Raw genomic sequence first — 57454 nt, 5'->3', positions numbered from 1 at the left:
TGCTGTTATGGTGGCCGCGTTCTTTCTTTCCGGCGACCAGCTCAACCACTATGTGACGGTTCAATTGATTGGCACTTCACTAATCGGCTTTCAACGGTCTATTTTTTTGGATCCCTCCTTGGTGATCACCGGGAATGGAACTGCGAATGTGGCATACGGCAAGTGGCTCTGGCGTTCCTTAGGACCATGCACAGTCGTAGCGCTGAGCATTGCCTACCTGCTTGAGATATCCTTCTTCAGTCCCCTAACCGTGCTATCAATCCTTTTTCCCCTGGTGCAAGATTGTCTTCGGTATCGGAGCCTGGCGCACGGGGCATATGCTCGCACACTGGTTTCGGACGGCGTCTGGTTGATCGCTCTCCTCCTGGGCACGATACTTTATCGGCCGGACTCTCCTGAGGTCATGCTGGCCCTGTGGGGAATGAGCGCAGCCATGTCTGTGCCCGCATTGCTCTTTCGTCTACCTTCGGCTCGGCAAAAGTCACTAAGGGCACCACTGGCATTGGGCAGGTACCAAGTCGCTGAGTGGACCATCGCCAGCCTGACTTCGGTTGCACCGTTACTTGTGGTTCAAGCTGTGTTGCCTGTGGGTAGTGTTGCGGCGTTTCGACTGGCGCAAACGGCCATGGGCCCTCTCAACACACTGAACAACTTCGTGATGGTGCGTTTCCTCCTGGGGAGTTCTACCCTGCAAAGCCATGACCGTCTTGGGATGCAGCGGGTTGTGCGACACTCCTCCTTGGCAATTTCATCTGTAACTTTAGTTTATGGCGCACTGGCCTGTTTGGGGTTCTACCTGGCGCAGCCGTGGCTTGATCCGACCATCGTGACACAGGTGGCATACGCGGTTCCGGTCACCGTGCTGGCCGCCGTGCTAATGAGTCCCTGCACTCCTTACCTTGGACTTGCCCGTTCGTTGTCGCTCCAGCGACTTACAATCACGCCACGTTTCGTAGTTCTAGTCTTTAACGTCCTTGCCACGGCCGCTGGTTTCTGGCTCTGGAACCATTACCGCTTCGACCCTCTGGTGGTCACTATCCTTGTCACGTCAATGGCATCTCTCGTGACTTACAGGCTAATGTACAAACGGACGCTTAGTCGGGCCGCGCGCTCGAAGTGCCCCTGAGACAATTCACTACGGTTTTACTAAGGTGCGACACGCCAGATGCGTGTCATTGACATGATGGTTGTTATGACATTTGCGCCTCGCACCGGAGTCTGCGGCGTTTTTGTTCGTCTTGGAGACATGCGCTACCGCAGTTTGGCGGGTTATATATCTGAGGTATCAGCATCACCCGCGGCTTAGAAGCTACCTTGACCTTAGGTGAACCGGGGTTTTTGGGAGCGGCTTGGAACCTTTTGCTGTTCTCGTTCATCTTTCTGGTCTCGGCAACCTCCACATCGATAGATGACAGGTTGGGTGTTATGTCGCGGGGATCACGGCGGGTTTTGTCATGGTCTCGTGCTCAGTGGGGTCAACCGCCCGAGCCAGGCCTGCCTTCAGGGCCGGGAATAGGTCCGCTCGGTCCCAGCGACCATCGCTATGCGCTGTTCGTTGCGGGTCGCCGCGAAACGGCGCCTGAGAACGTTCCTTTGTAGCGGGGCGAGGAAAGTTGTCATGGCCTCCATGTCCCCGGTCGCACTCTCCTTGGATTAGCCCGCATCAGCAAAACTTCTTTTGACTTGGCAGAAGCCAGGGTAGGAAGCTCGGCGTGTCGAGTTAGCGGGGTCCCACCGTCGGTCCGCGATCAGGTCGTCGTACTGAGGTTGGACGGCAACCGTGGGGTGCACGACGTCGCCCTGGAACTGAGCATCAATTCACGAGACGCTGCGGAACTGAATGACGTCGGCTCTCCGGAATCGTGTAGCCAGCTCAGCTGTCTTTAGCATTGATGAGCCGTTCGAACTGGCCAGGCTGCATTGGACAGTCGCCGAACGCAAGATGCACAAGGGACTGCCGCACGAATAGGTGACACCCGATCTGGCTTGCCCGCTGGGCGGCCTGAAAGGATGTTGCTCTGCCCGCTCCCTATCCCCAAGAATTCCGTGACGACGTCGTACGCCTGCCCCGCACTCGTGAAGACGGCGTGACACCGGCGCAGATGACCAAGGGCTTCGGCATCCACGATATGACGCTGTCGAAGTGGATGCGCCAAGCCGAGGTCGAGGACGGCGAGAAGCCCGGCATGACAAGAGCCGACTCCGCGGAAAACCGTGAGCTGAAGAAGCGGATCCGCCTCCTCGAGCAGGAGAACGAGGTCCTACGCCGGGCAGCGGCCTACCTCTCGCAGGCGAACTTGCCGGGAAAAGGCTCCACCCGCTCGTGAGTGAGCTGGCCGCCGACGGGATCTCCGTCGCTGTGACGTGCCGGATGCTCAAGCTCTCCCGCCAGCCCTACTACCGGTGGCTGGCGGGCGAACGCCCTGTTCGACGCCCAACAGGATGACCCCAAATTTGGTTACTGCTTTCTGGCCGATGAGGCCAAGGACGCCGGCGAGGTTATGTATGAGCGCAGCGTGTGGCCGATCTGCCAGGACAACCGCTGGTGGTCGCCGTTCGGGAAGAAACGGGCGAAAAACGGCAAGAATCCCGGGCCACCGGTCCATGACGACCTGGTGGAGCGCGACTTCACCGCCGTCGGGCCGAACCAGCTGTGGTTGACCGACATCACCGAGCACCAGACCGCCGAAGGCAAGCCGTACCCGTGCGCGACTAACGATGTCTCCTCCGGACGGATGGTGGGCTATTCCATCGACTCGCGGATGAAGTCCAGCCTGGCGGTGCAGGCACTGCACGACGTGGGCACGCGCCGCGGTGATGTGGCCTGCTGCATCGTGCATTCGGACCGCTGGTCGCAATTTCGTGCTCGGAGTTTCGTGCACGCTTCGAACCGGCACGGACTGGTTGGCTCGATGGGCAAGATGGGTACAGCCGGGGACAACGCCGCGATCGAGAGCTTCTTCGCCCTGCTTCAGAAAAACGTCCTCGACTGGCGGTCCTGGGCGAGCCGGGACGAGCTGCGGATCGCGGTTGTCACCTGGACTGAGCGGACCTATCACCGGCGCCGCCGGCAAGTCCGTCTGGGGCGGCTGACCCCATCGAGCACGAGACCATGATGAAGCCCGCCGTGACCCTCGCGGCATGAGACCCCACCTAACACCTAACGGCGCGGCAGTCCCCCGGACCGCACCCCACCCGGCGAGCACCGCGATGAACCACCAGCCGACGACCCTGACCCACAGGGGGAAGTGCCCGTAGAAGAGCACGGGGGCCAGCTGTTGGGCTCGATGACCACGCCGAGGCCGATATGCCCCGAGAGTGCGGGGCACAGCAACAGCAGCCACCCCCTGATGCCGAGGTCGCGGGCAAGCTTTCGATGGGGCGACATAGAGCCTCCAATGTGAAGAGCCACCCCGCAGGGTGGCTCGTGATCGTGTGGTGTACATGAACAGCCAGGAACGAGATCTGCTTGCGGCACGTAAAGTCCAAGGGCGAGGCCATGCCAACATTTACACTTGCTTAATACACCCCCCCGGTACTGCACCCCCCGAGCGGAGCACCTATGAAGCAATCCTCGCTGCCCATCCGCAGGGCCCTCAATGAGATCGAGCCGGAGTAGATCACCATGATGATGAACTGCCCCTCGACCCCGCAGCGCATACACCTGCTCGCTATAGCCCGCACGTTGCTCTACGCGGGGCTGTTCATGGTGTCACTGCTGGTGATCCGCATCGGTGGCGAGATCACCGTCGGGGACGTGCTGCTCATCGGCGCGTTCCTCGTGACCGCCGCCGACGTTGCCTTAAATGGGCGTCCCATCAAGTTCGGCAACGGTGGGGTGGCCGCATTCGCGTTGCTTTTCGTGGGGGGAGTGCTGACCAGTTTCGTGGCCGCCAACCCCTCCGGCAGTGCGACCGTGGCGGCCAGGGTCGCACTGCTGGCATTCCTAATTCCGTGGGCGATGACCGTGCTGCTCGACACCCGGCGGAGGCTCGCCACGGGGCTCAGTTTCCTGGCCGCGGGCGCGGCAACTTGCGGCGCCGGCTCAATTGTCCAGCTGCTTGTGGGCGACATCATCCCCGGTTCACAAACAACCACAGGCGGCCGGTTCCCGGGTTTCGCAGTGCACGTCAGTGACACAGGTGGGGTCGTCTGTCTCGCCGTGGTCTACGGCGCCGGCCTGCTGTTCTCCCGAGGTACCGTGCGGCGGCTCGCCGGTGTGCTTTCCCTCGCGCTCGGCCTCGTCGGGCTGATCCTTTCGGGCAGCGTGTCCGGGATGATCGCCGCCGTCGTTGGGATCTTCGCCCTGCTCATCTGGCACCGTCTGCACCTGGGCAAGATCCTCGCCCTGGGCGCACTCATGGTGGCCGGTGCCTCATGGGCGATCTCCGCGATGGCGGTTCAGGACAACGCCCTCACCCCCGTCGAGCGGATCAAGCAGGCCACCGGACTGACCGGTGGTGACGCCGGGCTCAACACGAGTGCGACCCGGTGGGAAAGCATCGTCGCCGGGTGGGAGGGCTTCATCCAAAACCTGTTCCTCGGGGCCGGGTTGGAACCCGCCGCCGCCGTCACAGCTGTGGATCTACCGGCGCACAACTTTTTCGTGGCGGCGCTCTACCAGGGCGGGATGATCTTCACCCTTGGCCTGGTGATCACCCTGGTGCGGCTCGTGTGGCGTGGCCTGCGGTCGGCCTGGCAGCGCGGTGTCCCGGCAGCTGCGGCAGCTGGGATGGTCACCGCGTTGGTGTTCGCGATGACCGCCCCCAGCTTCTTCAACCGCTACTTCTGGTTGCCGATCGCCCTGGCCGCGGTGGCGTATCAGGTAGAGCGCACCCAGACCCGGCCGGTTAGGCGAAGTTCGGTCGCCGCCTCGACCGCTCCGGCGTTGGTTGGCTAGACGGTAAGTAGTGACCACCCGGGTTCGCCGGGGGTTGCGGGCCGGGGCCTCACGCACACAGATTCGTGGGTTATCGAGCAGAGGCCGCCTGCTCGGCCTATCCGACATGTGTGAGAGGCCGCGGTGTTTACAGAGCGTGCGAGCGTAGGCCCGGATGTGCACGCACGATCGGTCGCAGCCGCAGCGATCGACGGTGCCACCGGCGAACTGATCCAGGCGAGACTGACCCCTAATCACGACCACATCCGCAGTTGGATCGGGGACCTGCCAGGGCCGGTGGCGGTGGCCTACGAGGCCGGCCCCACCGGGTTCGGGCTGTCCCGGATTTTGAATGACAACGGGATCTGGTGCGTGGTCGCGGCTCCGTCGAAGCTGCAGCGTACTTCCGGGGAGCGGATCAAGACCGATGCACGGGATGCAGTGCACCCGGCCCGGCTGCTGCGCCTGGACGAGATCACCACGGTGACGGTTCCCGGGGTGGAGCAAGAAGCCGCCCGGGACCTGGTGCGGGCCAGGGAGGACTGCCACGGGGACCTGATGCGAGCCCGCCACCGAGTGTCGAAGCTGCTGCTGCGCCACGGCGTCGTTTACACCGACGGGGCGGCCTGGACGGGCGCTCACCACGCCTGGCTGGCCCGCCAGCACCTGGGAACACCGGCGACCCCGATGGCCTTCGACGCCGAGCACGAGACCGTGCTGGCGACTTTGGGCCGCCGCGACCGGCTGGATGCGACGATCACCGCGATGGCCGTCGACACCCAGTTCACCCCGGGTCGTGCACAGGGTGCGCTGCGTGCGCGGGATATCCGTCCTCACCGGCTTCACCCTGGCCGTCAAGATCGGTGACTGGCACCGCTTCACCGGCAACACCCACGCCCGCCGACTGCTGGTCGAAGCCGCCTGGCACCACCGCCCCGCCTACAGGATCGGGGCCACCATGCGCATCCGGTGGGACAAGGCCCCGGTCGCGGCCCGGGCTTGCGGGGACGCCGGCAACCAGCGGCTGCACGAGCGCTGGGTGCGGATACTCGAGCGCAAGAAGCGCCCCACGGTCGCCAATGTGGCCATCGCCCGGGATCTGGCCGAGTGGTGCTGGTCGCTGGCGGTGATGGGGGACTGATCGGCCGCCCTTAAGCTGGTCCCTTGACGCTTGATCCGCAGGCAGCGCGTGGAACGATCCGCGAAACAACAATGAGCAGCACCACGACCGCTGTCGTGGTGCGACGCTCGATCCTAGACAAGCGGTCCGCTCCAGCCGAACACCGTCCAGTGGTACACAACCCGCGCATATCAGTCTGACCGCGCGTCGCCACCGACACGCTCCCCAGTCAGCACCGGCCGGGCCAAAAAAGGCCCCGTCCGGAAGCCATCCGAACGGCGCCTCACCCTGCCCTCTTGACAGGAACTCCCTACATATCAGTTATTGCTGGGCATGAGGTTTGAACCGTCACGGGTTTGATGCCGCTTCCTTTCGATGAAGGATGAGGACATGCCCAAGAAGTACGACGCCGAGTTCAAGGCCCGAGCGGTGCGCATGGTGCGCGAGCACCAGCAGGACTATCCGTCGCTGACGGTGGCCTGTCAGCAGATCGGTCAGCAGCTGGATCTGGGGCGGGAGACGCTGCGCAACTGGGTCCGTCAGGCCGAGATCGACTCCGGGGACCGGGATGGAGTCACCACGGCCGAGGCCGAAGAGATCAAGCGGCTCAAGGCCGAGAACAAACGGTTGCGCGAGGCCAACGAGATCCTGCGCAAGGCCTCGATTTTCTTCGCGGGGGAGCTCGACCCCCGCAATCGTTGATCGCCGGGTTCATCGACCAGATGAGGTCCGAAGGCTACGCGGTCGAGTCGATCTGCGCGGCCCTGCGCGAGCAGGGCGTGCCGATCGCCGCGAGAACCTACCGCTCCTGGAAGCAACCCGGTCGGCAGCCTGCCGCGCGCACGGTCAGCGACGCGATCGTCATGGATGTGCTGCTGGCCACCGTGGGCACCCCGGAGGGCCTCTACGGCCGGCGGAAGATGACCGCCTACCTGCGCCGGTGTGGGCTGGCGGTGGCCCACTGCACGGTGGATCGACTGATGCGCTCCCTCGGGCTGGCCGGGGTGGTCCGAGGCCGGCGGGTGCGCACCACGATCCCGGCCAAGGATGGGACGCGGGCGTCGGATCTGCTCAACCGCAACTTCACCGCCGCGGCCCCGAACACCGTGTGGGTCGCCGACTTCACCTACGTGCGCACCTGGGCCGGATTCGTCTACGTCGCCTTCATCGTCGATGTCTTCGCCCAGCGCATCGTGTCCTGGAACGCCGCCACCACCCGCACGACGGATCTGGTGCTCACCTGCCTGCGAATGGGCCGGTGGGACCGCACCCGTCAGGGCCTGGTGCTGCCGGAGGGGCTGATCCATCACCACGACGCCGGGTCCCAGTACACGGCGCTGCGCTTCACCGAGCATCTGGCCCTGGAGGGGATGGCCCCGTCGATCGGTTCGGTCGGGGACGCCTACGACAACTGCCTCATGGAGTCGATCATCGGCCTCTACAAGACCGAGTGCATCCGCCCGGGCCCGTTCGTGAAGGCACCACTGAAAACTGTCAGCGACGTCGAGTACTCCACGCTGGCCTGGGTGGACTGGTACAACACCCGCAGGCTGCACTCCAGCCTCGGCAACGTCCCGCCTGCCGAGTTCGAGGCCGCCCACTACGATCAGATCACTGCGCCCCAGCCGGCGGCGCAGCCCGTATAAAGACGGCAGAGAAGCCGTGACGGTTCAGGATGACCCGCGGCACCCACCCCGGCGGATCCATGCGGGGCGGCCGGGGTACATGGTTCATCTGGACATAAACAAGGTCGGACGGATTCCCAACGGCGGCGGTTAGCGCGCCCACGGCCGCAGATCCACCGCCGCGAAGGCGGCCTAGCGTGGGCCCGGGGCGAAGGTCGGCTACACCTATCTGCACTCAGCCGTGAACGGCTTCTCGAGATTGGCCTACACCGAGGCCCTCGAGGACGAGCGGGCCACCACCACGATCGGGTTCTTCTGCCGGACGAGAGCCTTCTTTGCTACCCACGGCATCTCTCGGTTGCACCGGATCGTGACCGACAACGGCGCCAACTACCGGGCCAAGGACTTCACCCGGTGCGTGGAAGCCCTTGCTGGCCGGCACCAGGGCATCAAGCCATACACACCGCGGCACAACGGCAAGGTGGAGCGGTACAACCGGCTGCTGGCCGAGGAGGTGCTCTACGCCCGCCACTACGTCAGCGAGCAGGCCCGCCGGGAGGCGATCGAGGTCTGGGTGAATCATTTCAACTACTATCGGCCGCATACCGCCGGCGGTGATCAGCTCCCGGCCTCACGTACCCCGGACCGCGCCAATAACGTCATGCTTTCTTACATCTAGGTCCTTCAGGTCCACACTCACAGATGCAGCATGCAGATGCACAGCGACGGCAGTCAGTAGCTCTGCGGGGGTACAAGATCCGGGAAATCGTCCTTGTGCAACACGAATACTCCGCCGGTGTTAGGCAAAAATTAGGACGTGCCCCGAAGAAGCGCCACAACGCCCTCGGTATAACGGCGAGTCATCTCGTCGAGCGTTGGGTGTTCCCAGGGACTCGCTGACTCGTCAACTGGCGCCTGTCGCGCTATCCGCAAAACCATATCCGCGTATGCGCGCGGGTCGTTTGCAGACGTCAGGCGGGAAACCCCTTCAACGAGATACTCGCTCTCGGGTGCGTGCCACGGCCAATCTGTTGTAAGAATTGGCCGACGGGCCACTAAAGCGTCCACGGCGACCAAGCCGATGCGTCCTGGCATTAAGATCGCCCGGCTGTAAACTAGGGCATCCGCCTTGCGGCGGGTATCCACCGGTCCGAGGTCCACCACCTGGCCGCGCTTGACCGCAGGATCCAGCAACTTACGCTCTGCGCCGGCACCACCCACTAAAAGCCGGATCCTAGGATCCTCCCCCCACAAGATGTCTAAGGCGTCGGCGAGGAAGGCAATGCGCTTACTGGAGTCCAGGCCGCCGACGAATGAAAATGTGTGCCGGCGCTGACCCCCTCCAAGGAAGGCGATACGGTCGACCGTACATTGCGTTGTTTCACACGCGTGTTGCAATGCCGCGGTGTCCACGGTGTTCATGACGGTGGTCACCTTTTCCTCCGGCACACCTCGACTCACCGCATCCGCCGCGCCGCCGGGGGTATAAGCAAATATATGATCCGCTAATCTCATTTGAAGTGTCTCAAGCCCTAGGTCCACGGGGTGTCCCGGGGCTACGTATGGCCGGACGTGTCCCCAAAGTCCGACGCGCACTCCGGTAGCACGAGCCATGAGCAAGCACTGATACACCGGAATCGACGATCCCTCCAGTCCCAGAATCACAGCATCAGTGTGCAGCCACGGAGTTGGTCGGATGCTGAAGTCGACGGAGCGCCTGCCGACGGTCAACGTTTTTTGCTGAATGGGTATCAGCCAGTCAGGCCGAACCGAATCTCCCCGGCCGGCCTGATCGCCTCGAGGTACACCAGCGGCCACAATGCAGTCCACTCCCTGGCTGGTCAGCACTTGGCGGAGCCGCTCAAAAAATGGCACGCGATATGTGGGCACGTAGGGCTGGACAATGACCACTCGCCGAGTCATGCCGGCGACTCCTTCAGCTTGTAAGCAGTGGTGTAGATTGAGAGAAGTTTTGCGGCCACCGATGGCATCGAATAAGTCTTCTTGACGGCTCTGCGAGCGTGATAACCCATTTCGAGGCGTAACTCAGGATCCGCCAGCAGCCGTGCCAATGCACGCTCCACGTCCTCCGGATCGTCACTGCAGACAATGCCCGCGCTCTGTTCCTGCACCATGGGGGCGAGTCCACACGTGTCCGTGACTATCACCGGGAGGCCTAATGACATGGCTTCGAGCACAGCCATGGGGAAGGGCTCGTCTGTGGAAGGCAGGACGTAGACAGCGGCCTTCCGCATGCGCTCAAGTGTCTTTTCGGGCGCCACTGAGCCTGACCATGTGATTCTGCCAATGCCGTTTTGCCGTTGCAGTGCGGCGTGGACGGCCTTACCTTCTCCCTCATCCGCCCCAACGAGGGAGAAACGCGCAGTGGGAAAGACGGTGCTTAGGGCGCCAGCCGCTCGGACGAAAACCAGGGGCCGCTTCCGAGGATGCAGCCGCGCAAGATAAAGGGCTTCTGGCGCGACATGCGGTCCTTGGGCATGCTCTGTCGCCGGGGACTCCGGCAGTGGCACACCATTGGGCAGGTGGGCGAGGCGGAGGTTTGCTCCCGCCACATCGATCAGGTCTGCCTGTTCTCGATCCGTCAGATACATGACACATCGTGCGGCGCGGAGGACCGGCCGTGTGAGTATTCGATCCAGGGGTACGCCCAAGACATTGTCGGTGTGGTCGATCATACCGTGGGTCTGGACGACGAGCGGTTTTTTCGCCAGTAAAGCAATGGCTGCTACTGGAAGGGTTACCAGGTCACGCGCAAGATGTACGTGAATTACATCAACGTTGCGCATTGCGCCTCGAAACCAATTGAGAAGACTCGGTGAGGTGAGGCCGGCAAACCCGGACTTCGGTATCACTCTGCGAGCCGGGAAGAGATGCACCGGAAAGCCGTCGAATGCGTCCGGCAACGGACCCTCAAAACCACCTGCTGCAGCAGCAACCACCACCTCGTGACCCATTTCGCTGAGCGCCTTAGCTTGATTGATGGCCACACGCACTGGGCCGCCGTAGGCGCCGTCCGGGCTGATGTAGGTGACGACCTGGAGGATCCTCACGACTGTGCTGCCTCGGGTCGGCCTCTGAAACGTTGTCCTTTGATTTCGGTCGCCGGAGGACCTATGACGAGGTTTGGATCGACGTTCTGGTTCACCAGCGTCAGCGGCTGCACCAGCGCCGACCGACCCACCGTCACTCCTCCGGTGACCACGCAGCGCGAGGTGACCCAGGCGCCGTCGTCGATGGTCACCGGCCGGGTGATGAGGCCCATGTCCTTGCGGTGGGCGTGGCTGCCGGTGGTGATGAACGTTTCCTGCGACACGACCGCGTCGTGGCCGATGGTGACCTGATCCTGGTTGTGGATCCACACGCCCTCGCCGATCCAAGAGCGGTCTCCGATCTCCAGGTTCCAGGGGAACTTGATGCGGGTGCGGGGCCGGATGATGACGCCGTCTCCGATCTTCGCGCCGAAGGCCCTCAGGGCCTTTGCGCGGAGACCAGAACTGATCTGCCACGGGTTCGTGACGAGGACGAGTTCCGTGGCGGACCACAGGTAGATCATCCACTTCGGTCGGTTCCAGGCCTCGCCCTCGCCGGGGGCCTGGGAGAGGTCGATGACCGGGACGTCGGTGTCGGCAGAGCTGCGCTCGGCGGGGGGTGCCATGAATACCTCTGCGTGTGGGGGGGCGGGGAGGTCATGTGAGCTGAACCACGGGGCGACGTGGGGCGTCTTCCCGGAGCTGAATGCGCTCACATGTATCGTTCGATTTATACCCCATCCCCCTCGGCGGGCCGCTGATCCCCCTCGGCGTTGCTCCCAGTGTGACGAAAGCACCCCCATGCCCCCACGTCTGACGATCATCGGCATCAACTACTCTCCCGAGTCCAGTGGCAACGCGCCCTACACCACGGCCCTCGCCGAAGGCATGGCCGAACTGGGCTGGGACGTCAAGGTCATCACCGGGTTCCCGCACTACCCGCAGTGGCGGGTCTATGACGGCTACGAGGGACGCAAGTTGGAGGCGAAGCAGGGCCGCGTCGATGTCCTACGGCTACGCCACTACGTCCCCGCGGAGCCGAAGCTGCTCAACCGTCTGCTGATGGAGGTGCATTTCGGCGTCCGTGCTGCCCTGGCGGACTGGGGCCGGCCGGACGTCGTCCTCTTCGTCAATCCGGGGTTGTTCTCCTCGGGAGTGGCGGCCCTCCGCGCGAAGCTCGGCCGGCGCCGTCCCGGGACAGCGATCTGGATCCAGGATCTCTACTCCCGCGGGCTCGAAGAGGTGCACACCTCGGCCGCTGCGCTGGCCCCCGTCATGCGGAAGGTCGAGGGGCTGGTTCTCCGGGCAATGGACCGGGTGATCGTCATCCACGACCGGTTCCGCCGCCACGCGGTCAACGAACTGGGCGTCGCTCCCGAGCGGGCGCTCATCCACCGCAACTGGTCTCATATCACGCCACAGCACGCCATCGACACGGCCTCGGTCCGAGCCGAGCGGGGATGGTCCGAGGACGAGGTGGTCGTCCTGCATGCCGGCAACATGGGTGTGAAGCAGTATTTGGAGAACGTGGTGGACGCCGCCCGGCTCGCCGACGAGCGGGGATCGCAGGTGCGGTTCGTTCTGCTCGGCGCGGGCAACCAGCTGCAACGCCTCAAGGGCCTCGCGGAGGGCGTTGAACGCCTGGAGTTCGTCGACCCCCTGCCCGACGAGGAGTACACCGCCGCGCTGGCGGCCGCGGACGTCCTGCTCGTGAACGAGAAGCCCGAGCTTCGGGAGATGTGCGTGCCGAGCAAGCTGACGTCCTACTTCGCCACCGGGCGCCCTGTCCTGGCTGCGGTGGACGACGAGAGCTCCTCCGCCGGCGAGGTCGAGTCCTCCGGCGCGGGAAGGGTCATCTCCTCCGGAGATCCCGCAGGGTTGCTGGAGGCAGCGCAGGCGCTCGGTGCCGACCGGACGGCAGCCTCGGAGATCGGCGGTCGCGGTCCCGCGTACGTGGCGGAGCATCTCGCCGCGGACGCAGCCATGCGCCGATGGGACGATGTGCTCCGTACTTTGACGCAACATGTCCGCCGCTGATCACCGGCTTTGCCAATTGATTCACTAGCATAAAGCTGTCCCCCCAACGGCCCACGTCTCATCCCCCCGAAGGACGATCATGCACGCCACCCCCAAGAAGGCCTTCATCACGGGCATCACCGGTCAGGACGGTTCCTACCTGGCGGAGCTGCTGCTCGCCAAGGGGTACGAGGTCCACGGCCTGATCCGGAGGGCCTCCACGTTCAACACCCACCGGATCGACCACCTCTACTCGGACCCGCACGAAACCGACGCGCGCCTGTTCCTGCACTACGGGGATCTGTCCGACGGCTCCCGGCTGGTGACGCTGATGGCGCAGATCCGCCCGGACGAGGTCTACAACCTCGCCGCCCAGTCCCACGTGAAGGTCTCCTTCGAGGAGCCCGAGCACACCGGGGACACCACGGGGCTGGGCACCATCCGCCTGCTCGAGGCGATGCGCCTGGCCAACGTGGACGCCCGCTACTACCAGGCCTCCACCTCCGAGCTGTACGGGGCGACCCCGCCGCCGCAGTCGGAGACCACCCCGTTCTACCCCCGCTCCCCCTACGGGGCGGCAAAGATCTACTCCTACTGGATCACCAAGAACTACCGCGAGGCCTACGACATGTTCGCGGTCAACGGGATCCTGTTCAACCACGAGTCCCCCCGCCGCGGCGAGACCTTCGTGACGCGGAAGATCACCCGGGCCGTGGCCGCGATCAAGGCCGGGCAGCAGGAGAAGCTCTACATGGGCAACCTCCAAGCCATCCGCGACTGGGGCTACGCCGCCGAGTACGTCGAGGGCATGTGGCGGATGCTGCAGGCCGACGAGCCCGAAGACTTCGTCCTGGCCACCGGCACCCCCTGCACCGTGCGGGAGTTCCTGGAGATCTCCTTCGACCACGCCGGGCTGGACTGGCGCGAGCACGTCGAGTTCGACGAGCGCTACCTGCGCCCCACCGAGGTCGACGCCCTGATCGGGGACCCCGCCAAGGCCAAGGACAAGCTCGGCTGGGAGGCCACCATCAAGGCCCCCGAACTGGCCCGCCTCATGGTGGATGCGGACATCGCCATGCTGGAGAACGACGCCTGGGTCGACTCCGTCGAACTCGCCTCCTGGGCCAAGTGACGGGAGAACCCACCGTGACCGCACAGACCACCGAAGAAACCACCGAGCAGGCCGCGGACACGACGACGTCGTTCGTCCCCGGCCCGCTGGAGCGCACCGCACCGTTCTACGTGGCCGGCCACCGCGGGCTGGTCGGCTCCGCGATCTGGCGCAAGCTGCAGGCCGAGGGGTTCACCGACCTGATCGGCCGCACCTCCGCCGAGCTGGACCTGAAGGACCGCGAGGCGGTGTTCGCTTTCTTCGCCGAGGCCAAGCCGCGCTACGTGGTGCTGGCCGCGGCGAAGGTCGGCGGGATCCTGGCCAACAACACCTACCCCGTCGACTTCCTCTCCGACAATCTGCGGATCCAGGTCAACGTCCTCGACGCCGCCCTGGCCCACGGAGTGGAGCGGGTGCTCTTCCTCGGGTCCTCATGCATCTACCCGAAGCTGGCCGACCAGCCGCTGAAGGAGGAGTACCTGCTCACCGGGCACCTGGAGCCCACCAACGACGCCTACGCGATCGCCAAGATCGCCGGGATCCTGCAGATCCAGGCCGTGCGCCGCCAGTACGGGCTGCCCTGGATCTCCGCGATGCCCACCAACCTCTACGGGCCCGGGGACAACTTCTCCCCCACCGGCTCCCACGTGCTGCCGGCCATGATCCGCCGCTACGAGGAGGCCCGGATCGCTGGGGCCGAGTCGGTCACCAACTGGGGCACCGGCACCCCGCTGCGGGAATTCCTGCACGTGGACGACATGGCCGACGCCTGCCTGCACCTGCTCGAGCACTACGACGGTGCTGAGCACGTCAACGTGGGCACCGGCACCGACGTCACCATCAAGGACCTCGCCCACCTGGTGGCCGCCGCCGTCGGGTACGAGGGCCGCATCGAATGGGACACCACCAAACCCGACGGCACCCCGCGCAAGCTCATGGACGTCTCCAAACTGGCCGCAGCCGGCTGGACCGCCCGGATCCCCCTCGAGGAGGGCCTGCGCACCACCGTCGACTGGTACCGCCAGCACCAGGACGGTATCCGCGAGTGACCGTCACGCAGCCCCCGACCCCCGAGCCGATCCCGAGGAGAACCATGGAGCACCTTGACGCAGAGCGCGAAGCCCCGGCGCTCGATGCCCGGGATCTCCTGCGTCTGGTGCGCACCCACTGGCGGGCCATCACGCTGATCACCCTGCTCTGCACGCTCCTGGCCCTGGGCTGGACGCTCATCCAACCGAAGATCTACTCGGCCACCGCGTCCGGGCTGGTCGTGGCGACCGGTGAGCAGGACCTGGCCAGCGCGCTGGCCGGGAACAACCTGGCGCAGTCCAAGGCCGTCTCGTACGAGTCCTTGGCGACGGCACGGCCCGTCGCTGTCACGGTGATCGACGAGCTCGGTTTGGACGCCACGCCCGAGGAGCTGCTTCCGCGCATCGCCACGGAGGTCCCGGTGGACACGCCGGAGATTCGCATCACGGCCGATGCGCAGGACCCGACGGAGGCTGCCGATCTGGCGAATGCCTGGGTCGTGGCCCTCTCCGAGCAGGCGCGGGCGGTCGAGAGCCAGGGCGACGAGGACGCCATCAACCGCGTGGCCGTCCAGCCGCTGAGCAACGCCTCGCTGCCGCCGACGCCGTCCTCGCCGAACCTCAAGCTCAACCTGGCTCTCGGCCTCGTGGGCGGTCTGGGGCTGGGGCTGCTCTACGCCTTCGCCCGGTACAAGATGGACCGGCGGATCAAGTCGGTCGAGGAGATCCGGGACGGCTTCGGCGTCGCGGTCCTCGGTGTGATCCCCACGGACGAGCGGCTGGTCGATCACCGCGAGATCATCGAGACCGGCTACTCCGGCGGGCGCGGCCACCACGAGTTCTCCGAGGCCCTGCGCGAGCTGCGCACCAACCTCAGCTTCGTCTCGGTGGACAACCCGCCGAAGATGATCGTGGTCACCTCCTCCCTGCCGGGTGAGGGCAAGTCTTCGATCACCGCCAACCTGGCGGTGGCCATCGCCTCGACCGGGCGCAACGTCGTCGTCGTCGACGGCGACCTCCGCCGCCCGGTGATGACCGACCTGTTCGGCCTCGTCCCCGGCGTGGGCGTCACGGACGTGCTGACCGGGCAGGTCCAGGTGGACGAGGTGCTGCAGACCTACGACAAGTTCCCGAACCTGCAGGTGCTCGGCGCCGGCCGCACCGCCCCGAACCCTACCGAGCTGCTGTCCTCGAAGGCCATGCACAACATGCTGGAGACCCTCGCCGAGGACGCCCTGGTCCTGGTGGACGCTCCCCCGCTGCTGCCGGTCACCGACGCCGCGCTGCTCACCGCCTCGGCGGACGGGGCGATCATCGTGGCCACCGCGCAGAAGACCACCACGGACGAGTTGTCCAAGGCCCTGGAGAACCTGCACCAGGTCCACGGGCACGTGCTCGGCGTGGTGCTCAACCGCGTGCCCACCACCGGTGCGGACGCCGGGTACTACGGGTATTACGGCAAGTCCTACTACGCGAGCTCGGACGAGCAGACGGCGCCCACGACCGGTGCGCAGCCGATCGTTGCGGCTCCGGCTGCCGCTCCGGCGGCGCCGTGGAAGGAGCCCACGGCCCCGGCGGCCGAGGACGCCGCCCCGGCTCCGCAGGCCGAACAGACCAAGAACGAGGACTCCCCCGAGCACGAGACCTTCGGGATCGAGGCGTGGGGCCGGTCCGGTTCGTCCTCCGGGTCCACCTCCACGGGCCACTGAGCCCGACCGGTTTCCGGCTGTTCCGTCCACGAGGCGCCTTCCTGCGGGAAGGCGCCTCGTGCGCGTTGCGGCTCCTGCGATCTGATTCCGGTGCTGCGTCTACCCGGGTTCGTTCATCGCCGCGATCTGGATGAGGTTGCCGCAGGTGTCGTCGAGCACCGCGGTGGTCACCGGGCCCATCTGCGCCGGCTCCTGCACGAAGCGCACCCCGAGTCCGATGAGCCGCTCGTACTCGGCCTGCACGTCCTGGACGGCGAAGCTGTTGAACGGGATGCCGTCGGCCACCAGCGCCTCCTTGAACGGGCGGACGGCCGGGTGCTCGGAGGGCTCCAGCAGCAGCTCCACGCCGTCCGGGACCTCGGGTGAGACCACGGTGAGCCAGCGGAAGGGTCCGGCCGGCACGTCGGTCTTGAGCTGGAAGCCTAGCTTGGTGGTGTAGAAGTCCAGGGCCTTCTGCTGGTCGTCCACGAAGATGCTGGCGGTGGTGATTCTCATGGCGTGTCCTTCGGTGGGGGCGGCAGGGCGTCCAGCCACTGCCGCAGGTCGGTGAGCGGGGTGGTGTCCAGGTGGTGCACCGTGGTGCGGCCCCGGACGGTGCTGGTCACCAGGCCGGCCTCGCGCAGCACGGCCAGGTGCTTGGTCACGGCCTGGCGGGTCAGGGACAGGCCGTGGCCGGTGGTCAGGCGCACGGTCAGCTCGAAGAGGCTCTGGTCGTTGCGCGCGGCCAGTTCCTCGAGCAGGATCCGCCGCGCGGGGTGCGCCAGCGCCTGGAAGAGGATGTCCACGCGACCAGAATAGGCAACTCCTGGGTTGCTGGTCCAGCATGGCCGGACTGTGACGATCTGCCGCGCGGCGGTGCTCTGCTCACAGCAGAGGACCCGCCCGCCGGCGCCGGGACGGACCTAGCATGGATCCATGAGCGACGTGATCGAGCCCACACCGGCCTATCTCCCGGCGCCCGCGCCGCGGGATCGGACGGCGCCGCGAGCGCCCGTGGACCCGCTGTGGAGGTCTGTGCTGGGGATGTTCCTGCGCCGCCATCGCCTGGAACAGGGGCTGACCCTGGCGCAGGTGGCGCGCACCTCCGGGGTATCCACGCAGTACCTCTCGGAGATCGAGCGCGGGGTGAAGGACCCGTCCTCGGAGATCATCGCCGCGGTGGTCGGGGCGCTGGGGCTGAACCTGCTCGACCTCACCGCCGGGACCACCGGGGTGCTGCGGGACGCGGCCCCGGCCGCCCGGGCAGCGCCGGGCGGGCCGGTGTGCCTGGCCGGTCCTGTGGCCCTGGCCGTCTGAGCGGCCGCACCCGCGGCACCGCTGCCCCGGCTCACCGGGCCCGGACCTCCCGCGGGGTCACCACCCGGTCGGCCACCCCGTAGGCCACGGCCTCCTCGGCGGTGAGCACGAGGTCCCGGTCGGTGTCCTCGCGGATCTGCTTCGGGGTGCGCCCGGTGTGCCGGGCCAGGACCTGCTCCAGCTGCGCGCGGGTGCGGGCGATCTCCTCGGCCTCGAGGATGAGGTCCGGGATGGTGCCCTGGCCCTGGGCGGCGGGCTGGTGCAGCACCACCCGGGCGTGCGGCAGCACCGAGCGGCGTCCCGGGGCGCCGGCGGCCAGCAGCACCGCGGCCGCCGAGGCGGCCTGGCCCACGCAGGTGGTCTCCACGGGGGCGCCCACGTACTGGATGGCGTCGTAGACGGCGAGCATCGCGGTGGTGGAGCCGCCCGGGGAGTTGATGTAGAAGCCGATCGGCTGGTCGGAGCCGTAGGAGTCGAGGTAGAGCAGCTGGGCGATCAGGACGTTGGCGACCCCGTCGTCGATCTCGGTGCCGAGGTAGACGATCCGCTCGGCCAGCAGCCGGCTGAAGACGTCCATGCTGCGCTCCCCGTTGGGCGTGCGCTCGACGACGTAGGGCACGGTGTAGGTGCTCATGACCGCACCCCCGCGGCGACGGGCGTCGCGGGGGACGCGGCGGCGCGGGGCCGGACGTCGTCGAGCCCGGCGATGACCCGGTCCACGAACCCATAGGCGCGGGCCTGCTCGGCGGTGAACCAGCGGTCGCGCTGGGAGTCGGCCGTGATCCGCTCGACCGGCTGGCCGGTGTGCTCGGCGATGAGCCCGAGCACGGTGTCCCGGGTGTGGCGCAGGTCCTCGGCCTGGATGGCGATGTCGACGGCGGTGCCGCCGATCCCGGCCGAGCCCTGGTGCAGCAGGATCCGCGCGTGCGGCAGGGCGTAGCGCTTGCCCGGGGTGCCGGCCGAGAGCAGGAACTGCCCGGCGCTGCAGGCCAGCCCCATGGCCAGCGTGGAGACGTCGTTGGGGATGATCCGCATGACGTCCATGATCGCGAGCATCGCCGGGACGGAGCCGCCCGGGGAGTTGATCCACAGGCTGATGTCCCGCCGCGGGTCCTGGGCGGAGAGCAGCAGCAGCTGGGTGCACAACCGGTTGCCGGTGGCCTGGTCCAGCTCGGCGCCCAGCACGATGATGCGCTGCTCCAGCAGCCGGGAGGCCAGTTCGTCGTCGATCGGGGTTCTGGGTGGTGCGGTGGTGGTGTTCATGGCCCCAGCGTGGACCCGGTCCGTGCGGGGCGGAACCCGTTTCTGCTGTGCGCGGCTCCGCCCTGAGCGGCTCCGCTGTGAGCGGTGTTCCTCCGCGGAGCTGCCCGGCGGATCGCCTGGCGACGACACGGGATGTCGCCTCCCGGCGGACCCCGCCGGCGGACCCCGTGGCTACCCTGGGAGCATGCCCAGCACCGCGCTCGCCCGCGCCCGGGGCCGGCCGGCCGGGACCGCCGATCCCCGGCTGGTGGACGGCGTGCTCGCCGCGGCGATGGGCGCGGTCGTGGCCGTGGTGGTCGCCGCGGACCTGGAGGGCACCGGCCGCGCCGGCCCGCTCGCGTACCTGTTCGCGGCCGGGTTCGGCGCCCTGCTCCTGGCCCGGCGGCGGGCGTCCCGGCTGGTGCTGGCCCTGACCGTGCTCGGCATTTTCGGCTACTACGTGTTCCAGCTCCCGCCGATCGGCATCGCCCTGCCCGCGGTGGCCGCCCTGTTCTCCGCCGCGGAGCAGGACCGCACCCGCGCGGCGGTGCTCGCCGGGGCGGTGCTGGTGTCCGTGGCGGCGTTCTTCCGGGTGGACGAGGGCCTGCCGGTCGCCTACCTGCTCAGCTACGACCTGCTGACCGACGTCGCCCTGGTGGCCGCCGCCATCGCCCTGGGCGTCGGGGTGCGCTCGCGGCGCGAGCTGCGCGCCCACGAGGAGCACCTGCGCGCCCTCACCGCGGCGGCCGAGCGGCGGGAGGCCGAGCGGCGCCTGCAGGCCGAGCGGGTGGGCATCGCCCGGGACCTGCACGACACCGTCGGGCACAGCCTGGCCGTGATCGCGGTGCACAGCAACGTGGCCGCCGAGGCCATCGGGCGCGACGACGGCGCCGCCGCCCGCGCCGTCGAGCAGATCCGCGCGGCCGCCTCCGCCACGCTGCAGGAGCTGCGCGGCACCGTGAAGCTGCTGCGCTCCCCCACCGCGGCCCCGGCCGACCGGTCGACCGTCGGCCTGGCCGGGCTGCCGGACCTGGTGCGCCGGGCCCGGGAAGCCGGGGTCCAGGTCAGCACGGAGCTCGACGCCGAGCCCGGCCGGCTGGACGCCGCCGTCGAGGCGGCCGCCTACCGGGTGGTCCAGGAGTCGCTCACCAACGTCCTGCGCCACGCCGGCGCCGGGCACGCGACCGTAGCCCTGCGGCTCCGGGACGGGACGCTGCACGTGACCGTCGCCGATGACGGCCGCGGCGCCGCGCCCTCTCCGGCTGACGAGGTGGCTCCGGGCGCGGGCGCGGGTCCGGGCGCGAGCACAGGCCCGGGCACGGCTCGGGGTGCGAGCGCAGGTCCGGGTGCCCGTGCGGGACGTGATCCCGACGCGGCCGCGGACGAGGTCACCGATCCGGGCTCGGCGTTGCCGCCGGGCGGGCGGGGGCTGGCCGGGATGGCGGAGCGCGTGGGCCTGCTCGGCGGCACGCTCACGGCCGGTCCCGGGGAGGAGGGCGGGTTCGTGGTGCGGGCCGCCCTGCCGGCGAGGCTGGTCCCGTGATCCGGGTGGTGGTCGTGGACGACCAGGAGCTGGTGCGCACCGGGCTGCGCGCCCTGGCCGAGCACGACGGCGACATCACGGTCGTCGGAGAGGCCGCCACCGGCCGGACCGGGGTGGCCCGGGTGCGCGAGCTGCACCCGGACGTGGTGCTCATGGACATCCGGATGCCGCAGATGGACGGGCTGGAGGCCACCCGCGTCATCGTGGCCGACCTGGCGCTGCACGACGTCGCCGTGGTGGTGCTGACCACCTTCGACGAGGACGAGCACGTCTTCGAGGCGATCCGCTCCGGGGCCGCCGGATATCTGCTCAAGGACATCTCCGCGGCCGATCTGCGCCGGGCGATCCGGGTGGTCGCGGGCGGGGAGGCCCTGCTCGCCCCCGCCGTGACCCGTACTGTGCTCAGCAGCATCGCCGCCCGGCCGGCCGCGGTCCTGGACGCGGCACCGCTGGACCGGCTGAGCGAGCGGGAGCGGGAGGTGCTGCAGCAGGTCGGCCGGGGGCTGTCCAACGCCGAGATCGCCCAGGCCCTCTTCCTCTCCCCCGCCACGGCCCGCACCTACGTCTCCCGGCTGCTGCACAAGCTCGGCGCCCGGGACCGCGCCCAGCTGGTGGTCATCGCCTACGAGACCGGGCTCGTCACCCCCGGCATCTGACCCCGCCCCGCCGACCCCGCACGGAAGGACTGCCGTGGACGAGCTGCACCGGATCGCCGCCGCCTTCCCGGACCTGCGCTGGTCGCAGGCCCGGCGCATCACGGAGGGCTGGGACCACGTCGTCGTCCTCCTCGACGACGCCCGGGTGTTCCGCTTCCCGCTCGAGGCGCCCTACGCGGACGGCCTCGGCCGGGAGATCGAGGTCCTCGACCACCTCGCCGGATACCTCGCCGACCGCTCCACCCCACGTGCCGCCAAACGCTCCGGCGATCATGCCGCTGATCGGTCCGCCGATCGGGCCGCTGACGGCTTCGCCGGACCGCTGCCGGTGCGGATCCCGCGCTACGACCGGGTGGCGCCCGACGGCTCGTTCGCCGGCTATCCGATCGTGCCGGGCCGGACGCTGACCCCGCAGCTGATGGCCGCCCTGCCGGCCGCGCAGCGGGAGACCCTCAGCGCACAACTGGCGGAGTTCCTCTCCGCCCTGCACACCGCCCCGGTCACCGGGACGCCGCTGGAACGGGTGCCGCCGTCCTTCCTGGCCGAGGACCAACAGGAGATCCGCGAGGGGGTCGCCACCCACCTGCCGGCCGTGCTGGCGCCGGGAGAGCTGGCCGAGGTCGAGGGGATCCTCGCCGACGTCGACGACCTGCTGGCCGCCGAGCTGCCGGCGGTGTTCATCCACAACGACGTCTACAGCCGGCACCTGCTCTGGGACGAGGCCGCCGGTCGGCTGGGGGTCATCGACTTCAGCGACATGTGCCTCGGGGACCCGGCCGTGGACTTCGCCGAGCTGCACGAGTACGGCCACGCCTTCGTCCGCGCGGTCTACGAGCGCTACACCGGGCCGAAGGACCCCGGGTTCCTGGACCGGGCGTGGACCTATCAGCGCTGGGTCGGGGTGTACATGCTCACCGACCACTTCGAGGTCGGCAAGACCACCTGGTCCGTGGCCCGGGAGACCTTCGACCGCTGCCGCGTCCGGCAGGACTGAACCGGCCGTCATCCCGCGGACCGGCGGCCGGGTCTCGCTCAGCGGCGCGGGACGACCGGTGGACCGGCCCAGGCGGGCCCCCGGGCACCGGACCGGGACGGCAGCGCTGGACCGGGTCACTGCTCCAGGGCCGGGCGCAGCACCGACCAGGCCCAGGCGCCGAGGCGGGTGGGCGTCGTCGTGAGGGCGTCCCGGGGGTTCTCGGGGACGAAGCCGCGCTGCCCGCGGGACATGCCCAGCACCCCCTCCACCTGCGCGTCGGTGAAGCCGAGGCCCCGCAGCGCCTCGGCGACCTCGGACTCCTCCACCTGCTGGGCGGTCAGCGGCCGGCCGACCGCCGCTCCCACGATCCGGGCGACCTCGGCGAAGGAGAGGTCCTCGGGGCCGTGCACACCCTGGGTGTGCCGCCCGGTCCAGTCGCCGGCCAGCAGCCGGGCTGCGGCGACCTCTCCGATGTCCCGCGGGTCCACCCAGGGCATCCGGTGGTCCACCGGCAGGGTGGTGCTCAGCACCCCGGCGCGCACGGACTCGAGGTCCAGCAGCAGGTTGGTGAAGAAGTACCCGCAGCGCAGGTGGGTGGTGTGAGCGCCCGTGGCGTCGAGCAGCTCCTCGGTGCGGGCCAGGCCGTCGATGTCCCCGAACCCCTCCCGGGCCTCGGCGCCCACGCTGCTCTGGAACACCACCCGTGCCACGGCGTTCTCGGCGACCGCGGCCGCGGCCACCGCGCCGAAGCGGGCGTGGCCGGCCACCGGGTCGTCGTGGAGGCTCGGCGGGTTCACCCAGTACAGGGTCTCGGCGCGGGCCGTGGCCCGGAGCACCGCCTCGACGTCGTCCTGGTCCCCCTCCACCACCGTGCAGTGCTCCCGCACGCCGGGCTCCAGCCGGGCGGCGTCCCGGACCAGGACCGTGGGTCGGACCCCGGCCTGGAGCAGCAGCTGCACCACCCGGGAGCCGACGTGCCCGGTGGGCGTGGTGACCACGATGCTCACGCCGGGCCCTCCCGTCCGGCGGCCGCCCGGTCCTGGGCGCTGCGGTCCCCGGCGCTGCGGTCCCCGGCGCTGCGGTCCCCGGCGGTGCGGTCCTCGGTTCCGACCGGGTCGGCGACGGCGGCGGCGAGCGCCAGCAGACCCGCGGACACCTCCCGGATGACGTGCTCGGCCTCGGCCCAGGGAGGCTGGAAGCTGTGGGCGCACTCGATCGTGAAGCCCAGCACCCGGGTCCGGGACGGGTCGCCGAAGTGCCGGCTGTAGGCGTAGTCGTCGCTGGCCCCGGAGGTGGGATAGAGCCCGCCGAAGGCCGGCACCACGGGGTACTCGTCCCCGCGCACCTGCCGGATCGCCTCGCTCATCCGCGCCCCGAGCGCCAGCTCCGCCTCGAGGTCCGCGGCCGGGAGGTACTCCCGGTAGGCGGTGTCGCCGGGGATCCCGCGCAGCGCGTCGAAGGCGGGGTTGCGGAAGTTCTGCTCCGGGTCCGTGCTCTGGTGCTCGTCGCTGCCCCAGTTGTGCAGGATCACCGGCACGTAGCTGTGCACGTCCACGTGCCAGCGGATCCCCGGACAGGTGTCCAGCAGGTGCACCACGTTGCGGGTCTCCGGCTCCGAGGCGGCCGCGGGTCCGCGGTAGACCTGGCGGGGGTCGCAGGGGTCGGCGGAGGTGGCCACGTCCGCGTCGGGGTGGAACTTCGCGGTGTGCTCCCAGAGGAAGTCGAAGTTGCGGTTGACGTCCACCCCGGTGCAGATGCCGCCGGCCGGGTGCGGGCGCCGGTTCTTGCGCCACATGGGCTCGGCGGTCTGGCTGTGGTGTCGCCCGTCCGGGTTGACGCACGCGACGACGTAGAGGGTGGTGCCCCGCAGCACCTGCTGCACCCGGTCGGCGGGCACCCGGTGGCCCCCGTACACGAGCCCCGTGCCGCGGGTGGCGGCCTCCAGCAGGTCCGCGGCCAGGGACACGAGCGCGTCCGGCGGCACCCACTCCCGGGCGTGCACCCCGCCCAGCAGCAGCACCCCGGGGCGCTGCGGATCGGCCCCGATGCGCAGGCACCGGACCAGGCGGCCCGCGTGGGTGCGGTGCGGCAGCTCGATGAGCTCCGTGAGCTCGGGGTACTCGGCGGCCAGGGACTGCAGGGCCGTCTCGATCTCGTCGACGTTGAGGTAGCTCATGGCGATCAGCGCTTCTCCCCCAGGCCCCGCACGGGGGCCAGCTCCGTACCGCGGACGGTGGCCGCGCCGCGGGTGGCGTCGTCGGCGCGGAACCGGTTGCCGGTGCCGACCTCGGCCTGGCGCTCCCGGCCCACGGCGGTGGCGTTCTCCCGGACCTCCAGCCGCACCCGGGCGCCGGAGCGGGCACCGCGGGCGGCCTCGAGCCGGTCCTCCGGCAGGTAGGCGTCCACCATCCAGCCCTCGGCCTCCCGCCGCGGGGTGGCCCGGCAGCCCAGGTCCGCGCCGGTCTCCCGGGCGAAGTCCCGCAGGTCGCCCAGCTCGGCCCCGTGGACCTCCACGTGGATCAGCGGGGGCGGCGGGGCCCCGCCGCCCATGGCCTCTTCGGTCGGAACGTCCTCGCTCATGACATCTCCCTCACCGGCGCGGGGAGCAGGGCCGCGGCCGCCTGCACGGCGGCCGCGGCGCTGACCCGCCCGTAGCCGTAGTCGTGGTCGTGCCCGGCGTCGTCGTAGGCGACGCCGCCGATCTTCTCCGCGGACTCCCGCAGGACCGCCCGCAGCTGCGCCCCGGTCAGTCCCGGGTTGACCGCCAGTGCCAGGGCCGCGCAGCCGGCCGCGCACGGGGCCGCGAAGCTCGTGCCGGTGGCCGTGTGGTAGCCGCCGTCGCCGCCGGTGCTCAGCACGTCGACGCCCGGCGCGATCAGCTCGACCGCCGGGCCCCGGGCCGCGTGGTCCTCGAGGTCGTGGTGGGTGGAGCGCACCACGGCGATCACGTCCGGGTGGGAGACCACCTCGTCCTCGAGCACGTCGACGTTGCGCCCGTTGCTGGCCGCCCAGAAGACCGCCGTGCCGGTCCCGCTGCGGCCCCGGCCCGCGGCGGCGGCCAGCGCCAGGTCCAGCACCGTGGCCAGCTCCCACGCGGCGTCGTTGGGGCCCAGGCTGCAGACCAGGATGTCGGCCCCGGACCCCGGATCGGCCCCGGGAACCTCCGACGACGGATCGGCGGCGCAGGCCACCGCCCGCGCCAGGGTCGTCTGGTCACCGACCTGGTCGGGCAGGCACGCCAGCAGCACCAGCCCGCACTCGGGGGCGGCCCCGGAACCGCCCCGGTCGTTGCCCTGCCGGGCGCCGACCATCCCGGCGCAGAACGTCCCGTGGTCGCCGGACGGCATGCCGGCCGTGCCGGGCACGAACCGCGGCCTCCCGCCGGGCTCCGGGCCGGGGGCGGTGAAGTACCCGGACGTGCCCAGCACCCCGTCGCGCAGGTCCTCGTGCGTGGCCAGGAAGCCGTTGTCGATCACGGCCACCCGCACGCCGGCCCCGCGGGTGCGCTCCCAGGAGGCCTCGGCGGCGACGTCCGCGCCGGGCGTGCCCCCGGTCTGGCCGGTGTTCGACCACTGCCACTGCTCCCGGTAGCGGGGGTCGGCCGGCGCGGCCCGCCCGGGGATGTGCTCCTGGAAGCTGGGCTCGGCGAGGCTGACCCGGGGGTCGTCGTGCAGGGCCACGGAGGCGTCGAGGGCGTCCGGATAGGCCGTGGCGTCCACCTCGAAGAGGTTCGGGGCGAAGCGCAGCCGTCCGACCTCGTCCAGGTCCAGCTCCGCCAGGACGGCGGCGGCGTCCTCCTCGGGGAGCTCCTGCTGCAGCTGCACCACCAGGCGGCGCGTGACGATCCCGTAGCGGCCGTCCTGGCGCCGGACCAGGATCCCGGCCGACGGCACCGTCCCGTCCGCCCGCGGCTGCGCGACGAGACGGGCCGTGCTGTCGGTGGGACGCACGAACACCCAGCCGGCCCGGTGGAACGCCTCGAGGGAATCCGCCGGCATCCCGAGGGCGGCGTCGTCGACCTCCGGCCCCAAGGCCTCCCACCGGACTCCCGCGCCCGAGGACTGCACGGGGGCGATGTCCTCGATCTGCTCCACGGTCCTCAGCCGTCCGCGCTGGTAGTAGCTCCGTTCCACTGCGCTCCTCCCGGGTTGCCGGCCGTCGCGCCGGGCGGCACCGGTCGTGTCCGTCCCGCCGCCGGCGTCGCGCGTGCGTCGTCGTGGGACACACCTAACCACTCCGGCGGCACCGCCGCACCTGAGGCGTCGTCACAGTTCGCCGGGGCCCCGGCCGTGTCCTCGAACGCGCGGCCGGGCCGTCGCGGTGCCGGTTTCACCCCGCCGGGGTGAGGCCCCGGGGTCCGGGCCCACGAGAACCTGTCGGTGGCCCCGCCGACCCGGCGGGGTAGCGCGGAAGGACGGGATGCGCATGGATGTCTGGAGCGTCTTCGGGTGGGTGGTGGCCGCCACCCCGGTCTGTCTGCTGTGGGGCCTCGCCCTCACCGACATCCACGGGCGGGAGGACCTGCGCGGCGTGCGGGCGGCGGCCTGGGCGCTGGTCGTGCTGGTGCCGCTGGTGGGGGCCCTGGTTTACCTGGCCCGCCGGCCGCCCCGGTCCCCGGGTCCGCCGGCCCTCCGGTGGGGTGAGGGCGCCTCCGCCCGGCCGGTGGGCCCGCAGCAGGCCCAGCGGCTGGCCCTGCTGGCCGAGCTGCGCGGGCGCGGCCTGCTCAGCGCCGGGCAGTTCGAGATCGAGCAGGCCACCGTCCTGGAGCAGCACGTCTTCCCGGTCGGCCCGCTGGTGCACCGGGTCGGGGCGCGCGAGACTGCATGAGAGCAGCAGCGCACCGCGCGTTGCGGGGAAGGCGCGTTCCATGGGGTGGGCTCAGCTGGTGGCCGTGGCCCTGGTGCTCCTGGAGTACGGGCTCAAGCTGGTGGCCGTCGGCACGGTGCCGGAGAACCGCCGCCCCTCCTCCTCCTCGGCGTGGCTGCTGCTGATCCTCTACTCCCGCGCCCTGCCGGAGGCCGGGGTGCACATCCACCTCTACCCCGCCCCGGCGGTGCTGCACGCCAAGTACCTGACCGTCGACGACACCGTGGCCATGATCGGGTCCTCGAACATGGACTTCCGGTCCTTCGCCCTGGACTACGAGGTGATGCTGCTGGCCTTCGGCGGGGACCTGGTGGCCGAGCTGCAGGCCAACGCCGCGCACTACCGGGCGATCAGCCGGGAGCTGACCCTGGAGGAGTGGCGGGGCCAGCCCTGGCACCACCGCTACCTCGACAACGTGTGCCGGCTGGTCTCCGCCCTGATGTGAACCGGGCCGCCGCGGCTCAGCCGGCGGCGCTGCTCGCGGTGCCGCTCGCCGCCCGGCGCTGCGCGTAGCGCCGCTCCCACGCGATCACGGCGTCGGTGGCCTCGAACAGCTCCTCCGCCATCTGCTGGAGCACCGCGTCCTCCTGGCGGTAGGGGTCGATCACGTCGTTGCGCTCGGGGTGGCGCACCGGCACGCGCTGGCGCAGCCGCGGCGCCTGCTGCACCAGCCACGCCCAGCGCTCCGCGCGGTCGGCCGGGACGGCGGCGTCGAGCTCCGGGTCGGTGGAGAGGTACAGCAGGATCCGGGCGAACTCCCGGAGGGTGAAGACCTTCTTGAGCAGCCGCGGCGCCTGCTGGAGCACCGGCTGGGTGTGCTCCCGGGCCATGACCAGGACCAGGTCCACGTCCCGCAGGATCTCCGGGGTGACCTGCCGGGCCCGGTGGGCGGCGGCGGCCTCCAGGCCGCGGTCGTGGGCCAGCCGGCCCACCCGCTCCTCGAAGCCCTGGTCCACCAGCGCGTGCATCCCGGCGCTGGTCACCGCGAAGCCGCCCGGGGAGACGGCGTTGAGACCGTGGTCGAGCTCCACCGCCGCCATGGGCGAGCGGCAGACGTTGCCCGTGCAGACCGTCAGGATGCGCGTGGGGGGCATGGTTCTCCTCCGGGGGTCGAGTCCGGTTCATCGTATCCGGCGGCACCAGGCGCAACGCTGCGACGCGCACTCGGCGGAATCCGTGTAACACGGCGCACCGTTATTGATTATTTATGTAAACGCGCCTTTATACTCGTCGTGGCTCCAGAGGATCTTCCCCCCATCCCCATGGCCTTGCACGAGTCGTTCCCCCAAACGATCCATGCGAGTTAGGCGTCCCAGCGTGAAAGCACCCCCCCGACTGACGCTGCCCGCTGCCCTCACGGCAGCGGTGCTGGCCATCACCACACTGACACCCACGGCGGCCACGGAAGACGCCGCCCCCACCACCCTCTCGGCCGAGCAGCAGGGCAACCTGGTCTCCAAGGTCGTGGAGTCCGACGGCGAGATCGTCTCGACCCTGGTGGACGGGACCACCGGGGAGAGCGTCCTCCCCGACCCGGCGCTCGCCGGCACCCGGCCCACCGCGGGCAGCCTCTCCGGCGGCGCCGTGATGGGCCAGTGGGCCAAGTCCCCGACGCACTTCGAGCAGCTGGCCGCGAACTCAGCCCGCACCGCCGCGGAGCTCGAGGGCGGCTCCGGTGGCTCGGAGCCCTCCGGCACGTCCGGCACGTCCGCTGCCTCCGGTGAGGAGGCCGTCGCCGGGGCTGCGTCGGCCGACCCGCTGGGCGGCGCCGCGTCCTGGACGCCGTCCGGGATCAAGGGCACGGACGTCTCCAACTGGCAGACCTCCCTGAACTGGACGAGCCTGTGGAACCAGGGCTCCCGCTTCGCCTACGTGAAGTCCTCCGAGGGGGACAGCATCACCAACGGACTCTTCAAGCAGCAGTACGCCGGCGCCGGCGCCGTCGGGATGCACCGCGGCGGCTACCACTTCGCGATCCCCACCCGGGACTCCTCCGGGGCTAAGCAGGCCGACTACTTCATCAACAACGGCGGCGGCTGGTCCGCCGACGGGCGGACCCTGCCGGGCCTGCTGGACATCGAGAACAACCCGTACCCCTCGCTGTACGGCAACGCCTGCTACGGCTTCTCGCAGTCCGAGATGGTCGGCTGGATCCGCGACTTCTCCAACCGGTACAAGGCCCGCACCGGCCGGCTGCCGGCGATCTACACGAACTACTACTGGTGGCGGGACTGCACGGGCAACACCAGCGCCTTCAACGACCACCCCATGCACATCGCCGCCTACGAGACCACCGCCCCGATCGTGCCCAGCGCCTGGTCCACCTACGACTTCTGGCAGTGGACCGACGCCGGCTTCGCCGAGGAGATCGACGCCAACGTCTACCGCGGGTCCGCGACCCAGCTGCGGGACCTCGTGGCCAACCGCTACTACAAGCCGCTCGGCGGCCGCGCCCCAGCCGGGACCGTCACCGAGGTCCAGCCGGCCGGGTACACCGTGAAGGGCGCGATCGGGCGCCAGTACCAGGCCCTGGGCGGGTCCGCCGTCTTCGGCACCCCCACCGGCAACGAGCGCGGCGGCCTGGTCAACGGCGGCGTGCTGCAGGGCTTCTCGAAGAAGCACACCTTCTACTGGACCTCCTCCACCGGGGCCTGGCCGGTGAACTTCAACGGGGCCATCGGCCGCACGTTCGCCGCCGGCCGCTGGGAGAACGGCTACGGCTACCCCACGAACCGGGAGATCACCGGGCTCACCGGCGGCGGGGCCTACCAGACGTTCCGCCAGGGCACGGCCGTGAACCGGCTCCTGTGGAGCTCGGCCACCGGCACCCACCTGGTCCGGGAGAACACCGGGATCGGCGGGGTCTGGAAGCGCGGCGGCTACGAGCGCGGCTTCGGCTACCCGGTCGGCGACGAGGTCGGCGGGCTGGTCAACGGCGGCGCCCACCAGGTGTTCCGCAACGGCAGCGCGGTCTACCGGATCCTGTGGAGCCCCACCTCCGGCAGCCACTGGCTCAAGGAGAACAGCGCGATCGGCCGCGAGTGGCTCGCCGCCGGCGCCGAGCGCGGCTACGGCTATCCGACCACCGACGAGTACAAGTACGGCACCGAGATCCGCCAGAAGTTCTCCAAGAACTTCACGGTGCACTACTCCACCGTGACGAAGAGAATCTGGGTGACCCGATGAAGCACGCCAAGCACCGCGCCCCCACCCGCCCCCGCACGCCCGGCCGGCTGGCCCTCACCGCGGCCACCCTCGCCCTGACGGTCCCCGCCAGCGGGATCCTGGTGGCGGCCCCCGCCACCGCGGCGAGCTCGGACATCGTCCAGGTCCCGGCGAGCACCCGGACGGCCGACGCCCAGAAGCTGCTGGAGCTGATCAACGCCCACCGCAAGGCCAAGGGCCTGGCCCCGGTGAAGTACTCGGCCACGGTCTCCGGGATCGCCCAGGGCGAGTCCGACCGGCTGACCCGCCAGGAGGTCATCAACCACACGGACACCTTCCTCAAGGATCCGCGGGCCGGCACCTGGAACGCCGCCGGAGAGATCCACGCGGTCTCCTGGCAGCGCTCCGTGGCCGACCTCATGACCTGGTGGAAGGGCTCCACCGCCCACAACAAGGTGCTCACCGACCCGGACATGTCGGTCATCGGCATCGGCCTCACCTACGTGGACGGGTCCCTGGCCGGCAACAAGCAGGGCTGGAAGCTCGTGGGCACCGTGACCTCCTACGGCTACGCCGCCGGACAGGCCCCGGCCGACACCCGCACCTCCGTGGGCACGGCCCCGGCGCCCGCGCCGGCCCCCGCGCCCAGCACGGCGCCGATCACCTCCGCCGGCTACTCCGTGAAGGGCGCGATCGGGCGCCAGTACTACGCCCTGGGCGGGTCCGCCGTGTTCGGCACCCCCACCGGCCCCGAGCGCGGCGGCCTGGTGGGCGGCGGCGTGCTGCAGGGCTTCGCCAAGGGCCAGACCTTCTACTGGAGCTCCGCCACCGGGGCCTGGCCGGTGAACGTCAACGGCGCGATCGGGCGCAAGTTCGCCGCCCACCGCTGGGAGAACGGCCTGGGCTACCCCACCACCCGCGAGATCACCGGGCTCACCGGCGGCGGCGCCTACCAGGTGTTCCGCCAGGGCGCCGCAGTGCACAAGGTGCTCTGGAGCCCCCGGACCGGCGCGAAGGTCGTCAAGGAGAGCGGGGCGATCGGCCAGCGGTGGAAGGCCGCCGGCTCCGAGCGCGGCTACGGCTACCCGGTCACCGACGAGTACCGCTACGGCACGGAGGTCCGCCAGCGGTTCTCCAACGGCTACACCATCCACTGGTCCTCGGTCACCAAGCGCAACTGGGTCACCCGCTGACTCCTCGCCCACCGGGGCACCCCTCGCAGAACGCCCGGCCGGACTCCCCGGCCGGGCGTTCTGCTGTCCCGGCCACGCCCCCGCGGCATCCCGGTCAGCCCTCCGGTGGTGGCCCCGTGCCCGCCCGGTGTCCCCCGGTGTCCCCCGAGCGGCCGCGGTCTCCGCCCCGCCCGTGTCGGGCGCTCCCGGGACGAGCCGAGAGGCAAGGACCCTGGTCAGACCGTGGTGCACTTCACGTTCGTGACGAAGTTTGACTGTGTTCTCCCCTGCAAACCTGTGAGCGTTCATCGTCGGGCGTCGGCACAACGGGGGACGGATCACCGCGGACTCGTCCCCCGTTCCGGCCACGTTCCCAAAAATTAACTACCAACTCGTAATCACGCCTCCCGCCCTGTCGGGGATTTGCACCCGCACTCCCATGCGGAGCGATGTTCTTTGACGCCTGTGCGGGTGTGTTCGCAGTTGTGACGGCCGGGGTGCGGCTTGGCAGGCTGAGCCGGTCGGCCCGTCCGGGGGGATGCGCCGGCCGGTCCGTCGAGGGGGCGGACCGCCATCCGGGGGGAACGAGCGTGCCGTGTCCAAGAGCTTCGACGACCGACGATCACCGCGCCGCCGAGGCGCCGAACGGACCGGCAGCACCGTGGCGCCCCCGGTCTTCTTCGACCCCGGCGGCAAGCGCTGGTACCGGATCCTCGCCACCGTCATCCTGCTGCTGGTCCTGGTCGCGGGGTCGGCGTCCTGGCTCGTGCCGCAGGCCCTGGCCCAGACCTGGGAACGGCCCGAGAACCAGGAGAACGACTACGCCCGGGAGCTGCTGGCGACCGGGGACCCGGAGAACATCCCGCTGCTGGGCGACTCCGCCAACCCGTTCAGCAGGATCGCCCTGGTGGGCCACCGCCACGGCGGGACCGTGCTGACGGACCCGTTCACCGACGAGACCCTGCGGACGCTCACCGCGGAGGAGGTCGAGGTCGTCGGGGACAGCCCCTACGTCATGGAGCGCTTCGGCACACTGCCGGAGAAACAGCTGATGATCACCTTCGACGACGGCCCGGACGCGACCTTCACCCCCGAGATCCTCGACGTGCTCTCGGCGGAAGGGGTGCCGGCCACGTTCTTCAACATCGGCACGAACGTCGTCGCCCAGCCCGAGCTGTTCCGCCGGATGCTCCGCGAGGGGCACATGGTGGGCAACCACACCATGACGCACACCACCGTGTGGGACGACGACCTGCGCAGCCGCGAGGAGCTCATCGGCACCGACCGCGCGATGCGCTCGATCGGCGACTACGCCACACATCTGTTCCGCCTGCCCACCGGGGACCCCGACAACAAGCCCCTGCCCATCCTCGAGGCCCAGCAGCTGGGCTACCTGCACGTGGACTTCGACTACGACACCCTCGACTGGGCGGCCGTGCCCGGAGAGACCGTGCGACTGCCCGAGCTCGACGGCCAGGGCCACATCGTGCTGATGCACGACGGGGGTGGGGACCGCACCGCCACGGTGACCGCCCTGAAGGAGCTCATCGCCGAGGCCAAGGCCGAGGGCTACACCTTCTCGACCCTGGCTCCGGTCCTGCCGGAGGACTATCAGCCGGTGTCCACGGACGCGGTGCTGGCCGACGACGCGACCGCCCTGGCCGTGGCCGGACTGACCGTGGCCCCGGAGGTCGTGATGACCTGGCTGTTCTGGTTCGGGGTCTCCTCCCTGACCCTGATGTCGGCCCTGTACGTGGTGCTGGCGCTGATCGGCCACCGCCGGCAGCGGCGCCGGGTGTGGCCGGCGGTCCCCGAGGAGGAGCTGCCGCTGGTCTCGGTGATCCTGCCGGTGTTCAACGAGGAACCGGTCGTGGCCCGCACCCTGGCCGCGCTGCGGGCCAGTGACTACCCGCACCTGGAGGTCATCGCCGTCGACGACGGCTCCACCGACCGCACCCTGGCCGTCCTGGAGGAGGCCGCCGCGCAGTGGCCGGCGCTGCGGGTGATCAGCCAGCCCAACGCCGGGAAGTCCGTGGCCTCCAACCACGGCATCATGGCCGCGACCGGTGAGATCGTGGTGACCCTCGACGGGGACACCCTCTTCGAGCCCCAGACCGTGCGGATGTTCGCCCGCCACTTCACCACACCGCACCGGGGCCGCCCGGTCGGGGCCGTGGCGGGGCACGTGAAGGTCGGCAACCGCGCCGGGATCCTCACCATGTGGCAGTCCCTGGAGTACATCTCCGGGATCTGCGTGACCCGCATGGCCGAGTCCGTGGTCGGGGCGATCTCCATCGTCCCCGGCGCCTGCGCGGCCTGGCGCAAGGAGGCCCTGCAGGCCGCCGGCGGCTACTCCCACGACACCCTGGCCGAGGACGCGGACCTGACCATGACCCTGCAGCAGCACGGCTGGGCGATCGTCCAGGAGAACGAGGCCGTGGCCTGGACCGAGGCCCCGATGACCGTGCGCGGGCTGGCCAAGCAGCGCCTGCGCTGGACCTACGGCAACCTCCAGGCCCTGTGGAAGCACGCCGGGATGCTCCTCCGCCCGAAGTACGGGTTCCTGGGGATGGTGGCGCTGCCCTACACCGCCCTGGCCACCCTGGTGCCGCTGGTCTTCCTGCCGCTGACCGTGCTGATGGCCGTGCTCAACCTGGCTGCCGGCACCTGGGTCCCGCTGGCCGCCTTCGCCGCGTTCGTGCTGGCCATCCACGCGGTCATCTGTGTGCTCGCCATCCGCATGGTCGGCGAGTCCTGGGCGCACCTGCTCATCGTCCCGGTCTACCGGGTCATCTACGAACCGCTGCGCGCCTACCTGCTCTACGCCTCCGTGCTGCAGGCCCTCAAGGGCCGGATGATCGGCTGGTACAAGCCCGAGCGCACCAACACCGTCCTCGACCTGGCTCCCGCGGCGGAGCCCGCCGAGCCGTCGGTTCCCTGGCAGGAGGGCCGGCGCGATGAGCGGGTCTGAGCCGGGCCGGGACCGGTACCTGGACCTGCTGCGGTCGATCGCGCTGGTCCGCGTGGTGGCGTACCACACGTTCGCGGGCGCCGTCTTCAGCCTGCTGTTCCCCGCGATGGGCGTGATGTTCGCGCTGGCCGGTGCCCTCATGGCGCGCTCCCTGCGCCGGCCGGCGGCCGGCGTGCTCCGCTCCCGCGCCCGCCGGGTGCTGATCCCGCTGTGGGTCTACGCCGCCACGGTGCTGGTCCTGCTCGTGGGCCAGGGCTGGTCCCCCGCAGCGGACGGCTCCTGGGGACGGGTGCTGCTGTGGTTCCTGCCGGTCGGCGACCCGGTCTTCCCGGAGATCGCCGGGACCGGGGCGGTGGATCCCACCTGGCCGGTCCAGGCCGGGGAGATCCTGTGGTACGTGCGGACCTACTTCTGGTTCATGCTCCTCTCCCCCGTGCTGCTGCGGGCCTTCCGCGCCCGGCCCTGGCCGGTGCTCCTCACCCCGCTGATCCTGAGCGGGCTGCTGGCCCTCGGGGCGGTACCGCTGCCCTCCTGGGCCGAGGCCCCGGTGACGGACGCCGTGACCTACGGCTCCTGCTGGATCCTCGGCTTCGCCCACCAGAGCGGGCTGCTGCGCCGGATCCCCCTCGGGCTGGTCCTCGCGGCCGGTCCCGCCGTGATGGGCGTGGGTCTGTGGTGGGCCGCCGGGCACCTCGGCGAGTCCGGGTGGGACCTCAACGAGATCCCGTTCGCCCAGGCCCTGTGGTCCTTCGGCTTCTGCGCCGTGCTGCTGCGGGTCTCCCCCAGCTGGGAGCAGCTGCCCCGGCCGCTGCGGTTCCTGGACGGGATCGTGAGCCTGCTCAACGCGCGGGCGATGACCGTCTACCTGTGGCACAACCTGCTGCTGGTCGCCACCGTGGTCCTGATCGACGTGCTCTGGAACAGTGATCTGCTCGCCACGGCCGTGCCCGGACTGCTGGAGAGCCCGTGGCTGTCCTTCGTGCTGGTCTGGCCGCTGCTGGCCGCCGTGGTGCTCGCCGTGGGCTGGGCGGAGGACCTCGCCGCGGGACGCCGCCCCCGGCTGTGGCCGGTCCGCCCGGCGCCGGTCCGCACCGCTGCGGGCGCGCCGGCGCCGGTCCGCACCGCTGCGGGCGCGCCGGCACCGGTCCGCCCACCGGGCGCGCCGAGCTTCTCCGGCCGCTCCTGGCTGTATCCGCGCGCCGCCCGGGAAGCGGCACGGCCGGAGGCGCTCAGTCCCCGAAGCCCCGGCCCAGGACCCGGGTGAACTCGCCGGCCTCCTGCTCCAGGCCGCTGCAGAAGTCGTTGGCCTCGGCCGGGTCGCCGTGCTCGGCCGTGCAGGTCCGGTCCCGGTTCAGCGACCAGAAGGACATCCGCCCGACGCCCTGCTCGCGGGCGAACTCGTTGAGCTGTGCTGCGGCCTCCAGGTCCACCACCTCCCCGGGGACGTCGTTCACCCCGATCATCGGGGTCAGCCCGAGCCGGTTCCAGGCCTGCTCCTCGGACAGCTCCTGGCCCGCCGCGGCCCACAGCTCCCGCACCTGCCCGTGGGCCGCCCGGGCGGCCTCCTCCGAGGCGTCCACCATGGACTGCCCGGAAGACCGGCTCTCGCTGTAGTTCATGGTCATGACGTTGACCCCCGCCAGGTCCACCCCGGCGGCGAGCATCTGGGCCACGAGGTTCTCACCGTCCTCGGACAGACCCGCCGGCGAGACCGGCAGGGTCACCCACACCTCCAGCGGGGCCTCCGCGGAGCGCTCCTCCTGCAGCCGGGCCACGGCCTCGGCCCGGCGCTGGTTCGCCGCCGGATCCTCGAGGTCGTTCAGCTCCACGTCGAAGTCGGCGACCGGGACCGCGTACCGGTCGAGCACCTGCCGGTAGGCGCCCAGCAGGGCGTCCGGGTCGGCGCAGGCGGTGGCCAGCTCGTCGCGGGCGGCGCCGCCGAAGGAGACCACCACGTCACCGCCGGCCTCGCGCAGCGCGGCGATCTGCTCCTCCATCCGCAGCGTCGTCCCCGCCTCCTCCAGGCCGTAGTAGCCGCCCCAGGAGGGCGTGCAGGGCTCCTCCGGGTCGGCCACCACGAAGCCCAGCACGGTGTGCGACTGCCCGGCGGCCGCGGCGCCGAAGTCGAAGTAGGGGTAGGCGGTGACGTTGACGTAGGGCCCGGCCCAGGGCTGGTTCAGGTCCTGGCCGCAGCCGGTGAGCGCGGCGGCCGCCACGGAGCCCAGCGCCAGGAACGGCAGGAAGCGGCGGTGGGAGCGGTTCATGGGGTGCGGGACGTCCTCTGCGGCACGGCGGTCCCAGCGACGCCGCAGCCCCTCACCGGAAGGCGAGGGGCTGCGGCGTCGTCGGACCGGGGAATCGGTCAGGAGCGGCCGTTGAACAGGCTCGTCACCGAGCCGTCCTCGAAGACCTCCTGGATGGCCCGGGCGATGAGCGGGGCGATGGACAGGACCGTGAGGTTCTCGAACTGGTGCTCCGGGGGCACCGGGAGGGTGTCCGTGACCACGACCTCGAGCGCGCCGCAGGAGGACAGCCGCTCCACCGCCGGGTCGGAGAACACGGCGTGGGTGGCGGCGATGATGACGTCCTTGGCGCCCTTCTCGCGCAGCACCTTCACCGCGCCGGTGATCGTCCCGCCGGTGTCGATCATGTCGTCGATCAGCACGCAGGTGCGGCCCTCGATCTGCCCCACGACCTCCTTGGACACCGCCTGGTTCGGGACCGTGATGTCCCGGGTCTTGTGCACGAACGCCAGCGGGCAGCCGCCCAGCAGCTCCGTCCACTGCTCGGCCACGCGCACGCGGCCCGTGTCCGGGGAGACCACGGTGACGTTCTCGACGTCGACGACGGAGCGCACGTGGGCCGCCAGCAGCGGGATGGCCATCAGGTGGTCGACCGGGCCGTCGAAGAAGCCCTGGATCTGCGCGGTGTGCAGGTCCACGGACATCAGCCGGTCCGCGCCGGCCGTCTTGTACAGGTCCGAGATCAGGCGGGCCGAGATGGGCTCGCGGCCGCGGTGCTTCTTGTCCTGCCGGGCGTAGGGGTAGAACGGGGAGACCACGGTGATCGACCGGGCCGAGGCCCGCTTCAGCGAGTCGATCATCAGCAGCTGCTCCATGATCCACTGGTTGATCGGCGCCGGGTGGGACTGGATGAGGAAGGCGTCCGTGCCCCGCACCGACTCCCCGAAGCGCACGTAGGTCTCACCGTTGGCGAAGTCGTAGGCGGCCGTGGGGATCAGCTCGGTGCCGAGCTCCGCCGCGATGCGCTCCGCGAGCTGCGGGTGCGCCCGGCCGGAGACCAGGACCAGCTGCTTCGCACCTGCGTTGGTGATGGCGGTCGTCATTCTTGCTCGCTTTCCTCGGTGGTGTGCCCGGCGGTGGTGTGCCCGGTCGTGCTCTGCCCCGGGACGTCCCCGGCCGTCGCGGCGCCGTCGGCCTGGGCGCGCAGCGCGGCCTCGGCCGCCGCCGTCCCCTGGCGGTGCTCCACGACCCAGTTCTCGACGATCCGCTGCGCGCCCTCGGTGAGCGCCAGCGCCCCGGCCGGCACGTCCTTGCGGATCGTGGTGCCGGCCCCGGAGTAGGCGCCGTCCCCGACGGTGACGGGAGCGACGTACATGTTGTCGGAGCCCATCCGGACGTGGTCGCCGATCACGGTGCGGTGCTTGCGCACGCCGTCGTAATTGACGAACACGGAGGCCGCCCCGATGTTGGAGTGCTCGCCGATGGTGGCGTCCCCCACGTAGGACAGGTGCGGGATCTTCGAGCCGGTGCCGATCCGGGAGTTCTTGGTCTCCACGAACGTGCCGATCTTGCCGTCCGCGCCCAGGACCGTGCCGGGGCGCAGGTAGGCGAACGGCCCCACGGAGGCGCCGGCGCCGATCACCGAGCCGGAGCCGTGCGTGCGCACCACGTGCGCGCCGGGGCCGACCTCCACGTCCGTGAGGGTGGTGTCCGGGCCGACGACGGCGTCCTGGGCCACCCGGGTGCCGCCGTGCAGCTGCGTGCCCGGCAGGACCGTGACGTCCGCGCCGATGCGCACCTGCACGTCGATCCAGGTGGTGGCGGGGTCCACGATGGTCACCCCGTTGCGCATGTGCGCCTCGAGCACCCGGCGGTTGAGGTGGGCGCCGAGCTGGGCCAGCTGCACGCGGTCGTTGGCGCCCTCCACCTCCCAGCGGTCCTCGATCTTCAGCGCGTCCACGGCGCGGCCGGCCCGCCGGGCCAGCAGCGGGACGTCGGTGAGGTACATCTCGCCCTGGGCGTTGTCGGAGGTCACCTGCGCCAGGGCCTCGCGCAGGGCGTCGGCGTCGAAGGCGAAGATGCCGGAGTTGATCTCGGTGACCGCGAGCTCGGCCTCGGTGGCGTCCTTGGCCTCCTTGATCTCACGGAACGAGCCGTCGGCGTCGCGCAGGACCCGGCCGTAGCCGCCGGGCTGCTCGTGGTCGGCGGTCAGCACCGTGACCGCGTTGCCGCGCTCCTCGTGGTGGGCGACCAGCTTCTGCAGCACCTCCGGGGTCAGCAGGGGGACGTCGCCGTAGGTGACCACCACGGTCCCGGCCAGCCGCTCCTGGGCGTCGAGCGCCTCCACCGCCACCTGGACCGCCCGGCCCGTGCCGGGCACCTCGTCCTGGTCCACGATCAGCGCCGCGGGGTCCTGCTCGAGCACGTGCGGGGCCACCAGGTCCCGCTCGAAGCGCACCACCGCGGCCAGCCGCCGGGGGTGCAGGCTGCGGGCGGCCACCAGGCTGTGCCCCACCATGGAACGACCCCCGATCCGGTGCAGGATCTTGGGGGTCTTGGACTTCATCCGGGTGCCCTTGCCGGCGGCGAGGACGATGACGGCGGCGGGGCCGCCGGCCGTCCCGGGCGCGGTGGCGGGAGTCTGGGGGGTGCTCACAGCGGGATGCAGCTCCTCGGTCGTCGATCGTCGAGAGGCTCCGGTGGGATCACCGGGTCCGTCTCGGTTCCGTCTAGCAGGCTGTCGGGCGGGATGCGGACGTTCCGCCTCTAGGACTCGAACCTAGACTCCGCGGCTCCAAAGGCCGGGGTGCTGCCGATTACACCAAGGCGGAGCACCGCCGTGGAACGGCAGTGGTGCACACCGTGCACAGGGAGTCACCCTACCACCAGGCGCTCAGGCGCCGGCCGGTCCCGGGCGCCCCAGGATGACCAGGATCCGGGCCGCCGCGGCGGCCCCGCGCAGCTCCGGCACGGCGGCGAAGAGGTCCTCCACCGTGTCCTCGTCCACCCCGCACACGATCAGCGGGGCGAGGTCCAGCAGCGGCCGCATCCGCTCGAACGCGGCGGCCGGGCCCTCCCCCGCGGCGGTGGAGGCGGCGACGTTCCAGGCCACGGAGGCCAGGTAGTGCGGGTCCACGTCCAGCGTGCCCTCCTTGCGGGCGCGCTCCAGGAACTGGATCAGCTCCACCTCGTCCACGGTGGCACCCTCGGTCTCCAGCAGCAGGTGCACCTGGTGGGCCGAGGCCGCCTCCGCGAGCGCCGCCAGCATGGAGAAGATCCGGTCCTCGCTGCGCCCGCGCCCGCCGACCCCGGCCCGGGGCACCACGAGGTACTCGGCGCCCACGCCGGCGGCCAGGGACAGGTGGTCGTCGAGGACCGCGATGACGCCCTCGTCCGGGATGTCCTCGTCGATGGAGATGTCCGCCCGCAGGATCAGGGGGGCGGCGCCGGCCCCGCGCAGCGCCTCGCCGACCTGCCGCTGGGGCACCGACCCGAGGTGGCGCCCGGCCAGCTGACCGGGTCCGGCGGGGATCTCCACCGGCCCGGGGTGCTCCCGGACCGTGCGCACGGCGACCTCCAGGTCCGTGACCCCGTCCAGGCGGGTGCCGATCGGGTGGACGGTGGTCGCGGTGGGTCGCTCCGTCGGGTTCTGCTGCTCCATGCCTCCATGCTCTCACCCGTGCTTGTGCCGTGGCTGAAAGCTCCCTGTCCGCACTTCGGCACCACCCCGGACGCTCCCTCCCCTTCCCCTGCCCCTCCGCCGAGTCCCCCGTCTCTGCGCCGAGTCCCCCATCTCTGCGCCGAGTCCCCCATGTGCTCGCAGTTCCCCCCGATCCATCGGGGGGAACTGCGAGCACATGGGGGACTCGGCGGAAGAAGGCGCCGCAGGAAAAGGGGGACCGGCCGAGCGGGTGGGGCGCGCGAGTACCCTTGACGGGTGGCACATCTACTCGGCGGCGAGAACCTGCACCTCGAATTCCCCACCAAGACGGTCTTCGACTCCGTCAGCCTCGGCATCGACGAGGGCGACCGGATCGGCATCGTGGGCCGCAACGGCGACGGCAAGTCCACGCTGATGAAGCTGCTCGCCGGGCGGCTGAAGCCGGACGGGGGCCGCGTCACCGTGCGCTCCGGGGTGCGGGTGGGCATGCTCGACCAGGCCGACGTGCTGGACCCGGAGCTGACCGTGGGGCACGCCGTCGTCGGGGACCGCGAGGAGCACGAGTGGGCCGGGGACGCGAAGGTCCGGGACGTGATCGCCGGCCTGGTCAAGGACCTGGACTGGGACGCCCGGATCGGGGAGCTCTCCGGCGGGCAGAAGCGCCGCGTGGCGCTCGCGGCGCTGCTGGCCGGGGACTGGGACGTGATCTTCCTGGACGAGCCCACCAACCACCTGGACGTGGACGGCATCACCTGGCTGGCCCGCCACCTCAACAACCGCTGGCCCAGGAACCAGGGCGGCATGGCCGTGGTCACCCACGACCGCTGGTTCCTGGACGCCGTGTGCACCGACACCTGGGAGGTGCACGACCGGATGGTCGAGCCCTTCGAGGGCGGCTACGCGGCCTACGTCCTCCAGCGGGTGGAGCGGGACCGGCAGGCCGCCACCGTAGAGGCCAAGCGGCAGAACCTCATGAAGAAGGAGCTCGCCTGGCTGCGCCGCGGCGCCCCCGCGCGCACCGCGAAGCCCAAGTTCCGCATCGAGGCCGCCAACCAGCTCATCAACGACGTCCCGCCGCCGCGCGACACCGTGGCCCTGTCCCAGCTGGCCGTCTCCCGGCTGGGCAAGGACGTGGTGGACCTGGAGAAGGTCTCCGTCTCCTACCCCACCGAGGACGACGGCCCGCGCGAGGTGCTCCGGGACGTCACCTGGCTGATCGCCCCCGGCGAGCGCACCGGCATCCTGGGCGTCAACGGCGCGGGCAAGTCCACGCTGCTGGGCCTGGTCACCGGGGACGTGCAGCCCACGAGCGGGCGGGTCAAGCGCGGGAAGACCGTGCGGATCGCCACGCTGACCCAGCAGCTGTCCGAGCTGGAGGAGGTGGCCGAGGACCGGGTCTCGGACGTGGTCGCGTCCAAGCGCACCACCTACCTCACCGACGGCAAGGAGATGACCCCGGGCCAGCTGCTGGAGCGGCTGGGCTTCACCAACGAGCAGCTGGCCACCCCCGTCAAGGACCTCTCGGGCGGGCAGAAGCGGCGGCTGCAGCTGCTGCTGATCCTGCTGGACGAGCCCAACGTGCTGATCCTCGACGAGCCGTCCAACGACCTGGACACCGACATGCTCGCGGCCATGGAGGACCTGCTCGACACCTGGCCGGGCACCCTGCTGGTGGTCTCCCACGACCGCTACCTCCTGGAGCGGGTCACCGACCAGCAGTACGCCGTGATCGACGGCCGGTTCCGGCACCTGCCCCGCGGCGTGGAGCAGTACCTGGAGCTCGCCGCCCAGTCGCGCACCGGCACGGCCGCCGGCTCGGCGAACGCCTCGAACCCGCTGGCGGCCACGGGGGCCTCCTCGAACGGGTCCAAGGGCACGACGGCGCAGGGCGCGCCGAAGCTCTCCGGCGCCCAGGCCCGCAGCGCGCAGAAGGAGGTGAGCGCGATCGAGCGGAAGCTGGAGAAGCTCACCGCGAAGGTCGACACCATCCACGCCGAGATGGCCGCCCACGACCAGTCCGACTACACCGGCCTGGCCGGGATCACCGCCCGGCTGACCGCGGTCCAGGACGAGATCGAGGAGCTCGAGCTGCGCTGGCTCGAGCTGTCCGAGGACCTGGCCTAGACCGGTGGCCGACCCCGGGCGGGAGGCCGTGGCGCTGCTGACCGGCCCCCGGATGGGTCCGGTCCTGGAGCAGGTGCTGCGCCCGGCCGGGCTGGACGCCGACCGGTGGACGCTGCGGCGGGTCCACCACCGCCCCGGGGTGGGCGCGAGCGCGATCTTCGACGTCGCGGCCCTGGACGGGCGGCGGCGGGTCGCCGAGGTGGTCTGCGTGAGCACCACCGCCCCTCCGCGGGAGGCCGTCGGGCACGCCGGGGGCCCGCTGCTGGTCGAGCACGAGGGCCTGGCCCTGACCGCGTGGCGGCATCCGCACGATCCCTGGCTGCCCGGCCTGCCGTGGGCGACCTCGCCGGAGGCGGTGGGGCGCACGGCCTTCGACTCCGCCGTGGCGGCCGAGCTCACCGCGGTCTCCTACCGGCCGACCCGCCGCGCGGTGCAGCGGGCCACCCACGACGCCGGGGTCCGCTACCTCAAGGTGCTGCGGCGCGGCCGGGCCGCGGCCCTGCACGGCCGGCTGCGGATGCTGCTCGACGCCGGGCTGCCCGTGCCGGCGCCGGCGGGCGAGCCGGTGCAGGAGGTGGTGGTGCTCCACGAGCTGCCCGGGGCGCCCCTGGCGGGCGCGGTGCGGGACGACGGCGCCGCCGCGCTGCGCCCCGAGCACGTCCTGGCGCTGCTCGAGGCCCTGCCCGCCGCGGCCGCGGAGCTGCCGCGGCGGCCCAGCTGGACCGACCGGGTGCTGGACTACGGGCACGCGGCCGCCGTCGCGCTGCCCGAGGAGCGGCAGCGGGCCGAGCGGCTGGCCGCCGCGGTCGAGGACGCCCGCCGGGCCACCGACCCGGGTCCGCCGGTGCCGGTGCACGGGGACCTCTACGAGGCCAACCTGCTGGTGGGCCCCGCCGGGCGCGGGCGGTTCGGGCCGCTGACGGGGCTGCTCGACGTCGACTCCGTGGGACCGGGCCACCGGGTGGACGACCTCGCCTGCCTGGTCGCCCACGTGGCCGTGCTGCCCACGGTCAGCGACCGCTACGGGCACGCGCCGGCCACCGCCGAGCGGCTGCTGGCCGGCTTCGACGACGTGGTGGACCCCGCCGCGCTGCGGGTGCGCTGCGCCGGGGTGGCGCTGTCCCTGGTCGCCGGCGCCCGGCGCTCGGGCGGCCCGCCGGACCGGGCCCGCCGGCGGTTGGAGATCGCCGAGCGCTTCCTCGCGGCGGTCGCCTGACCCCGGAACGGCACGGACCGCGGCGTCGGCACCGGCGTCGGCTCCGGCGATCCCGGCCACGAGCCCGGGCACGAGCCCGGGCACAGGCACGGCCACGGACACGGGCCCGGGCACGTGGCCGGGCACGGCCGGCGCCCGTGCGCCCGGGCCCTGGGACCGGCCCCCTGCCCGGCCGGCTCACCGGGACGTCGCCGTCCTCGCGCGCGGCCCTCGCCCCGGGGGTGCGGAGGCTGCCGGGCGGGGTGCGGCAGCCAGCAGCTTGCGCAGCTCCTCGGGCCACAGGATCAGCGATCCGATGGCCACGGCGGTGAGCCACTGGGCGCCGGTCAGCCCGGTGGTGCCGAACAGGTCCTGCAGGACGGGGGCGTGCACCACGGCGATCTGCAGCACGACCACGGCGGTCAGTGCCACCCAGATGGCTCCGTTGGTGAAGGTGCGGGCGCTGAACACCGAGCGGGTGTCGGAGCGGACGTTGAGCAGGTTGAACACCTGGAAGAACACGAAGGCGGTGAACGCCAGGGTCGTGGTGCCCGCGGCGGTGATGCCGGGGAACCAGGCGGGCGCGAGCAGCAGCACCGCCAGGGTGCCGGCGGTCATCACCGCCGCCGCGACCAGGATGCGTTCCACCCGGGAGCGGGTCAGCAGCGGCTCGCGGGCCGGGCGGGGCGGGCGGTGCATCACGACAGGATCGGCCGGTTCCACCCCCAGGGCCAGGGCGGGCGGACCGTCCATGATGATGTTCACCCACAGGATCTGCAGGGCGGTGAACGGCGCGCCGCCGGCGATGCCGAGCACTCCGCAGATGAGGAACAGCAGCACGAAGCCCCAGGACGTGGACAGCTGGAAGCGGACGAACCTGACGATGTTGTCGTAGATGCCCCGCCCCTCCCGGACGGCGGCGACGATGGTGGCGAAGTTGTCGTCGGTGAGGATCATCCGCGCCGCGCCCTTGGACACGTCGGTGCCCGTGATGCCCATCGCCACCCCGATGTCGGCCTGCTTCAGGGCGGGGGCGTCGTTGACGCCGTCACCGGTCATCGCCACCACCTCGCCGCGCTCCTGCAGTGCCTTGACGAAGCGGATCTTGTGCTCGGGGGTGACCCTGGCCAGCACCCCGTAGCCGGGGGCCCGGGCACGCAGCGCGGTGTCGTCGAGCTCGTCGAGCTCCGCGCCCGAGGCGGCCTCCCCCGGGATGGCGAGGGCCCGGGCGATGGCGGAGGCGGTCCGGAGGTGGTCACCGGTGATCATGTGCACGGCGATGCCGGCGCCCTGGGCCACCGCGATGGCCTCGGCGGCCTCCGGGCGGGGTGGGTCGGTGATGCCCACGAGGCAGTACAGGGTCAGTCCGGTGGCGAGTTCCCGCAGGGCGTCCCCGTCCCGGGGCAGGGGGGTGGCGCCGGGGACGCCGTCGTCCAGGCGGCGGCCGGCGACCATCAGGGTGCGCAGGCCCTCACCGGCCAGCTCCTCGACGGAGGCGTGCAGCCGCGCGCAGTCCTCGTCCGTGAGCCGCCGGGGACCGTCCGCGCCGAGCACGGAGTCGGCGCGTGCCAGCACGGTCCCCGGGGCGCCCTTGACGAAGACGCGGTAGTCCGCGTCCGCGGTGTCGCCGACACGGAACGTCTGCTCGTGGAAGGTGGCCTGGAACGTGTAGCTGGAGTCGAACGGCACCTCCGTCAGGCGCGGATGGGCCCGGCGGGCCCCCTCGACGTCGAGCCCGCCCTTCTCCGCCAGCACCACCAGGGCCCCGTCGGTGGGGTCCCCCACCAGCTGCCCGTCGCGCACGACGGCGTCGTTGCACAGCGCCATGGCCACGTAGGCGTCCGGGTAGGCGCCGGCCGACGTGTCGTCGGCGCTGAGGATGCGCCCCTCCGTGGAGTACCCCTGACCGGTGACGCGGAAGGAGTGGTTGTCGACCAGGAGGCGCCGGACCGTCATCTCGTTGAGCGTGAGGGTGCCGGTCTTGTCGGTGGCGATGTGGCTGGTGGAGCCCAGCGTCTCCACGGCGGAGAGCTGCTTGATGATCGCCCCGCGGTGGGCCAGCCGGTTGGCGCCCATGGCCAGGGTGAAGGCGACGACAGCGGTGAGCCCCTCCGGGATGGTGGCCACCGCCAGGGACACGGCCGTCAGCAGCAGCCCGGCGACGGACTCCCCGCGCAGCAGCCCGAGCACGAAGACGACGGCGACCACCACGAAGGCGATGACGGTCAGCAGCCGGGCGAGCCGGTCGATGCGGCGCTGCAGCGGGGTGCGGGCGTCCCCGGCCCCCGCCAGCTGCTGGGCGATCGCACCCATCTGGGTGCCCATGCCCGTGTCGGTGACCACCACGGTGCCGCGTCCCCGGGTGACCTCGGTGTTCATGAACACCATGCCGGTGCGGTCCCCCAGGGACGTGTCCGGGTCGACGACGGGCGCGGGATCCTTGTCCACCGGCTCGGACTCCCCCGTCAGGACCGCCTCGGCCAGCTGCAGCTGGAAGGCCTCCACCACCCTCCCGTCCGCGGGCACGGCGTCGCCGGCCTCGAGCAGCACGACGTCGCCGGGCACCAGCTCCGCCCGGTCGACCATCCGGACCCGCCCGTCACGGCGGACCCGGGAGCTCGCCACCGACATCTTCCGCAGCGCCGCCAGGGAGTTCTCCGCCCGCGCCTCCTGGACGTAGTTGAGCACCGTGTTGAACACCACCACGACCAGGATCACCACGGGTGTCTTCCACTCCCGGGAGACCACGGCCGAGACGATCGCCGCGAGGATCAGCACGATCGTCATCCGGTCGGAGAGCAGCCGCAGCACCTTCCGCCAGAACGGCGTGCCGGCCGCCTCCGCCAGGACGTTGGGGCCGTGCCGCGCCGACCGTTCGGTGACCTGTGCGCCGGACAGCCCGACGGCGGGGTCCACCCCCAGCGCCCCGGCGACAGCGACGGCAGGAATCGTGTACCAGGGAGAATCCACGGCAACCCCGTCCGCTCGGTGACGTCCTCAGACTATCGCCGGGGCCGGCCGCACGGACCGGCGGCGGTGGCCGGACCGGCCCGCGCCACCGCCGTCGTCGCTGCTCCCGTGCCGTCCCGCCGGGGTCCGGGCTACTCCCCCGCGGCGTCCAGCCGGTAGGTGTCGGAGAAGTCCAGCTCCCAGACCGCGCCGCCGCCGACGGCGCCGAAGGGGTTCTGCGCGCCGGCCGCGATGCCCTCGGCCGGGGCCACGCTGTTCACCGCGGCGTAGACGCTGCCGCGGCCGTCGGCCGCCAGCCCGGCCGGCAGCGGGACGTCGATCGCCCAGCGCACCGGGTCCTCGTGGTGGCGGTGCAGCACGACCACCTGACCGGGAACCTGCCCCGGGGTGGGCGGCGCCTCCTCCGCCGGGGTCTCCCCTGGCGGCAGCGGCGGCGTGGGGCCGAACAGCTGCGAGACGTACAGGTGGCCGCCGTCCACCGCCACGCCGGTGACGGCGGTGAAGCCGTCCCACCGTTCGAGCTCGGCCCCGTCCGCGGAGAACTGCACGACCGAGGCCTCTCCCGGGCGCTCCGACCCGAGGCCGCCCACGTAGACATTGCCGTCCTCGTCCGTGGCCAGGGACGTGGGCACGAACTCGGCCGGCCCCGCCGGGTCGTCCGTGCCGTCCGGCAGGACCGTGGTCGGCCAGGTGGCCCACACGGTGATCTCGTACTCGGGCGGGGCGCCCTCCGTGGCGGTGGAGAAGTCCGGCTCGACCTTCCAAACCGCGTTCGCGGCGGCGTCGGCCACGAGCGCGTAGCCGTCCGGCGAGACCCCGCTGTCCTCGTCCACGAACAGGACCGCGTACGGGTTCGACTCGATCTGCGCCCCGTCCGGGTTGAGCTGCTCCTCCGCGGCCTGCAGGTCCGCGTACGGGAGGAGGTACTCCTGTCCGTCCTCGGTGCCGGCCACGAGCATCGCGCCGTTGCGCATGGGCGGCCGGTCCGGGTCGTAGCCGGCCACGAGGTACTGGCCGGCCACGTCCGTGGCGTCCGCCCCGTTGGCGCCCACGGCGAAGGACCCGTCCGGGGCGGCCGACGAGAAGAACCCGTCGGCCACGGTCGAGACCGTGGGCGTCCACCGGTGCGGGTCCTCCACCAGGGTGACCGCCCCGGTGGCGCCGACGCACCCGGCCTCCGTGCACTGCTCCCCGCCGCGGCCGGCCTCGGCCACGACCAGGGAGTCCCCCTCCTGGTCCCAGTTCAGCTGCCGCGGGTTGTCCAGGCCCTCCGTGACGACCCGCGGCCCCGGCGGCCGGTCGCCGTCGTGCGCGGTCGCCACCGGCACCGCACCCGCCAGCACCACCGCCGCCGTGACCGCTCCTGCACCCAGTCTCTTCATGACCCACCCCCGGTCGGAGTTGCCGCACGCCGGCCGTGCGACAGGCCCAGGCTAGGACCGATGCGCACGGATCGGCCCGGAACGGCGCCAACCGTGACCGGCTCTTGACCTACCTGCAGGTAGACGGCGGGGACGCGTCACGAGCGGCCGCATCCTTGACACGCTCCCGAGCCCCGACGTGCACTCGACAGCATGGAGCTCTCACCGCCGCCCCGCACCTTCCCGACCACACTCCTGCTGCGGCTGGCGCTCGCTCTGGCCCTCGCGCTCACCGGGCTGCTGCTCGCCGCCCCGGCCGGCGGAGCCGCCGAGATCCGCAACGACGAGACCGTGCGGGTGGCCGAGGGCGAGGTCGTCGACGACGACCTGTACGCGACCGCCGGCGAGGTCGTCGTGGACGGCACGGTGCGCGGTGACCTCGTGGTGGCCGCGGGCCGGGTGACGATCAACGGCACGGTGGAGGGCGACCTCCTGGCCGCGGCCCAGACCGTGGTGGTCGAGGGCACGGTGGGCGACGACGCCCGGGTCGCCGGCCAGGCGCTCTCCTTCGGGGACGAGGCGCGGGTGACCGGGGACCTCGTCGCGGCCGGCTTCAGCCTGCAGACCCGCCCCGGCACCGAGGTCGGCGGGGACGTGCTCCTGGGCGCGTACCAGGCTCTGCTGGCGGGCAGCATCGACGGGGACGTGACCGCCGGCGCCGCCGGACTGGCCCTGGCCGGTGCGATCGGCGGGAACGTGCAGGCCGACGTCGGCAGCCCGGACGACGTCGGGGCCGCCTGGGCGCCGGCCACCCAGGTGCCCGTGCCGTCGGTGAACGGCGGCCTGACGCTCACCGACGAGGCCCGCGTGGCCGGGGACCTCTCGTACCGCTCCGGCGCCGAGGCCTCGATCGCCCCGGGCGCCGAGGTCGCCGGGGAGATCTCCTACGAGCGGGTCGTCGTGGACGAGGCCGAGCCGGCCGGTCCTACCGGGCCGCTGGATGTGCTGCTGTCCGGCCTGCGCCTGTTCGTCACGCTGCTGCTGGCGGGGCTGCTGGCGCTGTGGCTCATCCCGCGGACCGTGACCGGGGCGGCCTCCGTGCTGCGGACCCGTCCCCTCCTGAGCCTCGGGTGGGGCGTGCTCGCGATCGCCGGCACCGCGGTGGCGGCGCTGGCGCTCCTGGTCGTCGCGATCCTGCTGGGCATCGGGCTGGGCCTGCTGACCCTCGGCGGGCTGGCGGCCGCGGTCGTGGCCACCGGCGTGGTGCTCCACGCCGTGCTGGTGCTCGGCCTGATCCTGGCCGTCGCCCTGCTGGCCCCGGTCATAGTCGCCCTCACCGGCGGCGGCCTCCTGCTCCGGGACCCCGCCCCGGCGCGCTTCGGCAAGCGCGTGGGCGCCCTGGCGCTGGGCCTGCTGATCTACGTGCTGCTGCGGGCGGTGCCCTACCTCGGCCCGGTGGTGGCCCTGCTCGTGGCACTGTTCGGCGTCGGGGCCCTGGCGGTGTGGCTCTGGGACGTCGTGCGCCGCCGCCGGGCGCACCGGCGCGGGCAGACGATGGCGACGCCGCCGGGCGGGGCCGCCGGACCGGGCGCCGGCCCCGGCGCGTATCCGCAGGCCGGCCCCGGCCCCTACGCCCAGGTCGGTCCTGGCCCCTACGCACCGGCCGGAGTCGGGGCGTACCCGCAGAGCGGCGAGCAGCCCTTCCCGGCCGGACCCGCGTACCCGCAGACCGGGGCGCCGGATCGGCGGGCCGGTGCGCCACCGGGCGCTCCCCCGCGTCCGGACCCTGACGCCTCCGCGGGGCGGCGGCCGGACGCGGCACCGGATCCGGGAACGGCTCCGGAGGCGTCCGCCCCGCGCGGGGGCTCGACGACCGCCCGGCCGCCGTGGGCGGCCGGCGAGCGCGGACCCGAGCCCGGTCCGGGCGCCGACCCCGACGCCCGGCGCTGAGCGATCCGGCGCCGAGCGATCCGGCGCCGAGCGATCCGGCGCCGAGCGGTCAGGCGACCGGCAGCGAGAGGACCTCCAGGGCGGCGCGCAGCTTCGTGGAGGACGTGTGCACCGTGTACGGGAAGTACACGACCTCCACCCCGACCGCCGCGAACTCCCGCTCGAGCCGGTACCCCTTCGGGGTGCCGCGCCAGTCGTCGCCCTTGAAGAACACGTCGAAGCGCAGCTCCCGCCACGTGTCCAGCTTGTCCAGCAGGATCTCGGCGTGGACCTGGTCCACGTAGCGGATGTGCTCGACGATCTCCATCCGCTCCCGCAGGGAGACCACCGGGCGGTGGCCCTTGGTTATCTCGATCAGGTCGTCGGAGACCACCCCGGCGATCAGGTGGTCGCAGTGCTGCTTCGCCTGGCGCAGGATGTTCAGGTGTCCCACGTGGAACAGGTCGAACGCCCCGGCCGCGTATCCCACGCGCGGTGCGGACTGCTTGGTGCTCATGGTGCTCACTCCCCCTCGTAGCCAGCCGGGACGTCTCGCGCCCCGGCCCGATGGACCGCCCGGCCCCCGCCGGAAGTCCCTGTCGGACTGTCCGCCGCGCACCCTCGGGGTGCGCGGCCTGAAATCTGTGTGCCGTCCGGTGCCCGCCCGGACCGCGCCGGTTCAGCCTGCGGGCTGGTTCACGGCCTGTTCCGCGGACACGGTGGCGGGCGGTGCGGCCGCACGCGTACGGCGGCGGTGCTGCCAGCGGGCCACGGGCTCCTCCACGAACCACCAGCAGGCGATGCCGGCGCCCGTGCCGACCAGCACGTGGACCACGACCCCGCCCGGGCCCGGCAGCTCCCCGACCAGCGCCGTGAGCAGGTGCTGGGCGCCCAGGTGCAGCAGGTAGATGCTGTAGCTGGCCAGGCCCAGCAGCTGGATCCACCGCCACCGCATCACCGCCAGCGCCCGGGTCCCCAGCGCACCGGTGGGCCCGTGCAGGCCCCACAGCACCACCAGACAGGCGGCGACCGCCTGGATCGAGTAGCGCAGGGTCTCCCGGAACAGCTCGTCCCGGATCAGCACCGAGCCCAGGTAGAGCAGCAGAGCCGCCACCAGCACCCGGTCCCGACCCCACCACGCCGGGGCGCCGGCGCCCTCCCGCGTGGTCCGGGCGTACCAGAGCGCGGCCAGCACGCCGATCGCGATGGCCTCCAGCCGGGTGTCGGTGCCGAAGTAGATCCGGTCCTCGCTCGCCCCGCCCAGGTGCAGCACCACGCGCGCCGCGGCCGAGGCGACCGCGGCCGTGCCGGCCAGCACCGCCAGGGCGGCGGCCGGGCGGCGAGTGCCCACCAGCAGCAGCCAGACCAGCGCGAAGGCCACGTAGAACTGCTCCTCGATGGACAGGCTCCACACCACGATCGAGCCGGGCAGCACGTCCACCTGCGAGTCGACGTAGCGCCAGTTGAAGAAGAAGAAGACCTGGCCCAGCACGTCGCCGAGGTTCACCGGGCGCACCAGCCACGCGTACAGCGCGGTGGGCAGCACGAGGGCGACCAGCAGCGGCGGCACCAGCTTCAGCGCCCGCCGGCGGTAGAACCCGCCGATGGCGAACCCGCCGGTGCGCCGGTGCTCCTTGAGCACCAGGTGCGTGATGATGAAGCCGGAGATGACGAAGAAGATCGTCACCCCGCTGCCGCCCGGGACCAGCTCCAGCCCCGCGTGGGCGAGCACCACGAGCATCACCGCGGCGGCCCGCATCGCGTCCAGGTGCGCGAACTGCCGCACGGGCAGCTGCGCCCTCGGGCGCCGTCGTGCCCCTGCCGTTGCCGATGCTGCCGTCTCCCCCGCCACTGCGTCCCCCTGCGTTCGCCGGACGCCGCGCTCCCCCGAGCGCCGGCCGTCCCGTCCTGCGTCCGGAGCTCCCCGTTCGCAACGGGGAACTCCGTGATCGCCTCACCCTACTGCGGAGAAACCCGCGTTTGCATCTGAAAACACGGGTCACAAAAGGGGACATCGCATCGCGTTCCCGATCGTTAACCCCGGGGTTAGACTCCATGCGATCCAATGAATCCGGACGGGGGGTCGTCCGGGGCGCCGCGGAGGTCGTTCGACCACCGACCGCGGCGGATCACCGCGGCGCCGGCCATCGGCGCCGTCAGTTCAGATCTGGGGGGAGCTGACATGATCCTTGACCTGTCGTGCGCATCGAGCACTCGAGGTCCCACTGTCCGTACCGCGCACCGGGTGCTGGGCGGGCTGCTGCTCGCCGGGCTCATGACCGGCTGCGGCGCCGCCGGCGCCACCGGCGACCCGGCGGCCGAGAGCCTGCAGGCCCGGTCCGTGGTGGAGCTGGAGACGCCGCAGGAGGTCCGCGCCAAGGACCTGCCCTCGGCCGCCGCCGTGGCCGCCGACGCGCCCGAGGTCGAGCAGATCGAGGCGGCGCTCGAGGTCCAGGAGGCCTTCGTGCCGTCGGAGGAGCCGGCCGCGGAGGACCCGGGCAATCCGCAGTCCTCCGCCGAGCTGGACGCCGGGGAGGAACCCGCCGAGCTGGACCCGGCCGCCGTCGCGGCGGCCGAGGAGTCCGCCGCCGGCGCCGCGCTGCAGGAGATCCTGGCGTCCCTGGCCGAGTTCGAGCACCAGGGCTGGGAGCAGCGCGGGACGCCCGTCGTCGTCGGCGAGCCCGTCTCCGCCCCGCTGCCCACGGACGAGGGCGAGGCCGTGCGCGTGACGGTCTGCCTGGACTCCTCCGGGGTCAGCGTCGTGGACCGTGACGGCGTGGTCGTCAGCGGCGAGCAGAAGGGCCGGAAGGCCCTGCACAACTACGACCTCTTCCGCCAACCGGGCGAGTCCTGGCAAGTCGTCCAGCACGGCTTCCCCGACGACCCGACCTGCTGATCCGTCCGAACGAACCTGTTGAGGAACCACACCATGGGAAACACGAACACCTCGTCCCGGGCGGACTCGGGCCGGCGCCGGGCGCGCACGGCCCGCACCCGGGCGACCCTGAGCATCGGCACCGTGATGGCCGTCGCCGCGACCCTGCTGACCTTCGCGCCGGTGGGCGCCGCCGACACGCCGCCGGTGGACGGGAAGTCCGCGGCCACGGCCGCCGCCTCCTGCTGGGAGATCAAGCAGAAGGACCCGAAGTCCGCCTCCGGCGTCTACTGGCTGGTCACCCCGGCCATGACCGCCCCCGAGCAGTTCTACTGCGACCAGGTGACCGACGGCGGCGGCTGGGTGCTGGTGGGCCGCGGCCGCAACGACTGGAAGGAGTACTACCAGGGCGTGGGCACGCCCAAGGACGTCTCCTCCACGGTCACCGGCACCGCGGCCTTCGCGCCCAAGCAGCTGTCCTCCGAGACGGTCGACGACCTGCTCAACGGCCAGCGCCCCGACTCCCTGGACGACGGCATCCGGCTGCGCCGCGCCCGCGACGCCGCGGGCACCACCTGGCAGGAGGGACGCGTCAAGGTCTCGGCCAAGCCCTACTGGAACTGGACCTTCGGCTCCCGCACCCCGGTGACCTCCTGGTCGTTCCGGTACGGCACGGGCGTGGCCTCCGGGACCGGCGGCACCACGAACGACATCGGCACCACCGGCACGGCCCGCCTGCGCTTCGCTGACGTGGCCGAGACCAGCTGGCAGCGCGGCTTCCGCTACGGCGACGAGGTGGTCGGCAGCAACACCTCGACCACCTACCTCTGGTCGCCCGCCACGGGCGGGAAGGGCGCCATGCCCTTCACCCAGGTCTACCTGCGGCCCAAGGTCACCCAGCAGGCCTTCACCGGCAAGGCCATCCCGGACGCCGGCACCGCCGCGATCGCCCAGCGGGCCCTGCCCAACAGCGGCGCCGAGCCCACCAAGTGGGGCGCCGTGGAGCGCGCCGACGGTCAGGGCGAGGAGATGAACACGGAGGTGCAGGCCCTCGAGCAGATCGGGAACTCCGTCTTCACCGGCGGCAACTTCAAGGCCATGCAGCGCAACGCGGCCGGCACCGGGCGCGTGGCGCAGTCCTACCTCGCGGCCTTCGACGTCAACACCGGTGAGCTGCGCACCGACTTCCGTCCCGTCTTCAACGGCCAGGTCAAGGCGCTCGCGGAGCTGCCGAACAACCGGCTGGCCGTGGGCGGGCGCTTCAGCACCGTCAACGGCGTGAGCGCGCCCGGCTTCGTGGTGCTCGACGCCACGACCGGCAAGGTGGACACCGCCTGGAACCTCAAGGTGGAGAACCTGCTGACCGGCGGCGTCCTGCAGGTGCGCACCCTCGACGTGCAGGGCGACTGGCTGTACCTGGGCGGGGCCTTCACCCACCTCAGCGGCGGCCAGGAGACGGGCCGGGTCTACGCCCGCGCCGGCGCCCGCGTGAAGATCTCCACCCGCACCCCGGACGCCTCCTGGAACCCCGAGTTCAACGGCACGGTGACCAGCGTGGACGCCTCCCCGAAGGGCGACCGGCTCTACGCGGCCGGCTACTTCAACCAGTCCCGCAGCGCCTCCGCGTTCCGGCTCGCCGCGGTGCGCACCACCGCCGGCGCGGCGCTGGACCCCTGGACCTGGGAGCCGTCCATCCCCGTCGACTACGCCAACCCGGGTCAGGCCGGATTCCAGCTCGCCGTGCGGGAGCAGGGCTCGACCGTGTGGGCCGGCGGCGCCGAGCACTCGATGTTCGGCTACGACCGCTCCACGTTCCAGCGCACCTCCGAAGGCATCACCTCCCAGGGCGGCGACATCCAGGCGATCACCTCGACCGACGACACCGTCTACGGCGCGTGCCACTGCTTCAACTGGTACAACGCCGGCGCCACCAAGTGGATCAAGGCCAACGTGGCCACCCAGCCGAAGATCGTCGCGGACCGGATCAACGCCATCGGTGCCTGGGACGCCCAGAGCGGGCGGTACCAGCCCGGCTTCAACCCCGAGATCAAGGGCTTCGGCGGCTGGGGCATCTGGGCCGCGCTGATGGACAGCAACGGCGTCCTGTGGACCGGCGGCGACATCAACCGCAGCGTCTCCACCTCCGGCGCCGCGCAGTGGTCCGGCGGCTTCCTCCGCTTCGCCCCGCGCGACGCCAAGGCCCCGGCCGCGCCGTCGGGCCTGAAGGTGGGCCTCGACGGGAGCTCCGACGCCCTCACCTGGACGGCTGCCCCCGAGTCCGGGGTGAGCTACCAGGTGCTGCGCAACGACCGGCCCATCGGCACCGCCACGGGCACGAGCTTCAAGGTCGCCCACGTGGACGGCGCCCGCTACGCGGTGCGCGCGGCCGACGCGGCCGGCAACGTCTCCGCCTCCACCCCGGTGGCCCTGGCCGGCACCGCACCGGCGCCCGAGCCGCAGCCCGAGCCGCAGCCGGAGCCGGGCACCAGCACCCTGATCGCCGAGGGCGCCACGTGGAAGTACCACCACGACCGGGCCAACCCGCCCGCCGCGGACTGGGCCGGCACCGCGTTCGTCGACACCGCCTGGAAGCAGGGCTCGGCCGTGCTGGGCTGGGGCGACGCCTCGGTGAAGACCACGCTGGTGGCCGACGGCACCCGCCCGCTGACCACCTACTACCGCAAGACCGTGGACGTGGCCGACGCCTCCAAGGTGGCCAAGCTGACGCTCACCACCCGCGCCGACGACGCCGTGGCGATCTACGTCAACGGCAAGGAGGTGGCCCGCTCCAACCTCCCCGAGGGCACGCTCACGTCGGGCACCTATGCCCTGGCCCCGCGCCGGACCGCCACCGCGGTGGCCGACCCGGTCGTGGTCGAGGTCCCCGGGTCGGCGCTGCGGACCGGCAAGAACGTGATCTCCGCCGAGGTGCACTCCAACTGGACGAGCACCACCGACGCCACGTTCGACCTCTCCGCGGTGGTCACCGCCGGCACGCAGCCGGAGCCCCCGGCCGAGGAGCCTCCCGCCCCGGAGGACCCCCCGGCCGAGGAGCCGGCCGCCGCGGGCGCCCTGGTGGCCGCGGGCTCGTCCTGGCGCTACCACCACGACCGGGCGAACCCGCCGGCCGACGACTGGGCCGGCACGGCCTTCGACGACACCGCCTGGAAGCAGGGCTCGGCCGTGCTCGGCTGGAACGACGCCTCGGTGAAGACCACGCTGGTGGCCGACGGCACCCGTCCGCTGACCACCTACTACCGCCGGACGGTGGACGTGGCCGACGCCTCGACGCTCGGGGACCTGACGCTCACCACCCGCGCCGACGACGCGGTGGCGGTCTACGTCAACGGCAAGGAGGTGACCCGCTCCAACCTCCCCGAGGGCACGCTCACGTCGGGCACCTACGCCCTGGCCCCGCGCCGGACCGCCACCGCGGTGGCCGACCCGGTCGTGGTGACGATCCCCGCGTCGGCGCTGCGGACCGGAAAGAACGTGATCGCCGCGGAGGTGCACTCCAACTGGACGAACACCACCGACGCCACGTTCGACCTGGAGCTCAAGCCCCAGCCGAAGGACGCGTGATGAGCCCGGCGACCGGCGTCCCGCGGCGCCGCCCGAGCTACCCGGAGGCCCTGGCCGGGCTGCGCGCGGCGCAGAAGCCCGGCCAGGGGGTCCCGGCCTACACCCGGTGGGTCAACCGGCCGCTGGCCCGCTACGCCGCCGCCCGGGCCGCCGCGGCCGGCCTGACCCCCAACGGGGTGACCGCCCTCAGCGCGGTGCTCTCCGCGGCGGGGCTGGCCGTGCTCGTGGCGGCCCCGCCGGCGGCGGCCACCGGCGTCGTCGTCGCCGTCCTGCTCGCCGCCGGGTACGTGCTGGACTCCGCCGACGGGCAGGTGGCCCGGCTCACCGGGACCGGCTCGCCGGCCGGGGAGTGGCTGGACCACGTGGTCGACGCGATCCGCACCCCGGCGATCCACCTGGCCGTGGCGGCCGCCGCCCTGCTGCACCCGCGGCCCGAGGCGTTCCCGGCCGCCGCGGTGGCGGTCCTCGCGGCCCTGTTCGTGCTCGTGGAGGTCGGCCAGTTCATGAGCCAGATCCTCGCCGAGCAGCTGCGGCGCACGGGCGGCCTGGCCGGCCCGCCGGCCGGCGGGGCGCTGCGCTCCTTCCTCAACCTGCCCACCGACGCGGGGGTCACCTGCTGGATCTTCCTCCTCTGGGGGATCCCCGCGCTCTTCCTGCCCGCCTACGCGATCCTGCTGAGCGCCCTCGCGGCGATCAGCGCGGTGTCCATGCGGCGCAAGTACCTGGGTCTGACTGCCCGGCCTGCCGCCACCACCCCGGACGCCGCCGGCGTCCACCCGACCGACAGGAGCACCTCCCATGTCCGCTGACGTCCTCGCCCCGGCCACGACCACCGCCGCCGGGTTCCGCTCCGAGACCCCGTCCGTGTCCGTCCTGATCGCCACCGCCGGGCGGCCGCAGATGCTGCGCGAGGCGGTCCGCGCGATCGTCGAGCAGGACTACGCCGGCCCGCTGCAGGTCGTCGTCGTCTTCGACCGCGTGGAGGTGGACCCCCTGGCGGACGTCGCCGTGCCGGCCGGGGTGGACCTGCGCACCGTGCCCAACACCCGCAGCCCGGGACTGGTGGGCGCCCGCAACACCGGCATCCAC

At 71.4% G+C, this 57454-nt stretch carries 45 protein-coding genes, 1 tRNA gene and 3 pseudogenes (2 of these 49 running past the window's edge); 28 read left to right on the top strand and 21 right to left on the bottom strand.

Annotated features, from left to right (window positions below; all coding sequences use genetic code 11):
• The 7 genes and pseudogenes from AYX06_RS19940 to AYX06_RS15955 form a co-directional block, all read left to right on the top strand.
• Positions 1-1126, top strand: the 3' portion of a protein-coding gene (locus AYX06_RS19940; RefSeq protein ID WP_147017397.1) for an MATE family efflux transporter. It extends 83 nt beyond the left edge of the window; only the last 1126 of its 1209 coding nucleotides appear in the window; its start codon lies off the left edge, out of view; it ends in the stop codon at positions 1124-1126.
• Positions 1127-2018: 892 nt separating this feature from the next.
• Positions 2019-3145 (top strand): annotated as a pseudogene (locus AYX06_RS19935) (IS3 family transposase).
• Between the two features lie 480 nt (positions 3146-3625).
• The gene (locus tag AYX06_RS15975; protein ID WP_147017394.1) at positions 3626-4900 is read left to right on the top strand and encodes an O-antigen ligase family protein; all 1275 of its coding nucleotides are present in this window, start codon (positions 3626-3628) and stop codon (positions 4898-4900) included.
• A 123-nt stretch (positions 4901-5023) separates the two neighbouring features.
• Positions 5024-6020: pseudogene (locus tag AYX06_RS15970) on the top strand (IS110 family transposase).
• Between the two features lie 369 nt (positions 6021-6389).
• Entirely contained in the window at positions 6390-6701 is a 312-nt protein-coding gene (locus tag AYX06_RS20965) for a transposase (RefSeq protein ID WP_062733919.1), read from the top strand.
• Positions 6702-6721: 20 nt separating this feature from the next.
• Positions 6722-7645, top strand: a complete 924-nt coding sequence (locus AYX06_RS15960; RefSeq protein ID WP_062736824.1) for an IS3 family transposase — start codon at positions 6722-6724, stop codon at positions 7643-7645.
• Positions 7605-8303: pseudogene (locus AYX06_RS15955) on the top strand (integrase core domain-containing protein); the annotation flags it as partial. The gene AYX06_RS15960 and the pseudogene AYX06_RS15955, both read left to right, overlap by 41 nt.
• A gap of 131 nt (positions 8304-8434) precedes the next feature.
• On the opposite strand, the gene AYX06_RS20285 reads toward AYX06_RS15955, so the two are convergent.
• The 3 genes from AYX06_RS20285 to AYX06_RS15945 form a co-directional block, all read right to left on the bottom strand.
• Positions 8435-9046 carry a glycosyltransferase family 4 protein gene (locus AYX06_RS20285; RefSeq protein ID WP_186815672.1) on the bottom strand — a complete coding sequence of 204 codons (612 nt, stop codon included), beginning with the start codon at positions 9044-9046 and terminating at the stop codon, positions 8435-8437.
• Between the two features lie 497 nt (positions 9047-9543).
• Positions 9544-10695, bottom strand: coding sequence for a glycosyltransferase (locus AYX06_RS15950; RefSeq protein WP_062736609.1), 1152 nt, complete (start codon positions 10693-10695; stop codon positions 9544-9546).
• Positions 10692-11300, bottom strand: a complete 609-nt coding sequence (locus AYX06_RS15945; protein WP_062736608.1) for an LbetaH domain-containing protein — start codon at positions 11298-11300, stop codon at positions 10692-10694. The genes AYX06_RS15950 and AYX06_RS15945 overlap by 4 nt, the downstream gene beginning before the upstream one ends.
• A 175-nt stretch (positions 11301-11475) precedes the next feature.
• On the opposite strand from AYX06_RS15945, the gene AYX06_RS15940 reads away from it, so the two are divergent.
• The 4 genes from AYX06_RS15940 (at position 11476) to AYX06_RS15925 (ending at position 16538) form a co-directional block, all read left to right on the top strand.
• Complete coding sequence (locus AYX06_RS15940) at positions 11476-12711, top strand: glycosyltransferase (RefSeq protein WP_062736607.1); 1236 nt, start codon at positions 11476-11478, stop codon at positions 12709-12711.
• A gap of 79 nt (positions 12712-12790) precedes the next feature.
• Complete coding sequence (gmd, locus tag AYX06_RS15935) at positions 12791-13822, top strand: GDP-mannose 4,6-dehydratase (protein WP_062736606.1); 1032 nt, start codon at positions 12791-12793, stop codon at positions 13820-13822.
• 14 nt (positions 13823-13836) lie between these two features.
• Positions 13837-14850: a GDP-L-fucose synthase family protein gene (locus AYX06_RS15930; RefSeq protein WP_062736605.1), complete on the top strand. Its 1014-nt coding sequence runs from the start codon at positions 13837-13839 to the stop codon at positions 14848-14850.
• 44 nt (positions 14851-14894) lie between these two features.
• Positions 14895-16538, top strand: coding sequence for a polysaccharide biosynthesis tyrosine autokinase (locus AYX06_RS15925; RefSeq protein ID WP_062736604.1), 1644 nt, complete (start codon positions 14895-14897; stop codon positions 16536-16538).
• Positions 16539-16637: 99 nt separating this feature from the next.
• On the opposite strand, the gene AYX06_RS15920 is transcribed toward AYX06_RS15925, so the two are convergent.
• Entirely contained in the window at positions 16638-17033 is a 396-nt protein-coding gene (locus AYX06_RS15920) for a VOC family protein (protein WP_062736603.1), read from the bottom strand.
• Positions 17030-17323, bottom strand: a complete 294-nt coding sequence (locus AYX06_RS15915) for an ArsR/SmtB family transcription factor (protein WP_062736602.1) — start codon at positions 17321-17323, stop codon at positions 17030-17032. Before AYX06_RS15915 ends, AYX06_RS15920 begins: the two co-directional genes overlap by 4 nt.
• Positions 17324-17453: 130 nt before the next feature.
• Between AYX06_RS15915 and AYX06_RS15910 the strand changes: the two genes are divergently transcribed.
• The gene (locus tag AYX06_RS15910; protein ID WP_232319330.1) at positions 17454-17834 is read left to right on the top strand and encodes a helix-turn-helix domain-containing protein; all 381 of its coding nucleotides are present in this window, start codon (positions 17454-17456) and stop codon (positions 17832-17834) included.
• A gap of 31 nt (positions 17835-17865) precedes the next feature.
• Here AYX06_RS15910 and AYX06_RS15905 read toward each other — a convergent pair whose 3' ends face one another.
• Both AYX06_RS15905 and AYX06_RS15900 read right to left on the bottom strand, forming a co-directional pair.
• Positions 17866-18468, bottom strand: a complete 603-nt coding sequence (locus AYX06_RS15905; protein ID WP_062736601.1) for a ClpP family protease — start codon at positions 18466-18468, stop codon at positions 17866-17868.
• On the bottom strand, positions 18465-19097 hold the full coding sequence (locus AYX06_RS15900) for a ClpP family protease (protein WP_062736600.1): 633 nt from the start codon (positions 19095-19097) through the stop codon (positions 18465-18467). The genes AYX06_RS15905 and AYX06_RS15900 overlap by 4 nt, the downstream gene beginning before the upstream one ends.
• A gap of 184 nt (positions 19098-19281) precedes the next feature.
• On the opposite strand from AYX06_RS15900, the gene AYX06_RS15895 reads away from it, so the two are divergent.
• From AYX06_RS15895 to AYX06_RS15885, 3 genes are read left to right on the top strand one after another with little or no spacing between them, the layout of a single operon-like run.
• On the top strand, positions 19282-20619 hold the full coding sequence (locus tag AYX06_RS15895; protein ID WP_062736599.1) for a sensor histidine kinase: 1338 nt from the start codon (positions 19282-19284) through the stop codon (positions 20617-20619).
• Complete coding sequence (locus AYX06_RS15890; RefSeq protein WP_062736598.1) at positions 20616-21275, top strand: response regulator; 660 nt, start codon at positions 20616-20618, stop codon at positions 21273-21275. The genes AYX06_RS15895 and AYX06_RS15890 overlap by 4 nt, the downstream gene beginning before the upstream one ends.
• 34 nt (positions 21276-21309) lie before the next feature.
• Positions 21310-22269 (top strand): phosphotransferase family protein, encoded by a 960-nt coding sequence (locus tag AYX06_RS15885; protein ID WP_062736597.1) that lies wholly within the window; start codon positions 21310-21312, stop codon positions 22267-22269.
• A 116-nt stretch (positions 22270-22385) separates the two neighbouring features.
• Here the strand turns inward: AYX06_RS15885 and AYX06_RS15880 are convergent, their stop codons facing one another.
• From AYX06_RS15880 to AYX06_RS15865, 4 genes are read right to left on the bottom strand one after another with little or no spacing between them, the layout of a single operon-like run.
• Positions 22386-23258 carry an NmrA family NAD(P)-binding protein gene (locus tag AYX06_RS15880; RefSeq protein WP_062736596.1) on the bottom strand — a complete coding sequence of 291 codons (873 nt, stop codon included), beginning with the start codon at positions 23256-23258 and terminating at the stop codon, positions 22386-22388.
• Positions 23255-24427, bottom strand: coding sequence for a M14 family metallopeptidase (locus AYX06_RS15875; protein WP_084271669.1), 1173 nt, complete (start codon positions 24425-24427; stop codon positions 23255-23257). The genes AYX06_RS15880 and AYX06_RS15875 overlap by 4 nt, the downstream gene beginning before the upstream one ends.
• Before the next feature lie 5 nt (positions 24428-24432).
• The gene (locus AYX06_RS15870) at positions 24433-24831 is read right to left on the bottom strand and encodes a hypothetical protein (RefSeq protein WP_062736595.1); all 399 of its coding nucleotides are present in this window, start codon (positions 24829-24831) and stop codon (positions 24433-24435) included.
• The gene (locus AYX06_RS15865) at positions 24828-26384 is read right to left on the bottom strand and encodes a S8 family peptidase (protein ID WP_062736594.1); all 1557 of its coding nucleotides are present in this window, start codon (positions 26382-26384) and stop codon (positions 24828-24830) included. Before AYX06_RS15865 ends, AYX06_RS15870 begins: the two co-directional genes overlap by 4 nt.
• Before the next feature lie 292 nt (positions 26385-26676).
• Here AYX06_RS15865 and AYX06_RS20595 point away from each other — a divergent pair, with 292 nt between their 5' ends.
• Together AYX06_RS20595 and AYX06_RS20590 are read left to right on the top strand one after the other, a co-directional pair.
• Complete coding sequence (locus AYX06_RS20595) at positions 26677-27078, top strand: PLDc N-terminal domain-containing protein (RefSeq protein ID WP_186815673.1); 402 nt, start codon at positions 26677-26679, stop codon at positions 27076-27078.
• A gap of 40 nt (positions 27079-27118) precedes the next feature.
• On the top strand, positions 27119-27562 hold the full coding sequence (locus tag AYX06_RS20590) for a phospholipase D-like domain-containing protein (protein WP_062736592.1): 444 nt from the start codon (positions 27119-27121) through the stop codon (positions 27560-27562).
• 16 nt (positions 27563-27578) lie between these two features.
• Here AYX06_RS20590 and AYX06_RS15850 read toward each other — a convergent pair whose 3' ends face one another.
• Positions 27579-28211, bottom strand: coding sequence for an arsenate reductase/protein-tyrosine-phosphatase family protein (locus AYX06_RS15850; RefSeq protein ID WP_062736591.1), 633 nt, complete (start codon positions 28209-28211; stop codon positions 27579-27581).
• A gap of 223 nt (positions 28212-28434) precedes the next feature.
• Between AYX06_RS15850 and AYX06_RS20585 the strand changes: the two genes are divergently transcribed.
• From AYX06_RS20585 to AYX06_RS15830, 4 genes are all read left to right on the top strand, one after another.
• Positions 28435-30303 carry a GH25 family lysozyme gene (locus AYX06_RS20585; RefSeq protein WP_147017740.1) on the top strand — a complete coding sequence of 623 codons (1869 nt, stop codon included), beginning with the start codon at positions 28435-28437 and terminating at the stop codon, positions 30301-30303.
• Positions 30300-31475, top strand: a complete 1176-nt coding sequence (locus AYX06_RS15840) for a CAP domain-containing protein (RefSeq protein ID WP_062736589.1) — start codon at positions 30300-30302, stop codon at positions 31473-31475. Before AYX06_RS20585 ends, AYX06_RS15840 begins: the two co-directional genes overlap by 4 nt.
• A 574-nt stretch (positions 31476-32049) precedes the next feature.
• Complete coding sequence (locus AYX06_RS20790; protein WP_261775433.1) at positions 32050-34425, top strand: bifunctional polysaccharide deacetylase/glycosyltransferase family 2 protein; 2376 nt, start codon at positions 32050-32052, stop codon at positions 34423-34425.
• A complete protein-coding gene (locus AYX06_RS15830; RefSeq protein ID WP_084271667.1) occupies positions 34412-35689 on the top strand; it encodes an acyltransferase family protein in 1278 nt (425 codons plus the stop codon). Before AYX06_RS20790 ends, AYX06_RS15830 begins: the two co-directional genes overlap by 14 nt.
• Here the strand turns inward: AYX06_RS15830 and AYX06_RS15825 are convergent.
• The 5 genes from AYX06_RS15825 to AYX06_RS15805 form a co-directional block, all read right to left on the bottom strand.
• The gene (locus AYX06_RS15825; protein WP_062736588.1) at positions 35655-36689 is read right to left on the bottom strand and encodes a chitinase; all 1035 of its coding nucleotides are present in this window, start codon (positions 36687-36689) and stop codon (positions 35655-35657) included. The genes AYX06_RS15830 and AYX06_RS15825 overlap by 35 nt on opposite strands.
• A gap of 98 nt (positions 36690-36787) precedes the next feature.
• On the bottom strand, positions 36788-37771 hold the full coding sequence (locus tag AYX06_RS15820; RefSeq protein WP_062736587.1) for a ribose-phosphate diphosphokinase: 984 nt from the start codon (positions 37769-37771) through the stop codon (positions 36788-36790).
• Positions 37768-39234 carry a bifunctional UDP-N-acetylglucosamine diphosphorylase/glucosamine-1-phosphate N-acetyltransferase GlmU gene (gene glmU / locus AYX06_RS15815; RefSeq protein WP_232319466.1) on the bottom strand — a complete coding sequence of 489 codons (1467 nt, stop codon included), beginning with the start codon at positions 39232-39234 and terminating at the stop codon, positions 37768-37770. The genes AYX06_RS15820 and glmU overlap by 4 nt, the downstream gene beginning before the upstream one ends.
• A gap of 192 nt (positions 39235-39426) precedes the next feature.
• A tRNA-Gln gene (locus tag AYX06_RS15810) sits at positions 39427-39499 on the bottom strand.
• A 62-nt stretch (positions 39500-39561) separates the two neighbouring features.
• On the bottom strand, positions 39562-40329 hold the full coding sequence (locus AYX06_RS15805; RefSeq protein WP_062736585.1) for a hypothetical protein: 768 nt from the start codon (positions 40327-40329) through the stop codon (positions 39562-39564).
• A gap of 276 nt (positions 40330-40605) precedes the next feature.
• Between AYX06_RS15805 and AYX06_RS15800 the strand changes: the two genes are divergently transcribed.
• Both AYX06_RS15800 and AYX06_RS15795 read left to right on the top strand, forming a co-directional pair.
• Positions 40606-42453: an ABC-F family ATP-binding cassette domain-containing protein gene (locus AYX06_RS15800; protein ID WP_062736584.1), complete on the top strand. Its 1848-nt coding sequence runs from the start codon at positions 40606-40608 to the stop codon at positions 42451-42453.
• A gap of 4 nt (positions 42454-42457) precedes the next feature.
• Positions 42458-43669: a phosphotransferase gene (locus AYX06_RS15795; protein WP_062736583.1), complete on the top strand. Its 1212-nt coding sequence runs from the start codon at positions 42458-42460 to the stop codon at positions 43667-43669.
• Between the two features lie 177 nt (positions 43670-43846).
• On the opposite strand, the gene AYX06_RS15790 is transcribed toward AYX06_RS15795, so the two are convergent.
• Positions 43847-46618: a cation-translocating P-type ATPase gene (locus tag AYX06_RS15790; protein WP_062736582.1), complete on the bottom strand. Its 2772-nt coding sequence runs from the start codon at positions 46616-46618 to the stop codon at positions 43847-43849.
• Between the two features lie 131 nt (positions 46619-46749).
• Positions 46750-48000, bottom strand: coding sequence for a ScyD/ScyE family protein (locus tag AYX06_RS15785; protein WP_147017741.1), 1251 nt, complete (start codon positions 47998-48000; stop codon positions 46750-46752).
• 192 nt (positions 48001-48192) lie between these two features.
• Between AYX06_RS15785 and AYX06_RS15780 the strand changes: the two genes are divergently transcribed.
• Entirely contained in the window at positions 48193-49929 is a 1737-nt protein-coding gene (locus AYX06_RS15780; protein WP_062736580.1) for a bactofilin family protein, read from the top strand.
• A gap of 49 nt (positions 49930-49978) precedes the next feature.
• On the opposite strand, the gene AYX06_RS15775 is transcribed toward AYX06_RS15780, so the two are convergent.
• Complete coding sequence (locus AYX06_RS15775; protein WP_062736579.1) at positions 49979-50425, bottom strand: adenylyltransferase/cytidyltransferase family protein; 447 nt, start codon at positions 50423-50425, stop codon at positions 49979-49981.
• A 162-nt stretch (positions 50426-50587) separates the two neighbouring features.
• Positions 50588-51694, bottom strand: a complete 1107-nt coding sequence (locus AYX06_RS15770) for an acyltransferase family protein (protein ID WP_062736578.1) — start codon at positions 51692-51694, stop codon at positions 50588-50590.
• Positions 51695-52090: 396 nt separating this feature from the next.
• Between AYX06_RS15770 and AYX06_RS15765 the strand changes: the two genes are divergently transcribed.
• The 4 genes in view from AYX06_RS15765 to AYX06_RS15750 are tightly spaced (at most 33 nt apart) and all read left to right on the top strand, a layout consistent with a single transcriptional unit that may run on beyond the window.
• Entirely contained in the window at positions 52091-52804 is a 714-nt protein-coding gene (locus AYX06_RS15765; protein ID WP_147017743.1) for a hypothetical protein, read from the top strand.
• Between the two features lie 33 nt (positions 52805-52837).
• Positions 52838-56365: a fibrinogen-like YCDxxxxGGGW domain-containing protein gene (locus tag AYX06_RS20785; RefSeq protein WP_062736576.1), complete on the top strand. Its 3528-nt coding sequence runs from the start codon at positions 52838-52840 to the stop codon at positions 56363-56365.
• A complete protein-coding gene (locus tag AYX06_RS15755; protein WP_062736575.1) occupies positions 56365-57174 on the top strand; it encodes a CDP-alcohol phosphatidyltransferase family protein in 810 nt (269 codons plus the stop codon). Before AYX06_RS20785 ends, AYX06_RS15755 begins: the two co-directional genes overlap by 1 nt.
• Positions 57164-57454, top strand: the beginning of a protein-coding gene (locus AYX06_RS15750) for a glycosyltransferase family 2 protein (protein ID WP_062736574.1). 675 nt of this gene lie beyond the right edge of the window; only the first 291 of its 966 coding nucleotides appear in the window; the start codon lies at positions 57164-57166; its stop codon lies beyond the right edge, outside the window. The genes AYX06_RS15755 and AYX06_RS15750 overlap by 11 nt, the downstream gene beginning before the upstream one ends.

Origin of the sequence: Kocuria turfanensis, from assembly GCF_001580365.1 — a bacterium.
GTDB lineage: Bacteria > Actinomycetota > Actinomycetes > Actinomycetales > Micrococcaceae > Kocuria > Kocuria turfanensis.
This window is presented reverse-complemented; position numbering and strand designations above follow the sequence as displayed.

Bases quoted from the DNA above. Each gene is read 5' to 3' on its own strand.
- AYX06_RS15870 (WP_062736595.1), bottom strand. From the start codon at position 24,831: ATGAGCGAGGACGTTCCGACCGAAGAGGCCATGGGCGGCGGGGCCCCG.
- AYX06_RS15920 (WP_062736603.1), bottom strand. From the start codon at position 17,033: ATGAGAATCACCACCGCCAGCATCTTCGTGGACGACCAGCAGAAGGCC.
- AYX06_RS15765 (WP_147017743.1), top strand. From the start codon at position 52,091: ATGATCCTTGACCTGTCGTGCGCATCGAGCACTCGAGGTCCCACTGTC.
- AYX06_RS15940 (WP_062736607.1), top strand. From the start codon at position 11,476: ATGCCCCCACGTCTGACGATCATCGGCATCAACTACTCTCCCGAGTCC.
- AYX06_RS15850 (WP_062736591.1), bottom strand. From the start codon at position 28,211: ATGCCCCCCACGCGCATCCTGACGGTCTGCACGGGCAACGTCTGCCGC.
- AYX06_RS15905 (WP_062736601.1), bottom strand. From the start codon at position 18,468: ATGAGCACCTACACCGTGCCCTACGTCGTCGAGCGCACGCCCAACGGG.
- AYX06_RS15975 (WP_147017394.1), top strand. From the start codon at position 3,626: ATGATGATGAACTGCCCCTCGACCCCGCAGCGCATACACCTGCTCGCT.
- AYX06_RS15840 (WP_062736589.1), top strand. From the start codon at position 30,300: ATGAAGCACGCCAAGCACCGCGCCCCCACCCGCCCCCGCACGCCCGGC.
- AYX06_RS15945 (WP_062736608.1), bottom strand. From the start codon at position 11,300: ATGGCACCCCCCGCCGAGCGCAGCTCTGCCGACACCGACGTCCCGGTC.
- AYX06_RS15875 (WP_084271669.1), bottom strand. From the start codon at position 24,427: ATGAGCTACCTCAACGTCGACGAGATCGAGACGGCCCTGCAGTCCCTG.
- glmU (WP_232319466.1), bottom strand. From the start codon at position 39,234: ATGAAGTCCAAGACCCCCAAGATCCTGCACCGGATCGGGGGTCGTTCC.
- AYX06_RS15925 (WP_062736604.1), top strand. From the start codon at position 14,895: ATGGAGCACCTTGACGCAGAGCGCGAAGCCCCGGCGCTCGATGCCCGG.
- AYX06_RS20595 (WP_186815673.1), top strand. From the start codon at position 26,677: ATGGATGTCTGGAGCGTCTTCGGGTGGGTGGTGGCCGCCACCCCGGTC.
- AYX06_RS15820 (WP_062736587.1), bottom strand. From the start codon at position 37,771: ATGACGACCGCCATCACCAACGCAGGTGCGAAGCAGCTGGTCCTGGTC.
- AYX06_RS15780 (WP_062736580.1), top strand. From the start codon at position 48,193: ATGGAGCTCTCACCGCCGCCCCGCACCTTCCCGACCACACTCCTGCTG.
- AYX06_RS15900 (WP_062736600.1), bottom strand. From the start codon at position 19,097: ATGAACACCACCACCGCACCACCCAGAACCCCGATCGACGACGAACTG.
- AYX06_RS15825 (WP_062736588.1), bottom strand. From the start codon at position 36,689: ATGAACCGCTCCCACCGCCGCTTCCTGCCGTTCCTGGCGCTGGGCTCC.
- AYX06_RS20965 (WP_062733919.1), top strand. From the start codon at position 6,390: ATGCCCAAGAAGTACGACGCCGAGTTCAAGGCCCGAGCGGTGCGCATG.
- AYX06_RS15895 (WP_062736599.1), top strand. From the start codon at position 19,282: ATGCCCAGCACCGCGCTCGCCCGCGCCCGGGGCCGGCCGGCCGGGACC.
- AYX06_RS15960 (WP_062736824.1), top strand. From the start codon at position 6,722: ATGAGGTCCGAAGGCTACGCGGTCGAGTCGATCTGCGCGGCCCTGCGC.
- AYX06_RS20785 (WP_062736576.1), top strand. From the start codon at position 52,838: ATGGGAAACACGAACACCTCGTCCCGGGCGGACTCGGGCCGGCGCCGG.
- gmd (WP_062736606.1), top strand. From the start codon at position 12,791: ATGCACGCCACCCCCAAGAAGGCCTTCATCACGGGCATCACCGGTCAG.
- AYX06_RS20285 (WP_186815672.1), bottom strand. From the start codon at position 9,046: ATGAACACCGTGGACACCGCGGCATTGCAACACGCGTGTGAAACAACG.
- AYX06_RS15910 (WP_232319330.1), top strand. From the start codon at position 17,454: ATGAGCGACGTGATCGAGCCCACACCGGCCTATCTCCCGGCGCCCGCG.
- AYX06_RS15775 (WP_062736579.1), bottom strand. From the start codon at position 50,425: ATGAGCACCAAGCAGTCCGCACCGCGCGTGGGATACGCGGCCGGGGCG.
- AYX06_RS15785 (WP_147017741.1), bottom strand. From the start codon at position 48,000: ATGAAGAGACTGGGTGCAGGAGCGGTCACGGCGGCGGTGGTGCTGGCG.
- AYX06_RS15805 (WP_062736585.1), bottom strand. From the start codon at position 40,329: ATGGAGCAGCAGAACCCGACGGAGCGACCCACCGCGACCACCGTCCAC.
- AYX06_RS20590 (WP_062736592.1), top strand. From the start codon at position 27,119: ATGGGGTGGGCTCAGCTGGTGGCCGTGGCCCTGGTGCTCCTGGAGTAC.
- AYX06_RS15830 (WP_084271667.1), top strand. From the start codon at position 34,412: ATGAGCGGGTCTGAGCCGGGCCGGGACCGGTACCTGGACCTGCTGCGG.
- AYX06_RS15755 (WP_062736575.1), top strand. From the start codon at position 56,365: ATGAGCCCGGCGACCGGCGTCCCGCGGCGCCGCCCGAGCTACCCGGAG.